Raw genomic sequence first — 46,406 nt, 5'->3', positions numbered from 1 at the left:
GGGTAGGATTCGAACCTACGACCAGCCGGTTAACAGCCGGCTGCTCTACCACTGAGCTACCGCGGAACAGGTCGCTCTTCAGAAGAGGCCGGGTGATAGCCGTCGCTTCGAGTCGATGCAAGCGATCACTGCGGCGCGTTTTACGTCCAAAGCGCGCGGACGCGGCGTCGCGAAACGCCAAGCTCAGTTTGTCGGAATCTTCTGAGCGAACAGAAGGAAGAGTGGCTCCGCGGGTAGGATTCGAACCTACGACCAGCCGGTTAACAGCCGGCTGCTCTACCACTGAGCTACCGCGGAACAGGTCGCTCTCAGAAGAGGCCGCGTGATAGCCGCCTCCCTGCACCGATGCAAGCACCGAATTTCAAAAAAGCAGCCCGGCTTGCGGCCGGGCTGTTGAAAGTCAGTGATGGTGGGCGCCTTCAAAGAAGACACCCTGAAACTCGGGCTTTATGGTGAATCAGATCTTAATTCTTAACGCCCCGGCCATTTGGTCGCAGGAGTCGCACCCCCGTTTCCAAGAGCGCGCTTAGGGACGCTTGGGGATCTCCAGGCCGCGCTGCACGGCCGGACGGGCCAGCCCCGCCTCCAGCCAGCGCGGCACGTGCTTCAGCGACGCCCAATCGACCAACTCGCCCGCCCCGTAGAAGCCCACGAGATTGCGCACCCAGCCCAGGGTGGCGATGTCGGCGATGGTATAGTCGTCGCCCATGATCCAGGCGCGGGTCGCCAGGCGATCCTCCAGCACGCCCAGCAGGCGCTTGCTCTCGGCCACATAGCGATCGCGCGGGCGCTTGTCCTCGTAGTCCTTGCCGGCGAAACGGTGGAAGAAGCCAAGTTGGCCGAACATCGGGCCGATCGCGGCCATCTGGAACATCACCCACTGCAGGGTTTCATAGCGCGCCGCCGGATCGGCGGGCAGGAACTTGCCGGTCTTCTCGGCCAGATAGACCAGGATCGCGCCGCTCTCGAACAGGGCCAGCGGCTTGCCGCCCGGACCGTCGGGATCGATGATCGCCGGGATCTTGCCGTTCGGGTTCAGCGACAGATACTCGGGACCCCAGGTCTCGTTGGCGCCGATGTCGATCAGGTGCGGCTCGTAGGCCAGCCCCGTTTCCTCCAGCATGATCGAGACCTTCACCCCGTTGGGCGTCGGCAGCGAATAGAGCTGGATCCGGTCGGGATACCGGGCCGGCCAGCGCTTGGTGATCGGAAAGGCGGACAGATCCGGCATCGGAGACCTCGTTCAAAGCGCTCGTAACGGCGTCGGTTGCATTTGGGAGTCCCCGCCCCGGTTTTCCAGAGCCGCCCCAAAACGAGGAACCGACGATTCGGGCCATTTGATCCGACCGCGAACATCGCTATCCGAGAGAACGAGACACGCTCGGGGGGGCGAAGACTGCACCATGACGACCGCCAATGATCACTGGCCGACCACATTGGAGCGCGTGGCGAGCGCGCTGGACTTCGACCTCGCACCGGGGGGCGGCATGCGCGCCAAACCCCGCGGCGACATCAGCCAGCTTCCGGCCCTGGTGAATCTGGCCGTCCACGCGGCGATCGAACTCGACAAACGGGTCGCGGTCTCCGACACGAACGTCCCCGTCGACCGCAAGGCCATCCTGGCCCGCAAGGACCTCAGCCGCGCCCTGGCGGATGGCGTGGCCCCGATGTTCGTCACCGGCTACGCCACCGCCTATCGCCTGGAGCTGGCCCGCATCCTGTGGGCCGGCATCGCCGACGCGCCGCGCCGGCGACTGGAAGAAATGGCTCGCCCCCGGCCCTAGGACCTACCAGGCGCCCGTGTTGGGCATCGAAGCCCACGGTTCGGCGGCGGGCAGATTGCCGTCCTGCAGCAGCTCGATCGAAATGCCGTCCGGCGAACGCACGAAGGCCATATGGCCGTCGCGCGGCGGGCGGTTGATGGTCACGCCCATGTCCATCAGGCGCTGGCAGGTCTCGTAAATGTCGTCAACGCGATAGGCCAGGTGACCGAAGTTGCGACCGCCCGCATACTCTTCGTCGTCCCAGTTGTAGGTCAGCTCGACCAGAGGAGCCTTACGCTCCCTGGCCAGCTCGACGTCCTCGGGCGCGGCCAGGAAGACCAGGGTGAAGCGGCCCTTCTCGTTCTCCATTCGGTAGGCCTCCTGGAGCCCCAGGCCCTCGCAATAGAACCGCAGCGAGGCGTCCAGATCGCGGACGCGGACCATGGTGTGCAGATAGCGCAAGGCGAAGCTCCCTCAGAGAAACCGATGTCGGTATAGACCCCGGCCGGGACCAGAGAAATCCACTAAACGGGCTCTCGCTCACGGGTCTGGCGACGCCATAGGGCGGCATACTCGCCGCCGGCCTCCAGCAGGACCGCGTGGCGACCGCGCTCGACGATCTTGCCCCGGCGCAGCACCACGATCTCGTCGGCGTCGGCGATGGTCGACAGACGGTGGGCCACGACCAGGGTGGTGCGCCCCGCGCGGGCCTTGCGCAGGGTCGCCTGGATCGCCGCCTCGGTGCGGCTGTCCAAGGCGCTGGTAGCCTCGTCCAGGATCAGCACGCGCGGCTCGGCCAGCAGGGCCCGGGCGATACCCACGCGCTGGCGCTCGCCGCCTGACAGCTTGAGGCCGCGCTCGCCGACCTTGGTGTCCATGCCCTCGGGCAGGTTGCGGATGAACTCGCCCAGTTCCGCGGCCTCGGCCGCCGCCCACACCTCGGTCTCGCTGGCGCCGGGTCGCGCGAAGGCGATATTGGACGCCAGGGTGTCATTGAACAGCGCCACGTCCTGCGGGACCAGGGCCACGGCGCGGCGCAGGGAGGCCTGCTTGAGGTCGCGCAGGTCGTGGCCGTCCAGGGTGACGCGGCCCTCCTGCGGATCGATCATCCGCAGCGCCAGGCGCACCAGGGTGGTCTTGCCCGCGCCCGAGGGTCCGACAATGGCCACGGTGGTCCCCGGCGCGACAGTCAGGGAGACGCCGGACAAGCCCTCGGACCGCGCCCCGTGGCGGAAGGAGACGTTCTCGCAGGCCACCGCCCCACCGCGCTGGTCGGCGCAGGGCGGCAGGTCCTGGGCGTCGGGCGAGTCGGCGACGTCGGCGGTCTGACGGCGCAGCTCCAGCATCGCCTCCATGTCGATCAGCGACTGGCGGATCTCGCGATAGGCGAAGCCCAGGATGTTCAGCGGGGCGTAGAGGTTGATCAGGATCAGAATGGCGGCGGTGACGTCGCCCGGGCCGATCTTGCCAGCGGTCGCCTGCGCGCCGGCCAGCACGGCCATGGCGCCGAGGCCCAGGCTCATCACCGCGGACTGGACGATGTTCAGCAGGTTCAGCGAGTTGGTGGCCTTGATCTGGGCGTCGCCATAGACGTCCAGCGCCTTGCCATAGCCCGCCACGGCCCGTGTCTCGCCGCCGAACGACTTGACGGTCTCGTAGTTCAGCAGGGCGTCGACGGCTCGGCCGGCGGCTTCGGCGTCGGCCTCGTTCAGCACCCGGCGATGGCCGATCCGCCAGTCCGAAATGGCGAAGGTCGCATAGCCGTAGACGGCCACCGTCAGCAGGGCCACGGCCGCGAACCGCCAGTCATAGGCCTTGGCCAGGACGATGGCGGCCATGATCAGCTCGACGCCGGTCGGAGCGACGTTGAACACCAGCCCCCGCAGCAGAAAGTCCATCGATCGCGCGCCGCGATCGATCGTCCGCGACAGCGCGCCGGTCCGCTTGGACTGGTGGAAGTCGATCGACAGCGACAGGGCGTGGGCGAAGGTCTCGACCGCCGCGCGGTTCTGGGCGGCCTGGGCCACCGGCGTGAACACCGCGTCGCGCGCCTGGGGCGCGGCGGCGGAGATAAAGCGCACCAGGGCCCAGCCGCACGCCAGGCCCGCGAAGGCCCAGGTGACGGACACGACCGCGGTCTGCCCGGCGGACAGCTGATTGACCGCCTTGCCCAGCATCAGCGGGGCCAGCACGCCCAGCGCCTTGCCGGCCAGGGTCAGCAGCAGGGCCACGGTCACGCGCCAGCGCAGACCCGGGGCCTCCGAGCGCAGCACCAGTTGCACGAGGTCGCCCATGGCCCGCCAGAAGCGGACCGGCTGGTCGGCCTTGGCGATCCCCCCCGCGACGGCCGCGCGCCCGGCCGACGGCGGCCCGCCCATGCCCCTCATCGAGAACCGCCGATCAGGTAGGTGGTCTGGATGCCGCCGCCCGGCGTCATCCAGTCGACCCGCCAGCCGGCCGCCGTGCGATCCGCGCGGACGGGTCCGTAGGTCAGGGGCGCGGCCGACGAGACGGCCACGGCGATGGCGGTCTCGCCCCCCTCCCCGGCCACCTGGATGTCGTGGACGCCCGGCGCCAGCGTGTCGGTCAGGGAAATATCGAAGCGACCGTCGTCGCCGGTGCGGGCGCCGCCGCGGGTGACGCGGTCGACACGGACGTTCAGGCCCGCGCCGGGGCCGGCGACGCCGGAGACCACCGCCCCCCCCTCGCGGTCGACGTCGACGGTCAGGATGCGCGGCGAACTGGATTCGGCGGCCAGGCGGCGCGCGCCCGCTCCGGCCCGCAGCAGCGCGACCTCACCGCCGTCGGCGACCATCACGTAGCCCTCGGCCTGGACGGTGCGGCCGTCCTGGATGGACGAAAGGCCAAACAGGCGAACCCCGGTTCCATTGGGCACGGTCACGCTCCATTGCCCCAGGGCGTCGATCTTGCCCATCACCACCTCGCCCGTCGGCGCCCCCAGGCGCAGGTCGGCGTCCGGCGCGCCATGGCCCGAAATAGCGATGCCGTTGGCGACTCGACGCGCGGACTCCAGGGTCGGCGGGGCCAGATAGCCGGCCTCGGCGCTGTCTGGCTTGTCGGCGGCGGTCTTCGGCGCCACCGGCGCGCCAGGCTCACAGGCCGCCAGCAACAGCGCGGAAAGGCTCACGGCGAGGATCGACGACTTGAAAGCCCGGGGACGAATCCTGATCATGCGGCCTCAAATAGGAACGGGCGCGCGAAACCGCGCGCCTTTTTTGTGGAGTGGACGACGATGCCCAACGAGTCTAGCCGCCTGGGGTCCGTCTGCGTCTACTGCGGATCCTCCAACGACGCCGATCCGCGCTACATCACCGACGCCTTCACGATCGGCGAGAGCTTCGCCCGGGCGGGGCTGAAGCTGATCTATGGCGGCGGCGGCGTGGGCCTGATGGGCGCCTCCGCGCGCGGCGCGCATTCGGCCGGGGGCAAGGTGCTGGGCGTCATCCCGGACTTCCTGCGCGGCCGCGAACAGCCCTTCGACGATGTCGAGACCGTGATCGTCGACAACATGCACGAGCGCAAGATGATGATGTTCGAGCGAGCGGACGCGTTCGTCGTGCTGCCGGGCGGCATCGGCACGCTGGAAGAAATCGTCGAATTGCTATCTTGGCGTCGTTTAGATCTTCACCAGAAGCCGATCGTGTTCCATAACCCCGGCGGTTTCTGGGATCCGTTCTTCGCGCTGATCCAACACACGATCGAAGCGCGCCTGACCCCGCCCACCCTGGCCGACGCCTGGCGTTCGGTCGAGAAGGCCGAGGACGTCACGCCAGCCCTGCTGGCCTGGGACCAGGAAACCTACCAGACCGGCGCTCCGGCGACGCTTCGCCCATTGACTTAGTTTTCAAAAGAAACGCACTATGGGCTTGAGCTGCCGTTCATCGAACGGCGCGCGCTCATGCGTCGGAACTCCCATCCGGCGCGGGGATAGGAGACCAAGATATGCGTACCGCTGTTTTCGCGGGCCTGACGGCCTGCGCCCTGATGTTCGCGGGTTCGGCCCACGCCGCCGACACCCAGAGCGCCTCGCTGAAGCTGAAGACCGCAGCCACCACCGAACAGTTCATCCACGAAGGTTCGGTCTGGCGCTGCAAGGATGACGCCTGCTCCTCGCTGACCGTGCCGTCGCTGCCGATCGCCCGCGCCTGCCGTCGGCTGGCCGGCCAGGTGGGCGAGCTGACCGCGTTCAGCTATCGCGGCAAGTCGCTGGACGAAGCCGGCCTCGCCGAATGCAACACGGCCGCCAAGAAGGGCTGAGGCTCTCGGGGGCGTCGAAAAGCAAAGGCCTCCGTCGGCGAACCGGCGGAGGCCTTTTTCGTGGGGTGTGAGACCCTTTACGCGCGTGACAGCCGAAAGTGGGCGCCGGTTTCGGCGACCGTCACGCGCCAACGCTTAGACGCTTACTTCCGTCCGGACTTCGTGGACGACGACTTGGGCGGGTTCGAACTCGGCCGACCTCCCACCAGCATGCCGCCCATCAGGGCGAACGAAAACATGGCGTGGTTCATCTTCGATACATTCATGGCGGCGTCTCCCAGACATTAGCCGTTAGGACCAGGAGACGCGCGCGGCTTACAGGGGTTCTCACCCTCCTAGTCGTCAGCGCGTCGGCCTCCAAGATGGCCCCAATAGCAGCGTTCGCAAGCGCATTTTGTCCGTATAAGGATCATATCAGCGTGCGGACAAAGCGTCTTCCGATGCGCCATATTTAGTCACTATACGGATGATAATCTTCCACTTCCTTGCGCACAAAGCCTTTGCGTACAAGAGCTAGCACCGCAATCCGGCTTTCCGGTATCCGGCGGGGCGAACAGATCGGCGCATAAAAAAATCGCCCGCGTCGGCGTGACGCAGGCGATTTCCGTGGGTTCGTCGATCGTCCGTGGGCGTTGCCGCCCGAGGCTTACGCCGCGGCGTCGAACGACAGCGATTCGTAGCGCTTCAGGTGATGATCGACCGAGCCGAACAGGCCCTCGATCAGGCTCGCGCGCTTGAAATAGTGGCCGATGGCCAGTTCGTCGGTCATGCCCATGCCGCCGTGGATCTGGATGGCGTTCTGGCCCACGAACTTGCAGGCGCGGCCGATGCGGACCTTCATGGCCGAAACCGCCTTGGCGCGCTCGGCGGCGCTCTCGTCAACCTTGATGGTGGCCATGTAGATCATCGACACCGACTGCTCGACCTCGATGAACATGTCGACCATCCGGTGCTGCAGCACCTGGAAGTTGGCGATGGCCGTGCCGAACTGCTTGCGCTGCTTGGCGTAGTCCAGCGTGCCCTCGTGCAGCTTGCGCAGCACGCCCACGGCCTCGGCGCCGACGGCGGCCGTGGCCTCGTCGATCACCTGGTTGACCAAGTCCAGGCCGTCCTCGGAGATCAGGGCGTCGGCCGGGACCGAGACGTTCTCGAAATAGATTTCCGAGGCGCGGTTGCCGTCGACGGTCGGGTAGTCGCGGGTGACGACGCCCGGCAGACTCTTGTCGATCAGGAACACGCCGACGCCGCCGGCGTCGCGCTGGGCGCCGCCGGTGCGGGCCGTGACGATCAGGTGCGAGGCGAACGGCGCGCCAACCACCACGGCCTTGTGGCCGTTCAGGACCCAGCCCGAACCGTCCTTCTTGGCGGTCGTCTTCAGGTCGTGCCAAGTGTAGCGGCCCTGCGGCTCGGCATAGGCGAAGGCGATGGTGGTGGTCCCGCCGACGACGCCCTCGATCACCGAGGCCGCGCCCGCGTAGCCCGAGTGCTTCATGAAGCCGCCGCCGATCACCACGGAGCCGAGATAGGGCTCGATGACCAGCGCCTTACCGAACTCCTCCATGATGATCATGTTGTCGATCGCGCCGCCGCCCAGGCCGCCCAGCTCTTCGCTGAACGAAGCGCCCAGTATGCCCAACTCCTCGGCGAAGGCCTTCCAGTAGTCGGCGCGCCAGCCGGCGTCGGAGCTGACGATCTTGCGGCGGGTCTCGAAGTCGTACTTGTCCTGCAGGAAGCTCGCGACCGTGTCGCGGACCATCGACTGCTCTTCGGTGAAGTTGAAATCCATCCCTTATCCCTTTGTTGTTTAGGCCCCGAGGCGCATCGAGCGGGCCGTCCAGGGGCGCATCCGGCGAAGCCATCCCCTCCCCGCAAGGGGGAGGGGTGCTTGGTTGAACTCAGAGCCCCAGCACCATCTTGGCGATGATGTTGCGCTGGATCTCGTTGGAGCCGCCGTAGATCGACGTCTTGCGGACGTTGAAATAGGTCGGCGCCGCGCGGTGGGCGAAGTCGGGGCCGATGGGATGGGCGTTGTCGCCGTCCTTCGGGAAGCCACGGAAATACGGCGCGCCGTAGTGGCCGGCGGCCTCCAGCACCAGTTCGGTGATCCTCTGCTGGATCTCGGTGCCCTTGATCTTCAGCACGCTAGACTCCGGACCGGGGCCCTTGCCGGCCGCTTCGCCGGCCAGGGTGCGCAGCTCGGTATATTCCAGCGCCGTCAGGTCGATCTCCAGTTCGGCGACCTTGCGCTTGAACATCGGATCCTTGATCAGGGCGTCGCCGTCGTCCGACAGCTCGACCGAGGCGATCTGGCGGATGCGCTCGATGCCGCGCTTGGAGCGGGCCACGCCGGCGATGCCGCTACGCTCGTGGGCCAGCAGGAACTTGGCGCAGGTCCAGCCCTTGTTTTCCTCGTAGATGCGGTTCTCGACCGGCACCTTGACGTTCTCGAGCCAGACCTCGTTGACCTCGTGCTCGCCGCCCAGGGTGATGATCGGGCGCACGGTCACGCCCGGCGACTTCATGTCGATCAGCAGGAACGAGATGCCTTCCTGGATCTTGGCGGTCGGGTCCGTGCGGACCAGGCAGAAGATCCAGTCGCCGTGCTGGGCCAGGGTGGTCCAGGTCTTCTGGCCGTTGACCAGATAGTATTCCTTGCCGTCATCGCCGGTGAAGCGCTCGGCCTTGGTCTTCAGGCTGGCAAGGTCGGAACCGGCGCCCGGTTCGGAGTAGCCTTGCGACCACCAAATGTCGCCCGACAGGGTCGGCGGCAGGAAGCGTTCCTTCTGTTCGGGCGTGCCGAACGTGTAGATCACCGGGCCGACCATGTTGATGCCGAACGGCAGAATCGGCACGCAGTCGGCGCGAGCGGTCTCTTCCGACCAGATGTAGCGCTGCACCGAGGTCCAGCCCGGACCGCCGTACTTCTCCGGCCAGGCCGGGGCGACCCAGCCCTTCTTGGCGAGGGTGCGATGCCAGGAGAGGAAGTCCTCCTTGGCCATCTCCTCGCCCTCTTCCTGCTTTTCGCGCAGGCCCGCCGGGTAGTTCTCGGCGATGAAGGCGCGAACCTCGTCGCGGAAGGCGAGGTCCTCGGGCGAGAAGTCCAGATTCATGGCGGGCTCCCGTTCAATCGGCCCCTCTGCGGGAGGCCGTTATTGCGTTTCGGGCGCCACGATAGATGTCGAACGAACGTTTGGAAAGATGACGTTAGCGTCAACGGAAGCGAATGTTATCCGCGTTCACCTACGTCGCCCGAAACGCGACTAGCGGACCTCGCAGGCCAGCTTGACGAGAGCCAGGGCCGAGGCGCCGCCAACCCCCTCCTCGTCAAGCGTATCGAGCGCCAGAAGCGGCCGCTTGTCGAGGACTTCGAGCAGGCGCGCATGCCCCTTGGCCGGGCTGACATGGGCGGCCAGGCAGTGATCGATGGCGCCCGGCTCGACGGCGCGGACGATGGCGGCGGCGGCGCAGGCGGCGTAGCCATCCAGCAGCACCGGCACCTTCTGGACACGCGCGGCCAGGATGGCGCCGACGACGGCGGCGGTTTCGCGGCCGCCCAGCTGGCGCAGGATCTCCAGCGGATCGTCGCCCATACCCTCGGCCTTGGCCCGCGCGACGGCGGCCCCGACGGGCTCGGGATCGTCGGACCAGTCCGAGGCCTCGCCGCCAAACAGGGCCAGGCACACGGCGGCGGCGGTGCGGGCGGCCTCGGCGACGATGACGCCGGGGATCAGCAAGTCGGGCTGCTTGGCCAGGGCCTCCATGCCGAAGGCCATGGTGGCGGCGGCCTCTTTCTCGCTCATCGAGGGCTTGTCGATGAAGTCCGGCGAAGGACGGTCGATGGCGAGGTCGAAGGCTTCCAGGCCCGCGCCCTGCGCGCCGGCCAGGCGCGAGACGGTGGCGCCGCCCGAGGCGATGGCTTCCAGGCGGTCGCGGGCGTAGCCGCGCGGTCCAACGCCCTGGCGCGCTCCAGCATAGAGCGCCACGACCGGGCGATTCACGGCCGGCGGGCTCTTGCCGCTCCAGGCGGTCAGCCAGCCAGCGATCTCGGCCAGGCGACCGCCCTGCTCCAGCGTCGGAGACGGCCCCGGCGCGGGCGGCGAGATGGCGAGCTGGCGGATATCGGCGAAGGGAGAAGCGGTCATGGTCGCGGACTTAAACCCGTCCACGGCCAAAGCAACCCCCGAGGGCCGCGCTTGCGCGCCGCCGCCAGAGCGGGGATGCTGAAAAGGATGAGCACCGACGCCCCTATGAGCGCGCCAGCCAAGCCGCCCCGCCCGATCGCCACGCCCTGCGTGAAGGTCTGCGCGGTCGACGGCGCCAGCGGCTATTGCCTGGGATGCCGCCGGACCCTGCCGGAAATCGCCGGCTGGGCGCGGCTCTCCGACGAGGAAAGGGCGACCATCATGGCCGCCCTCCCCGATCGTCCGGATCCGATGATCGCCCTGATGGCGGCGACCGCGGCCCGCTCTTAGCGGCAGGCCTTAGCGCGAGGCCTGGGCCGCGCCGATGAACGGCGCGCAGACCTGATCACGCTCGGCGATCAGCTTCAGCTTGGCGTTGCCGTTGGCGGAGTCGGCCTTCTTGCGGGCGTTGTTCATCTTGGTGACGGCCTCGATGCGGGTCGACTGCTTCTGCTCGGCGGCCGAATTGCGCAGGAAGGCGTCGACGGCCGAGGTGTCCAGCTTGCCCAGGTTTTCCGAGGCCGCCAGAGCGCTACAGCGCGAGGCTTCCACGAACTGCTTGTCGGTGACGCCGGCGTGAGCAACGCCCGCGATGGAGCCCGCGGCGACGAGCGCGATAAGGACGGCTTTCATGGCGATAATCCCTCTATAGCCATTTGTTCTGTGGCCTACAGAGATAACGCCGGACGAAAGCTTTCCGAAGTTAATTCCAGGACATGAAAAGCATTACACGGACGTAATGAAGAATATTAAATCGATGTAATATGAACAATGCTCAGCATAGGGATATACTTGTTACCTTATTAGTAACCATGGCGCGAAAATCGCTTTGCCGATTCACGCCTTGAAAACGCCTGCCCGCTAATGATTAGGCATCGGCCGCAGAAGCGGTCTCAAAGCCGATACGGCAGGGTGTCTTTATGTTGAGGTTCGCGGCGATCGCACTCGTGGGGGCCCTTTCGGCGGTGGGGGCGGCCAAGGCCGTCGTCTCGCTCGACGATCTGCGCCATCCGGAGCTGCGCGCCCCCTCGGCCGCGGCGGCCACGCTCGGCGGCGCCGAAGGCGGCGCGGCCCAACTGACCAAGGACCGCGACGGGCACTTCTGGGCTCAAGGCAATGTCGACGGCAAGGCCGTGCGCTTCCTGGTCGACACCGGCGCCACCGCCGTCTCGCTCAGCATGGCCGACGCCCAGCGCCTGGGCATCGACACCAGCAAGCTGAACTACGACTACAACGTCATCACCGCCGACGGCCGCACGCGCGCCGCCTCGGTCAAACTGGCCACCGTCGCCATCGCCGGCGCCAAGGTCCGCGACGTCGACGCCCTCGTCATCGAGAAGGGTCTCGAGAACTCGCTGCTGGGCATGAGCTATCTGGGCCGCCTGTCGCGGTTCGAAGCGACCCCCACCTCGCTGATCCTGCACCCATAGGAACCAGACCCGGCTTTAGACGGCCGGAACTTCCGCCCGCTCCTCGCGCGCCGCCTGGGCCGCGCGCACGGCGTCCAGCGCCCGATCCACCACATCCAGACCCGCGCCGGCCTTGACGCCCTCGACCGTCAGGATGCGCCGCCACGCCCGCGCGCCCGGCAGGCCATGGAACAGGCCCAGCATGTGCCGGCTCATCGCCGCCAGATGCGTTCCCGCCGCCAGTTCACGGGCCAGATACGGCTTGTAGCGCTCGACCGCCTCGAAGCTGTCGACATCGGCGACATCCATGCCGAACACCCGCCGGTCGACCTCGCCCAGCAGGCCGGCCTCATGATAGGCCGCGCGGCCCAGCATCACGCCGTCGACGCCATTGGCCAGATGCTCGAGCGCCGCGTCGATGGAGGGCACGCCGCCATTGATGGCGATGGTCAGGTTCGGCCGCTCGCGCTTCAGGCGATAGACCAGCTCATAGTCCAGCGGCGGGATGTCCCGGTTCTCCTTCGGCGACAGACCTTTCAGCCAGGCCTTGCGGGCATGCACCACAAAGCCTTCGACACCCGCCGCCGCGCTGCGGTCGACCAGGGTGAACAGCGCCTCTTCCGGATCCTGGTCGTCGACCCCGATTCGGCACTTGACCGTCGCCGGGACTTTCACCGCGTTCTTGATGGCGGCCATGCACTCGGCCACGAGATCCGGCTCGCGCATCAGGCAGGCCCCGAACCGGCCGCTTTGCACGCGGTCGGACGGACAACCGACATTCAGATTGATCTCGTCATAGCCGTAGTCCTCGGCGATCCGCGCCGCCTGGGCCAGCTCGGCCGGATCCGATCCGCCCAGCTGCAGCGCCACCGGATGCTGCTCCGGGTCATAGCCCAGCAGCTTCGCGCGATCGCCATGCACGACAGCCCCGCTGGTCACCATCTCGGTATAGAGCAGCGTCCGACGCGACAGGACCCGATGCAGCGACCGGCAGTGCCGGTCGGTCCAGTCCATCATGGGAGCCACACTGAATCTAACCGGTTGAAGTTCCGGAATTTTTTCAGCAAGATCAACGAGTTCGGTCATGCCGAAACGTTCCTAAAATTGCACACGCTTTCGCCGTTTGTTTCCGTAGTTCCTCCCTGAGCGCACACACAGAGCACACGAGATTGGCCACATTCACGAGACTCCCGTCGGACTTCTGGAGAACCCAGGTGCGCCGGAAGGGTCGCTATATAGGCGAGACTTTCGCGTACCGCGAGGACGCGCGTCCATGGGCCACAGCACAAGATCGCGTGCGAGGACGACGCGAAGCGGCGCGCCCGGCCGCACCGTCAAGGTCGGAAGCCGAGTGAGGCTGCGCCTGGCTGCCGCCACGACGCACGACGCGCGCAAGATCGCTTTCGTCCGAGGCGCCCGAGCCTCAGCCCGCTCCTACAGAGAGCTTGAACGGCTTGGGCGGCGCCAGGGCCGCATCGTCGGGCGGGGCGATCTCGAAGCCTTGGTCCCGAAAGCGGTCCAGCGCCTGCTCATCCATGCCGCAGACCAGCAGTACCTGTTCCCAGGACCGATACGGCCGCCAGAACCCCACCTCGCGTGCGAGCATGGGGTCGAAGCCCGCCGCTGTGATGTCGGCGAGGCTGGCGCTGTTGAGATCGGTCATGGGCGCAATAGCGCGCGCCTGCGGTCAAGGTTCCGTGCTCAGCGGCGTGCTGTGCGCCTGGGGCCCTGTTCCGCATCCTGCGCGGCTTGAGTACGCGTCGACGCAGCCCTTGCGGAAGCTCCGAAAGCGAACCGGCCACGACAGATCGCAAATTGCCCGCCTCTACTTCAGCAGGCCCGCCGTCCGTAGCGCTTTGGCGATGACGTCCTGGACGCCGGTGGGAACCTTAACCAGGGCCTGCATGACGCTTTGCCCCAGGTCAGGGTGCTCGACGCGACCCGCAACCGTTCTCTGATCCAAAGCCGTAGACCGGGGAACATGCGCCGCATCGGCGCCCGTCGCATCGATTTTCCAGAACCGGACGATCTCCAGCGAGGATGATACGCCTGCTTCAAGCATGTAGGGCGCGACCTTGCCGACATCGTCCGCCGCCTTGGTCGATAGCGGCGTTCCGTGTCCAAGGCCGCGCACGATGTTCAGTTCCAGCACCGTCTCGCCGTTGGCCGAGCGCCAGATCGAGCGCGTGCCGAACGGCAAGGCTTCGACGCGATGCGGCGCGGACGAAAGGCCGTGCAGCGCGCTCCATTGCTGGGCCAGATCGTCGGCGTTGCCAGGCCGCACGACCCCGTCAGAGTCGCCATGCCAGATCGAGAGGCGCGGGAACGCCTCGCCATCCGTGCGCGGAGGCGCCAACGCGCCCATGGCCGCTTGCGGTCGGCCATCGGCCCGGCTCATCACGCCCAAGGCTTGCTGCACGTTTCCCGCCACACCGTAAGGGATGCCCGCGATCACCGCGCCGCCAGCGAAGACTTCGGGATAGACCGCCAGCATCGCGGCGGCCATAGCGCCACCCGCCGAAAGGCCCGTAACAAAGACGCGGTCGGCGTCCAGGTCGTTGGCCCGCACCGCGTGACTGACCATCGCCGCGATCGAGGCGGCCTCCCCTTCACCGCGCCGAACGTCGCCCGGCGAGAACCAGTTGAAGCAACGGTTGGGATTATTGGACGATGACTGCTGCGGCGCCAGGACCATGAACCCGAAGCGCTCGGCCAGGGCCGTCCACCCGGCATTGACCGCATAGGCCTCGGCGGTCTGGGAGCAGCCATGCAGGACGACGACCAACGGTGCGCCCGGCGCAAGACGCTCTGGCCGGTGGCTCAGCATGGTCAACTGGCCGGGATTGGCGCCGAAGTGTTCGGTGCGCTCGAGGGCGTCGCCGCCGTCTCCTGCGCTAAACAGCGACGCCTTACGCAGCCGCGCCAGCATCGCGGTCGTATCACCTAGGCCCGGCATGACGTCATCCTAATCGGCGCAGCGAAAATGCTGCGTCGCAATATAATGCTGCGACGCAGCAATAGGTGACATCACGGCTGATCACATCTTTCGCGCGGCGACCCGATGATCCGGGTCGCCGCGCGCTTCGATCAATAGTCGCGGCGGGCTGGGTCGACCACGGGACGGTCGGTGCGGCGGACCTCGTCGTCGACAGCGACATCATCGGCGGCCGCGAAGGAACGCTGCTCGCCGTAGAGCGCTCGCTCCCGGCCGATGTCGTCCGTGCTATAGGGCGTGGCCGCCGGATCGAAAGCCGTCCAGCCGCTCTGGCGATAGGCGTCCCCGCGCACCGCGGCGTCCACGCCGCGACGCGCGTTCAGGACCTCCTCGACCGTGGCGATTTCGTCGGCATGCGCCTTGACGCTGACCAAGGCGCCGCCGCGACGGACCCCCTCGGCATAGACGTTGGCTTCCTCGTCGGTGTGGCCTGCGTCCTTCAGCGCGCCGAGCAGGCCGCCGGTAGCCGCGCCAGCGACGGCGCCAACCGCCGCGCCCACGGCCGTCGCCGCCAGCCAGCCCGCCGCCACGACGGGGCCGAGACCCGGAATGGCCAGCATGCCAAGTCCCGCCAGCAGACCGGCGCCGCCCCCGAATAGCCCCCCCGTGGCGGCCCCCTTGCCGGCGCCCTCGGCGACGTCGCTTTCGCCGTCACGTTCGGAGCCGGCATGTTTGTGGCCGTCATGCCAGTTCTCCGTGTTGTTGGAGACGAGGCTGATCTTGTCGTGGTCGATGCCACGCGTTTCCAGATCCGAGATCGCGTCGAGGGCCTGGGTGTGGCTGTCGAACAGCCGGGTGATCGTCTTGCTCATGATGATTGTCCTGGGCGTGATGTGATTTCGAGGAGAAGGACGTGCCGAGACCTAGAGCGCGGTGATCGCGCCCTTGTAGTCGATCGAGACGCTGACCTTCTTGCCGTCCTTGGTGGCCTCGCCCTGCCAGAGGCCGTTGGCGTTCTGGTTCAAGGGGCCTAGTTCCGAGTAGCCGGCCTTCTCGATGGCGGCGCGGGCCTGATCCTCGGTGTAGGAGCTGGCGCCCGGCGTCGGACCGCTCTCCCCGGTGGTCGGCTTGGTGTCGACCGCGACATTGCCCGGCGCGGCGGCGGCCGACATGGCCGGTCCATCGACCTTCTGGTTGTCGGCTGTCTTCTGGCCGCAAGCGGCCAACAGCATCGCGGCGGCCGCGACGCCCATCATAATTTTAATCATGTCGAGAAGCTCCCTTAGGTTCTTAGGGAAGACTTCGAGGCGCTCAAAGTTCCGGAAATATTACGAGGAATGCAATATTCCAGGGCAGGGAAAGCCCATATTCTTCAGAGCACTATCAATCGAAGTTTCGACATCATCATCGGCGAGCGGCCGCGTTGCAGCGCGACGATCAGGCCGCTTGCTTTTCCCACTCAGGTTTGAGGACGACCTTGACGGCCAGCCAGTATTTTATAGCTGCAATCGTTCCCAGCTTGTCACCCCAATTAGTAATTTCCATCGCAATAAGTAGCTTTAGCATTACTATGTATTCCAAGATAATATTAATGTCATTATTTGAATTGTGATCAGCTACTCAGGCGCCAGCGGGCTTTGACTCCATCAAAAGCGGATCTTACCAAGGCCCGAGAAGAACCAGACCTTCCCGACCGCGAATGCCATTTCGGCAGGAGCCACAGCTCGTGCGTTCCATATACGGCCAACGCCCTCTCGATCAGCTGAAACTCAGGATCTTGACCATCGCGACGGCCATCAGCGTCAAGACCAGCAGCGAGGCCGTGACGACGAACACCACGCGCGGGCCCGCGGCGCGAAGATCGCGCAAATCCACGCCTAGGCCCAGCGCCGCCATCGCCATGATCGTCAGCCCAAGGCTGGCCTCGTGGGCGCGAGCCGTCAGGCCTGCGGGCAGCAGCCCGGCGGAGTTGAGTCCGGCCAAGCCCAGAAAGCCGAGGATGAACGGCGGTAGTAGGTGTGCAAGGCCCATCCTGGGCCTCGCCAAGTCGGCTCCCTGGCTTTTGCGGGCCGTCACGACCGACAGGACCGTGACGACCGGACCCAACATCAGGACCCGGACGAGCTTGACCAGGGTTCCCAACTGCACCGCGACCTGCCCCATGGGCGTGGCGGCGGCCAGGACCTGGGGAACCGCATAGACCGTCAGCCCGGCCAAGGCCCCGCCCGCCGCCGGAGAAAGACCCAAGACATGGGCCAGCACCGGCAAGGCGATGACCACGACCACGCCAAGAACGGCGGTGAAGGCGATGGCGGTGGCGACCTCTTCATCCCTGGCCTCGATGACCGGCGCGACGGCCGCGATCGCCGAATTGCCGCAGATCGCGTTTCCGCACGCGACAAGTGTGGCCATCTTGGCCGGAAGTCCCATCGCACGCCCGATGAGGAAGCTGGTCGCGATCGCCAGCGCCACGGTCGCGACAATGGCGAACACCAGAGGCGCGCCCACCGAGGATAGAGTCTTGAAACTAACCGCGGCTCCCATCAGGACGACGGCCAGCTCCAGCAGGGTCTTGGCGGCGAAGCGGATCCCCGGAGCGGTGCGCCGCGAGGTTCCCCAGAACGTGCGCACCCCCGCCCCGACCAAGATCGCCAGCACCAGAGCCTCCAGCCAGGCTCGGCCAGACAAGCCGACTTCGAACCTTTCCAACGCGAGCGCGCCAGCGGCGACGAGGCCAGTGAGCAGGAGACCGGGAACAAGGGACTTGGCTTGGCGCGAGATGAGCATGGCCCGAACCTCGCTGCTCGGCTGTCAGAACTCCAATCGATTGATTTTTGAAATAGCATAAGCAATGCTTATGCAATGACCCTGGATCAGCTTCGGATCTTCGTCGCCGCCGGCGAGCTGCTCAGCATGACCCGCGCGGCCGAGCGACTGCACCTGTCGCAGCCGGCGGTCAGCGCGGCCATCGCGACCCTTGAGGAGCGTTACGCCTCACGCCTTTTCGACCGGGTCGGCCGACGCCTGGAACTCACCGAGGCGGGCAGGCTGTTCCTGCCGCAAGCCGTCGCGGTGCTCGGCCAGGCTGATCGCGCGCGTCAATTGCTCGACGACTTGTCGGGCTTGGCGCGCGGCGAGGTGCGGATCGCCGCGAGCCAAACGGTGGCGAGTTTCTGGTTGCCGCCCCGGATGGCCAGGTTCGTGACCCAAGCGCCCAACATTCATCTGAGCCTGACGGTCGGCAACTCCGCCCAGGCCGCCGCCATGGTCTTGCAGGGCAAGGCCGATCTGGCCTTTGTCGAAGGCGACATCGAAGAGGATCTGCTCCGCGGCACGGAGATCGGCGGCGATCAGATCGGGCTCTTTGTATCCCCGGACCATCCGTTGGTCGGGCGGCTACCGACCCGACAGGATCTCGAGGCCGCGATGTGGGTCATGCGCGACCAGGGGTCGGGGACCCGAGACCACTTGACCGCCGGCTTGGCCCAATCCGGCGTCAGGCCAGATCACCTCCGAATCTGCCTGGAATTGCCGTCCAACGAGGCGGCGTTGGAAGCGATCGAGCAAACCCACCTGGTTACGGCCGTCTCCGAGCTGGCCGCCGCGAGCCGGCTGCGGACAGGCGCGATCGCGCGGTTGCCCTGGCCCCTGCCCGCCCGACGTTTCAAGATGCTGACCCACCGGGCGCGCTCGACCAGTCGGGCGGTGGCCGCATTCATCGCCGCGTTGGAGTCCCAGCCAGCGTCTCCGGATGGGTCCGGCAAGGTCTAGGTCGACTTCCAATGACGCTTAAACTCGCCTGAGCGCACGCCCGCTGATCCTCTGCGGTCGTATCGACCGCGAGGCTTCGGTCCATCTCGCGGTGCGCGTGCTGGAAACCCTTTGCGACGTCTATCGCGACAAGGCTAAGTCCTGATCGCCGCGCGACGCCGTCCCATCCTGGGCCCATCGCCCAGGAGAGATCGCCATGCTGACCGCGCTCAACGACGCCCTGCCCCGGCCGCGCTGGATGGCGCTGTCGGCCGATACCATTTTCCGGGGTTTGGTCGGGCTGGCGGTCATCGGCGCGGGCGTCGGGCGATTGACCCAGTCCGGCGAGCCCGTCACGCAATTGACCGGCGCGAGCCTCATGGTCCTGGGCGGGAGTCTCGCGGCGGGACTATGGACGCGACTGTCCGCGCTGCTGCTGGCGGTTGTCTGGAGCGTGACCATCCTGCCCGGCGCCGTAGCGACGATCTTTGCCTCCGATCCCCTCGCCCCGCGGCTTGAGGGGTTCGCGATTCTGGGCGCGCTCTATTTCATCTATGTGCGCGGCGGCGGTCCGGTCTCTGTCGATGGCGCGCGTCGCAAGCGCGCCCCTGTCGCCAAACCGAGCTCTCGCGGACGGGCGATCTCGCGACTTTGAGATCGCCGCCGTAAGCGGCCCTTGGCGATCAGGCCTCGTCCTGCCCTTCGTCGCCGCCGTCGACCATGTGGAACTCAAACCACACGCCGTTGAGGACGCCGAAGGCGACGGCCAGGCCAAGGCCCAGCACCCAGGTGAAATACCACATGGATCAGGCTCCTCTTCAGTAAAGGTCGGGGTTGCTGGACAGGGCCGCCACCGACGAGCGTCCCCATAGGACTTTGTAGACGAAGGCCGTATAGGCCAGGATCAGCGGCAGGAAGACCACCGTCATCAGCAGCATGACGAACAGCGTCAGGTGGCTGGACGAGGCGTTCCAAACCGTCAGGCTGGAGCGCGGATCAAGGCTGCTGGGCAGGATGAACGGGAACATCGACAGGCCGACGGTCGAGATGATCCCCAGGGCCGAAAGCGACGAGCCGGCGAAAGCCGGCCATTCCCGGCCCCGGCGAATGCCGAAGAAGGCCATGGCCGCGCCGACGAAGCCCAGCACAGGAGCCAGCACCATCCAGCGATGGGCCTGATAGCCTGCCAGCCAGGCGCCCGGCGCGGCCACGGCGACGGCGCGCAGGGGGTTGGACGGGCCCGCCATATTGACCGCGCCATCTAGACGGAAGCCCAGGCCGGCGAAGGCCACGAACAGGTAACCCACCGCGAAGAGGGCCAGGCTCGCCAGGGCCGCGATCGAGCCGATGAGGCGAGCGCGGTCCCGCACCGCCCCATACTCGGCCTTGATGGTCAGCCAGGCCGCGCCATGGGTCACCACCATGGCCACGGACAACAGGCCGCAGACCAGGGTGAAGGGCGTGAACAGTCCCAGGAACGAGCCCTCGTAGGCGACGCGCAAATCGCTGTCGAACCGGAAGGGCACGCCCTGCAGGACGTTTCCGACCGCGACGCCAAAGACCAGGGCCGGGACGAAGCCGCCAATGAACAGCGCCCAATCCCAGGCCGAGCGCCAGCGCCGGTCGGGCCGCTTGGAGCGGTATTTGAAGCCGACGGGCCGCAGGATCAGCGCGGCCAGGACGGCGAACATCGCCAGATAGAAGCCCGAGAAGCTGACCGCGTAGACGAACGGCCAGGCCGCGAAGATCGCGCCCCCGCCCAGAATGAACCAGACTTGGTTGCCTTCCCAGGTCGCGCCGATGGTGTTGATGACCATTCGGCGCTCGCGATCATCGCGGGCGACGAAGGGCAGCAGGGCCGCGACGCCCAAGTCAAAGCCATCCGTCAGTGTAAAGCCGATCAGCAGCACGCCCATCAGGGCCCACCAGATGATCCGCAAGGTGGCGTAGTCGAGAGGCAGATCCATCGGTCGAGCTCCTTATTCGGCCACGGCGAGGCGAAGGTCGTCGGTCACGGCGTCGGGCTCCTCATGGTGGGCGTAAGGCCCACGCTTGATCGTGCGGATGATCAGCCCGACCTCGACGATGGCGAGCGCGCCATAGAGCAGGGTGAAGCCGACGATGGTGGTCCACAGCTGGGCGACCGTCAGGCTGGAGGCGCCCAGGAAGGTGGGCAGCACCCCTTCGACCGCCCAGGGCTGGCGCCCCAGCTCGGCCAGCATCCAGCCAGCTTCAGCGGCGATCCACGGCAAAGGCATGATCAGCACCGCGGTCCAGAGGATCCACCGGGTCTCGCAGCGGCGCAGCGCCGTCAGGACGAAGGCGGCCGCGAACACCGCCACCTGCAGGAAACCGATGCCGGCCATGGCCCGGAACGCCCAGAACATCACCGGCACATTAGGCACGGTGTCCCAAGCGGCCTTGCGGATGGTCGCAGCATCCGCCTTGCGCGGGTCCGCGACATAGCGCTTGAGCAGCAGCCCATGGCCAAGATCGCGGCGGTGCAATTCGAATTGGCCGCGCGCGGCCTTGTCCTCGGGCGAGACCTTCAGGCGCTCAAGCGCGTCATAGGCCTGGACCCCGCTCTCGACGCGGGTTTCGGCGACGGCGACCAGCTCGAAAATCCCCGCGACGGGCTTGTCGAGACTGCGGGTCGCGATCAGCCCCAGAACATAGGGGATCTTGACCTCGGCGTGGGTCCTGCGCTCGGCCAGGCTGGGAATGCCAAACGCCGTCAGGCCGGCGGGTGCGGGCTCGGTCTCCCACATGGCCTCGAGGGCCGCGAGCTTCATTTTCTGGTTGTCGGTCAGGGCATAGCCGCTCTCGTCGCCCAGCACGACGACCGACAGGGCCGAGGCCAGGCCAAAGGCCGACGCCACGGCGAACGAGCGGCGGGCGACCGCCGGCCACTTGCCCCGCAGCAGCAGGATCGCCGACACGCCCAGCACGAAGACCGACGCGGTGACATAGCCCGCGCTGACGGTGTGGACGAACTTGGCCTGGGCGACGGGATTGAACAGCACCTCGCGAAAGCTGGTGACTTCCATGCGCATGGTGTCGGGATTGAACGCGGCGCCGACGGGGTTTTGCATCCAGCCGTTGGCGACCAGGATCCACAGCGCCGAGAGGTTGGAGCCCAGGGCCACCATGAAGGTGACCAGCAGGTGGCCCCGCTTTGAGAGCTTCTCCCAGCCAAAGAACATCAGGCCGATGAAGGTGGCCTCCAGGAAGAAGGCCATCAGGCCCTCGATCGCCAGCGGCGCGCCGAAGATGTCGCCGACATAGTGGGAGTAGTAGGCCCAGTTGGTCCCGAACTCGAACTCCATGGTCAGGCCGGTTGCGACCCCGAGCACGAAGTTGACGCCGAAAATGGTCGCCCAGAACCGGGTGATGGTCCGCCAGATCGGGCGGTTGGTCATCACATAGATGCTCTCCATGATGACCAGGAGGAATGACAGCCCCAGGGTCAGCGGCACGAAGAGAAAATGGTACATCGCCGTCAGGGCGAACTGCAGTCGAGACAGCTCGACGACACCCATATCCATGACTCACAATCCTCTGGTCCGGGGGTCCATGACCCTCTGAGGCGGGCAGGTACGCTTATGTTATTATTTGCGCAATTACGCATGTTTACAGTGGCCGCCGCCCTTTCCGGGCTTCAGCCGCGCAAGGCTTTCCAGGCGACATAGGCCGCGACCGCCAGCACCAAGCAGGCGAAGAGTCTGCGCGCCGTCAGGGCGTGAGTCGCCAGCAGGGCCGCGCCGCGCACGCCCCCGGCGCCGCCCGCCAGGCCGCCCAAGACGAAAAGGCCCGCGACAGGCCAGTTGATCAGGCCCGAGGCGGCGTAGTTCAGCGAAGTCGCCGCACCGAACAGCGACACCGACAGGAGGGACGAGGCCGTGGCGTTGGCCAAGGTCATGCCGGTCGCCGCCATCAGCCCCGGCACGATCAGGAACCCGCCGCCGATCCCGAAGAATCCGGCGGCCAGCCCCGTCAGCAGACCCAGCGGCGCCAGCTTCAGCATCAGCCCGGGGGTTATGTGGACCAGAGGATCACCCTGAGACTTGGGGCGACGCATCATCGACAGCGCGATCGCCGCCATCGCCACGGCGAACCCCAGCAACAGCCGCTGGCCGTCGATCGCCTTGGCCAGGGTCGAGCCCAGGAACGAGCCGATCAGGCCCGCGCCGGCGAACACGCTCGCGCAGGGCCACTTGACCCGCCCTCCCCGGCCATGACCCACCAGGTTCATCCCGGCGTTGACCGCGACAGCCGCGGCCGAGGTGCCGATCGCCACGTGCGGATCATGGATGCCGACGACATAGAGCAGAAGCGGCGTCGCCAGCACCGAGCCGCCGCCGCCGAAAAGGCCCAGCAGCGCGCCGACGAGCGCGCCGCTCAGCAATGCCGATACGATCATGAACAGGGACATGTGCGCCAATCCGACGGGACTTGTATATTCATATATTCGCATATAAATAGTTTGTCGATGCCGGAGCCTGAAGGTCTGTGATGCGCGAACCGATCCCACCGCCCGACGTCGCCGTGGCCAAGGCGGCGACCATCATCGATGCGGCGCTGGCCGCGCCCGGCTTGAGGCCGCAGGTGCAAGCCTTCTTCGACGAGGCGACCTTCACGGTCAGCTATGTGGTTCGTGATCCCAGCACATCGGCCTGCGCCATCATCGACAGTGTTCTGGACTATGACCCGGCCTCGGGCCGGACCAGCGAGCGCTCGGCCGACGCCCTGATTGCCTATGTCAGGGAACAGGGGCTGCATGTCGTCTGGCAGTTGGAGACCCACGCTCACGCCGATCACCTGTCCGCCGCGCCCTATCTGCAGGACGCTCTGGGCGGTCGTCTGGCGATCGGGGAGAAGATCGTTCGCGTTCAGGAGACGTTCGGAAAACTGTTCAACGCGGGGCCCGACTTCGCACGCGATGGCCGTCAGTTCGACCACCTGTTCCAGGACGGCGAGGCATTTTCGATCGGCGGCCTGAGCGCCATCGCCCTGCACGTGCCCGGCCACACGCCCGCCTGCATGGCCTATGTCATCGGCGACGCGATCTTCGTCGGCGACACCCTGTTCATGCCCGACTACGGCACGGCGCGCTGCGACTTTCCCGGCGGCGACGCGGCGACCTTGTTCGCCTCGATCCAGCGCCTGCTGGCGCTCCCCGATAAGGCCCGCGTCTTCCTGTGCCATGACTACAAGGCCCCTGGCCGCGACGCCTTTGCCTGGGAAACCACGATCGACGCGCAGCGGCGCGAGAACATCCACGTCCACTCGGGTGTCAGCCAGGCCCAGTTCGTGGCGCTGCGCCAGGCGCGTGACCGGACCCTGGACATGCCAAGGCTGATCCTGCCCTCGGTGCAGGTCAACATGCGCGGCGGCCATTTTCCCGAACCGGAGGACAATGGCGTGCGCTATCTGAAGATCCCCCTCAACGCCGTGTGACCCGCGCCATGTCCAAGCTTCTCGCCCTCGTCGCAGCTCTTCTCCTCGTCGCGCCCCTGGCCGTCCGGGCCGAGCCGACCCGCGTCATGGTCCGGGCCCAGGCGCTCGACGCCAAGTTTATCGGCGACCATATGGGCGGGGTCGCGATCACGCTGAAGGACGCGCGCACCGGCGCGGTTCTGGCCAAGGGCCTGACCAAGGGCGGCACGGGCGACACCCAGCGGATCATGCGCGCGCCCAGGGTGCGCGGGGACAGCGTGACCGACGCGGCGACCGCCGGCTTCGAAGCGGTGCTGGACCTGAAGGCGCCGACCTTGGTGCGGGCCGAGGCCACGGGCCCGATGGGCAAGCCGGGATCCTCAATCCTGGTCACCTCCAGCCTCTGGATCATTCCGGGTCGTGATGTCCTGGGCGAGGGCTGGATCCTCACCCTGCCAGGCCTTGTCGTCGAACCCAACGCCAAGACCTCGGCCGACGGTCTGGTGACCCTGACGGCGAAAGTCTCCCTGATGTGCGGCTGCCCCATCGAAAGCGGCGGCCTCTGGGACGCGGCGAACTATGCCGTCCAAGCGCGGCTGATGAAGAACGGTCGTCCCGCCGTCGACATTCCCCTGACCTTCACCGGACGCACGGGCGAGTACGCCGCGACCGCACCGAAGCTTCCGCCGGGCCGCTATGTCTTGCGCGTCGTCGCCACGGACGCCAAGACCGCCAACGCCGGCGTATCCGAGCAGCGGATCACGCTGGGCGCGCACCCGTGACCATCGGGGCCTGACGATCCGCATCCCTTCCAGCGGCGGCTCTCCCGGCGACAGCCGCCTAGAGCCTGTCCCGTTTAGATGGAACCATCTAAACGGGATAAACAGGCTCTAGAATCAAATATTTAGAGCCCTTTTGAACGCTTCAGATGAGTCCGTCTAAAGCTAAAGGGCTCTAGCCGAACCGCCCGCCGATGTAGTCCTGGGTCTCCTGGGCCATCGGTTTCATGAACATGTCCGAGGTGGCGGCGAACTCCACCATCCGGCCCAGGTACATGAAGCCGGTGTTGTCGGAGATCCGCGCGGCCTGGCCCAGGTTGTGGGTGACGATGACGATGGTGAAGTCGCTCTTCAGCTCGCCAATCGTCTGTTCCAGCTTGGCGGTCGAGATCGGATCCAGGGCCGAGGCCGGTTCGTCCAGCAGCAGGATCTCCGGCTCGACGGCGATGCCGCGCGCCACGCACAGGCGCTGCTGCTGGCCGCCCGACAAGGAAAGGCCCGAGGCGTGGAGCTTGTCTTTCACCTCGTCCCACAGGGCCGCCCGGCGTAGGGCCTTTTCGACCACCCCGTCCATGTCCTTGCGGCTCTTGCTCTCATGGAGGCGCACGCCGAAGGCGACGTTGTCGTAGATCGACATCGGGAACGGCGTCGGCTTCTGGAACACCATGCCGATGCGCGAGCGCAGCCTGGCGATGTCCTTGACCGCCAGCAGGTTCTCGCCCTCGTGGTCGATCATCCCGACCGCGCGCTGGCCCGGATAGAGGTCGTACATGCGATTGAAGGTCCGCAGCAGGGTGGACTTGCCGCAACCCGAGGGACCGATCAGGGCGGTGACCTGATTGCGCACGATGGGCAGGTCGACGCCGAACAGCGCCTGGGTCTTGCCATAGAAGAAGTCCAAGCCCTTGGCGCGCAGGGCGACGCTGTCGGCGGCCGGCTCGAGGATGTGCGCCAGGGTGTCGGTTTGGAAGGGCTTGGTCATGGGCGGGTGTTCCCCCGCGCGATGATCACGCGGCCGATGATGTTGATCGAGAGCACGGTGAGGGCGATGAGCAGGGCCCCGGCCCAGGCCAGGGCGCGCCAATCGTCATAGGCGCTGAGCGCGTACTGGAAGATCACCGCCGGCAAGCTGGCCGTGGGCTTGGTCATGTCCAGGGCGAAGAACTGGTTGTTGAGGGCGGTGAACAGCAGTGGCGCGGTCTCGCCGCTGATCCGGGCGAAGGCCAGGAGTCCGCCAGTCAGCAGCCCTCCTCTCGCCCCGCGCCAGATGATCTTGCGGATGGTCACCCAACGCGCCGCGCCCAGGGCGACCCCCGCCTCGCGCAACGCGTTGGGCTGAAGCCGCAGGATATCCTCGGTGGTGCGGGTGACCACCGGCGCGGCGATCAGAGCCAGAGCGACGCCCCCGGCCAGTCCCGAGAAGCCGTGGAACGGCCGAACGACCAGCTCATAGACAAACAGGCCCACCAGGATCGACGGCGCGGACAAGAGGACGTCGTTCAGGAAGCGCACCGCATGGCCGTAGGGCGTCGCCCCGCCGTATTCGGCCAGCCAGGTGCCCGCCAGGATCCCGACGACGAGCGCGATGATCATGGCCACCGCGCACATCATGATCGAGCCGACGATGGCGTTACGCAGGCCGCCCAGCGAGCCGGGCGCGGGCGTGTCGCGGGTGAAGACGTTCAGATTGATCCCGCCCAAGCCCTGCTTGAGCAGCGACCACATGATCAGGCCAAGCGCGGCCAGCGCCAGCATCGTGGCCAGGGCGCAGAGCGCGACGAAAATGGAGTTGGCGGCCTTGCGACGGAAGGCGCGGTCGAACCTCATGGCGGCCCTCAGTCGTAGCGTTGGCGCAACAGCAGCGCCCGGGCGATGGCCAGCACGCCGAAGGTGATGACGAACAAGACCAGGCCGAGCGCCGTCAGGGCCGCGGTGTGCAACTCACCGGTGGCTTCTGTGAACTCGTTGGCGATGGTCGAGGCCAGGGTCGAGCCGCTGTCGAACAGCGATTGGGGCAGGCCGTGAGCGTTGCCGATGATGAAGGTCACCGCCATGGTCTCGCCCAGGGCGCGACCCAGGCCCAGCATAACCACCCCGACCATGCCGCTTCGCACATAGGGAATGGTCACCGACCGGATGACCTCGAACGGCGTGCAGCCGATGCCGTAGGCGCTTTCGCGCACCTGGGCCGGCACGGTCAGGAAGAGCTCGCGAAACACCGCCGCCATATAGGGCAGGATCATCACGCCAAGGATCAGGGAGGCGGTGAAGATGTTGGCCCCGTTGGGCACGCCGTAGAACAGCTTCTCCCAGATCGAACCAGTCGGGACGTTCATCATCAGCGGTAGCTGGACGTGCAGCGCAAACCAAGGCGCCAGCACGAAGAGGCCCCACATGCCGTAGACGATCGACGGGATGCCCGCGAGCAGCTCCACGGCGATGGCGATGGGTTGGGCCAGGCGCTTGGGGCAGAACTCGACGAGGAAGACCGAGACGCCCAGGGCGATCGGCAAGGCCAGACACAGGGCCAGGGCCGAGGTGATCACGGTGCCGGCGATCGGTCCGGCCGCGCCGTAGACCTCGGTCACCGGGTTCCAGGTCGTGCTGGTGAAGAAGCCCAGGCCAAACTTGTGAAGGGCCGGCCAGCCGCCGATCACCAGCGACACGATGATGTCGCCCAACGCCGCCAGCAGCAAGGTGGCGGCCGACAGACAGGCGAACTGGAAGATCGGGTCGAACCAGGCGCCCTTGGAGGCGGCTCTGCTCGGCCTTGGCGCGGTCAGGGGGATGTCGGCCATGGGTTTCCGCTAAAGGAAATAGGCGGGAGCGCAGGTCTCCCGCCCGGCAGAAGGTCGAGGTCTGAGGCTTACTTGGAGACGTAGACGGGCTTGCCGTCCGGCCCCTTGACCATCGCGGCCCACTGCTTGCGCATCATGGCCTTCACCGAAGCGGGCATGGGCACGTAGTCGAGCGCGCCGGCCGCGCCGTCGCCGTTCTTGTAGGCCCAGTCGAAGAACTTCAGCACCGACTGGCCTTGAGCCGCGTCGTCCTGCTTCTTGTAGACCAGGATGAAGGTCGCGCCGGTGATCGGCCAGGACTTGGCGCCCGGCTCGTCCAGCAGCAGCAGATAGTTGCCCGGGGCCTTGGCCCAGTCGGCGCCGGCGGCGGCGGCGGCGAAGTTGGCCGCGGTCGGAGCCGGGAACTGGCCGGCCTTGTTCTGCACCAGCACGTAGGTGGCCTTGTTCTGCTTGGCGTAGGCGTATTCGACATAGCCGATCGCGCCGATCGTCTGCTTGACGAAGGCCGAGACACCGTCATTGCCCTTGCCGCCCAGGCCGACGGGCCACTGCACCGAGTCGCTGGCGCCGACCTTCGATTGCCAGGCCGGGCTCTTCATCGACAGGTACGAGGTGAAGAGGAACGAGGTGCCCGAACCGTCCGAGCGGTGGACGACGGTGATCGGCAGGGCCGGCAGCTTGACGCCCTTGTTGGCGCCGGCGATGCGCGGATCGTTCCACTTGGTGATCGCGCCCATATAGATGTCGGCCAGGACCGAGCCGGTCAGATGCAGCTGGCCGGGGCTGACGCCTGGCAGGTTCACGACCGGCACCACGCCGCCCATCACGGTGGGGAACTGCATCAGGCCCGCGCCATTCAGTTCTTCGGGTTTCAGCGGCTTGTCCGACGCGCCGAAGGCCACGGTCTTGGCCTTGATTTGCTTGATGCCGCCGCCCGAGCCTATGGCCTGGTAGTTCAGGCCCGTGCCCGTCTGAGCCTTATAGGTCTCGGCCCACTTGGCGTAGACCGGCGCGGGGAACGTCGCGCCGGCGCCCGAAATGTCACCGGCTTGAACGGCCGTGCCGGCCAGAAGGGCCACACCCAGGGCGGCCGCGAGCGTCTTCAACATCCGTCATCTCCTCGGGCGCCAGCAGAGGGCCGCCTCCAGATTGGGACTTAGACGGAAAATATAACAGTCACGCGACGCGAAGTAAGCTCACCTAACGAACAATCATTCGCCGCGCGGCGCGTGACCTTGGGCCAGAGCCTGGCTGCGGCGCAGTTCCAGGCGCAGCCACATGACGAACCGCTCGGCCGCCTCGGCGGTTTCCGGCGAGGCCTGGACGCGCGCCGTCAGCCACTGTCCGGCCGAGACTTCCAGGCCCAAGGCCGCCAGGCGTCCGGAGGCCAGATAGGATTCGGCGGCGAACACGTTGCTGAGCACGATGCCGCCGCCTTGAACCGCCGCGTCCAGAGCCATGGCCGGATCGTCGAAGAGATGGACGCGCGGGGCCTTGGCGCTCGGCGCCCAGCGCGCCGCCCATAGACCCCAGCTGTCGGGTGCGTCGGCGATCAGCGGTGAGCGGAGCAAGGCCTTCGGCTGGGCCAGATCGAGCTTGGCGGCCAGGGCCGGCGCGCACAGCGGCAGGTAGGAAAGTTCACACAGAGCGCCCTTGACCGCCTTCGAACTCCAGGCAAGGGCAATGTCCGCGCCCTCCCCGCCTTCGCGGGTTGAGACCTGCACCTCGACGTCAGGCAAGGCCTCATTGAGCCGAGCGATCTTGGCCGAGAACCACAGCCGCCCCAGGACCGCCGGCATGGCGATCCCCAGAACCGCGCCGGCTTGCGAGCCCAGCACCTCGCGCATGGCTCGGCTCAGCGATTCCTGAGCCTCCGAATAGGTCTGGGCCAGGCGCAGGGCCGCCGAGGACGGTTCCATGGCCCCGCCCTTGCGCTCGAACAGACGCGTGCCGAGATCCAGCTCAAGCCGGCGGATCGACTGACTGACCGCGCTGTGGGTGATCTGTAACTCGCGCGCCGCCGAGGTGAAGCTGCGGTGGCGCGAGGCGGCCTCGACGGCGCGCAGGGCGGTAAAGGGCGGTGGTCTGCCTGACATGGCTTTTGAGTCTAACGCCGGAAGTTGAACTTACAATGGTTCGAACCGAATCCCCCTGCTAGTGCAGGGTCGATAGCGCCTCGCGCAGGCCGTGAGCGCCGCCTTCCAGCGGAAAGGTCAGCTCCGAGACGCGCCCCTCGGCGGCGCTGCGCGAGCTGAAGCGGCCCCGCAGCTGTTCCACCATGGCCTGGATCATCGCCGTGTCCCCGCCAGCCGCCGCGAGCGGGTCGAGCGGGCGTTCGATCTCGGTGATCCGCAGCTTGCCCATGCCGCGATCGCCGCGCAGGCTGATGCGCATGAGGCCCGGATCGTCGGCGGCCAGGCGGACATTGAGACACTCCAGCAGCACCAGGGCCACGGAGGTAGCCTGCTCGGTCGAAAGCCATAGTCCGCCGCGCTCGAACTCGATGCGCACGGGCGGGTGCTCGCGCGCCGACAGGGTGGCGTCGAGCAACTGACGGGCGAAGGCGTCGAAGTCGAGCAGATCGCTAGGTTCGCCAGAGAAACTGCGATGGGTCTTGGAAATCAGCATCGTGCGGGCCGAGGCCTCGGCCAAGGCGCGCGCCACGGCCTTGTCGGGCTCGTCGCGCGCCTGAAGCTGCAGGATCGCCGCGACCAGCTGCAGATGGTTGGTCACCCGCTCGTTCAGCTCGCCAAAAAGGCCGGCGTGGGCCTGAGCCAGTTCCTCGGCCTTGGCCTGGGCGGCCTTGGTCGCCGCCATCGCGCGCGCCATGCCGGTGATGAAATAGATCGCCACCGCCGAGGTCGTGGCGAAGAACAGCAGCGAGGTCAGCGAGTCCAGATCCGCCTTGATCTCGAGCTCGGGCCGGGTGAAGCGCAAATAGCCGATCGCCGCCGACAGAACCGCGGCGATCACGGCGGGCCTGGCGCCCAGCACATAGGCGCTGACCAGGACGACGGGATAAAAGACGGTATAGGCATGATTGGCGCCGAACACGGGATCGAGCGCCCAACGCGCCGTGAAGCCCGCGGCCACCAGGGCCAGGTTCGCCGCGTGGACGCCAAGGCGTCTCAACCGGTGTGTTCGCAAGATCCGCCTCCACAGCCTAACGCGACCAAGCTTAACGACAGAGCCCGGACGGCTTCATGACAGCGCCGAAACGGCATGCGCCAGAAGGACCCAACGTAAGTCAGACTTGACACAATGGGAGCCGCTCCCGTGTTTGGGCGCGTTCGACCTGCACCCTGATCGACCGCGCCAAGTTCGGCGCCTCGTCGGGCCAAAAGTTCCCTCCGGACTCTTGGGGTGCTCCTCGCGCCCTGTCTCCCAGCCTCATTGACGAGGTCTTCCCACACCGTCTACGCAGTGCGTTACTAGAACTTACGCCGGTTATGAGGCCTGGCAAGCCGCTCTCGGATCCCCCCGCGGGCGCGTCCGGCGCGGCTTGGGTTTGCCGATCCGCCGCTTGTCGAGCCCGTCATGCCCCTGCCGCTCCCACTGCCCGCCCCCTCCGCGACCCGCTGGCTGGGCTGGCTGCGTCGGCGCACCCGCTCCAGCGAACTATGGCTGATCGCGGTGGCGGTCCTGATCGGCGCGGCGGCGGGGGCGCTGGCGGTGTTGCAAGCCAAGCTCGCCCACGGCCTGCAAGGGCTACTGTTCGGCATCAATCTGGATGAGCGACTAAGCGCCCAGAGCGCCATCGCGCCCTGGCGTGTGCTGTCGATTCCGCTGGGCGGGCTGGTGCTTGGCCTGCTGACCTGGGCCTGGCTAACCTATCGACCGCGACCGGCGGTCGACCCGGTCGAGGCCAACGCGCTCCACGGTGGTCGCCTGTCCCTGAAAGACAGCGCCTTTATCTGTGTCCAGACCCTGATCTCCAACGGCTTTGGCGCCTCGGTGGGGCTGGAGGCGGCCTATGCCCAGGCCGGAGCAGCCGTCGCCTCGTTCGCGGGCCAGAAGCTCAACCTGCGCCGCGCAGACATGCGCACCCTGGTGGGGGCCGGCGCGGGCGCGGCCATCGCCGCGGCGTTCGGCGCCCCCCTCACCGGCGCCTTCTACGCGTTCGAGATCGTCATCGGAGCCTACACCGTCGCCAACCTGGCGCCTGTCGCCGCCGCGGCCCTGGCCGCGGCGCTGGTGGCGGGCCGTATGGGCGCTATTCCCTATCTGCTGAGAACGACGACGCCGGCGATTCAGTCCTGGCTCGACTATGGCCTTTACGCGCTCTTGGGTCTGGTCTGCGCGGCGTTCGGCATAGGCCTGATGCGTCTCGTGGCCCTGGCCGAGCGCGGCGTGGCGCGCAGCGGTCTACCGCGGGGCTGGCGACCCGCCGCGGGGGGCGTGGCGCTGGCGGGCCTGGCGATGATCACACCCCAGATCCTGTCGTCCGGACACGGAGCATTGCACCTGGACCTGATCTCGGACCTTGGCCTCAAGACGCTGTTGATGCTGGTAGCCCTCAAGGCTCTGGCCTCGGTGCTGTCCTTGAGCTTTGGCTTTCGGGGCGGTCTCTTCTTCGCTTCGCTCTTCCTGGGCGCTCTGATCGGACAGATCTTCTCGGCCCTGTCAGTACTGGCCCCGTGGTTGCCCGGCTTGGATCCGACCGTGGCGGCCCTGGTGGGCATGGCGGCCTTGGCGGTGGCCGTGGTCGGCGGCCCCTTGACCATGTCGTTCCTCGTCCTGGAGGCGACACGCGACTTTTCGGTCACGGCCGCGGCTCTGGCGGCCTCGCTGATCGCCAGCACCATCGTGCGCGAAACCTTCGGCTATTCCTTCTCGACCTGGCGGCTGCACCTGCGCGGCGAGACCATCCGCAGCGCCCATGACGTCAGCTGGCTGCGGCCGCTGACGGCGGGCCGGATGATGCGCAAGGACGTGCAGACCACGTCGTCGGCGACGACCTTGGCGGAGTTTCGCCGTCGCTTTCCACTCGGCTCGACGCGGCGGGTGGTGATGGTCGACGAGGCCGAACACTACGCCGGGATGATCGTCACCGCCCTGGCCTATGCCGACCCTGGCGGCGACGAGCGACCGGTCTCGGTGCTGGCGGTCAATCCAGACGCGGCCCTGACGCCGGACCAGTCGATCAAGGACGTGATGCGCGCGTTCGACAGCACCGAGGCCGACGAGCTGGCCGTGGTCGACGGCGAGCGGCGGGTGATCGGCCTGGTGTCGGAGGCCCACGCCACGCGGCGCTATGCCGAGGAGCTTGAAAAGGTTCGACGGGACCTGACCGGCGAGACCTAGTCCTCGCCGGCGCGCGCGATCAAGAGGTCCCGACCAGGATCAGCGGCGCCGACGGCGTCATCCATGCAAGGTAGACGCAAGGCGCCCGGTAGGTCGCGTCGGCGGATGTCGGGTCCTTGCGCTCCCAGGCAGACCGGACGGCAAGCCGCCAATGATCAGATCACCGCCTCCGCCTGCCTACGCACTTCGTTGGCGAGGGGATGGAGTGACTTTGGCGCGGTCGGCGCCACGAGGCTGTAGCCGACGCCGTCGGTCGCCCAGGAAACGCCGCCCAGGCCGCCATCGCTCTGCTCCGACATGGCGGTGTTCTTCTGCACCTTCATCGGTCGGACCATCACCGCCAACCGCTCACCGGCGCCGTCCTCGTAGAGGAACATGGCGGCTGGACCATGCGGCGTCGTCACCAGGCGACCACCGATGAACCGGTAACCAGCCGACTGCAAATCTGGGACCTCGACCGGGCTATGCAGGCGGCTCGAAACCCAGCGAACCAGGTCGGCCTTTTGCGCTGCCCCCATCTCGACAGGGCGATGAACGTCGGACGCGTAGACGCGATAATTGTCGGCCGCCTCGCGCGCCAGCGCGCCAACGCCATTGACCGGGGGCGCGAACACAGCGCGCGCCGCCCATCCGCCCACACCGCCTAGACAGAGTAGCATCGCGGCCGCCACGGCGGGGCGCCAGATCATCAAGCGCGCGCGTCGAGCTTCGGACAGGGCGCGAACGCCCAGTTCCGGCGGGATCGGCTCCTCGACGATCGGCGCAAGCGCGATCCGAAGAGCGTCGCGCTGAGCGATGTAGCCCTCGATCCGACGCGCTGTCTCGGGGTGAAGGCGCAAATAGTCGGCGACCTCCGCCCGGCGGCCATCGTCCAAGACCTGATCGACATAGGCCTGCAGGTCGTCTTCGCTGATCGGACGAGGCGCGCTCATTTGATCCTCCGCAGGTGTGCGCGTTGGGTGGTGATAGCAGGGGCGGCGATGCGTCGGGCCAGCCGTTCGCGCGCCCTGGAGAGCCGGGACATCACCGTGCCGATCGGAACACCCAACACCGCGGCGGTTTGGGCGTAGGTCAGTTGTTCGACGCCGACCAGCAGGAGCACGGCACGATCATCAGGCGACAGGTCCGCCAGGGCGCGTATCAGATCGGCATGATCCATTCCGTCGGATTGGCTCGCGGGCTGGGACAGGGCCGCGTCCGTGGCGTCGCCGATCGCCATATGCCGCCCTTGCCGCTGGACTTGTCGCCAGCGGCTGATCGCCAGATTGTGCAGGATCGAAAACAGCCAGCTTCGCGTATCGCTATGCCCGCGTCGTTGTCCCCAGCGACGGATGGCGCGTTCGAGGCAGTCCTGGACGAGATCATCGGCCTCCGACGTGTCGCGCACCAGAGAGCGCGCATAGCGTCGCAGGCTTGGGATCGACGGCTCGATCAGAGCGATCATGTCGTCCATGGTGACGCCCTCGCCCAAAGCCTCACGGGGCCTGGACTTGCACCGGCGCGCCGGGCGCGCTCGGCCCGCCGGCCGCGATCACAAGGTAGCGCCGCTGGTCGGGTTGGCTAGCCTGGACCAACTGCCGAATGGGGCCGATGGCGTTGACGATCGCCGAGCCGGCCGGATTGGTCATGAAGTTGGCCAGCGGCTGCAGCGCACCGCCCCCGTCCGCCTGGTCCGACAGGGCCAGCACATAGGGGGACTTGGGCGCCAGGCCCGTAACCGAGGCCTGCACGACCTGGATCAGGCCCTGGTCGAACAGGCTGACGCTGGTCGGCGCGGAACCCGCAGGGCCGCCGACGGCCGCCAGGGTCAGGTGGGCGGCTTGTCCGGCGGCGCCCAGCGGCTGCAGGTTCTGAACGCCAGGCCCCTCGGGCACGGCGTTCGGTACATAGGTCAGCGCCTGGGGGGCCTGGCCGATCGGAACGTTGGCTATCACCTTGTTGTCGACGGTGTCGATCACCGCCAGTTCATCGGCGTTCTCGAGACCGACATAGACGCGCGTTCCGTCGCCCGACGGCCAGATCCCGTGCGGCAGCTTTCCGACCGGGATGGTGGCGATCCTGCTGAAGTCGTCGGTGCGGAAGACCTGAACCTGATTGAGGCCGCCGATCGTCACATAGGCGAACTGCCCTTTGGCGTTGCGGACGAAATTGACGTGGTTGGTGATCGGGCCGGTGTCGATGACCTTCAGGATGTTGAACGGCGGCCGGGCGTTGAAGGCCACAACCTTGCCCACGTCCTTGAGGGTGAACCACACCTGCTGGCCATCCGGCGAGGCGGCGATGTTGGGGCAGAACGGGCTGGGCTGGACCACCTTGCCGACCACCTGATGGTCGGCCACACGGATCACGGCGGTCTCGGGATTGAACGATGAACAGACATAGCCGTACTGGCCGTCGGGCGAAAAGATCGTCATGCCCGGCCCCGCCGCGGTGACGATGCGGCTCTTCTCCTCGAAGGTCGTCCCGTCGAGAACCGCGACATAGTTCTCGCCGCGGACCGTCACCCACACTTCTTTGCCGTCGGGCGTGAAGAACGCCTCGTGCGGGGCGCGGCCGACATAGGTGGTGTGCTTGACCGCGTTGGTGGCGGTGTCGATGAAGGTCACCGCGTTGGAGCCGATCGACACCACCGCCAACGTCCTATGGTCGGGCGAGAAGCCCATGCCGTGCACCAGCACCTGGCCCCTGTAGAGTGGACTGAAATTGCCCGGCGACGGATCGCCCAGTCGGATCACGCCCAAGAGCTTGTTGTCGACCGGATCGGTGACCGACACGGTGTTGGAGAACTGCTCGGCGGCGTAGACGCGGTCGCGGTGGCTGATGGCGATGTCGGCGGCGCCGGCCTTGCCAGGGGCCTGGCCGGCGAAGGCGGCGGCCGACACAGCGCTGGCGGCCAGGATGGACAGCCCGAAGAGTGAGGTCTTCATCCTAGTGATCCCGGGTGGGAGCGGCGTGGGCATGAGGCGTGGCGGGCGGCGGCCCGGTCGGCGCGGCGACGGCCGGCGGCAGCGGATCGCCCAGCGCCAATCGCATGGCGGCGATCTCCTGCTGTTGCTCGACGATGATCTCCTGGGCCACGCGGCGCAGTTGCTCGTTCTTGCCGTAGCGCAGCTCGGCGACCGCCATGTCGATGCCGCCCTGGTGGTGGGGGATCATCATCTCGACGAAGTCGCGGTCCACGTCGCCGGTCGGCTTGATGTCCATGGCGGCCATCATCCTGCTCATGGCCGCGTCATTCTCCGACATGAAGCTGTCGGCCAGGGTGCTTGCCGCCAGCGGCGCGGCCCAGCCCAGGCTCGCCGCGACGAGGATCGGCGTCCAGAGGAGGTTCGAAGAGCTTGGGACGCGAGGCAAGGTGATCTCCAGTTCGGCGTTCGATGGCGCGCATTGAACGTGAGACGCCGCCCCAGCGCGTTTTATTCCATCGGGTCGGGGAAAATTTTGGGCCGTGCCCGAGGGTCAGGCTCCGCGCCAAGCTCCCGTTCGGCGCCACCATCAAGCCAAGGCTGGCGTCCGTTAGAGATGAACGTTCATGCCCCTCCCCCCGCTGAACGCAGACCCAGCCAATGGCGCACGCCGGGGATGCGCCGCAGCGCCAGGCGCTCGATCAGAGCGATGACGATCATCGAGATCCCCAGCACCGGCAGCAGAACGCCGAACACGACGATCAGCACGCCGACGCCCGCGGCGATGCGGCCTTCCGGCAAGGCCGGCGGCGCGCCCAACTGACCGTCCGGCCGCCGACGCCACCAGATGACCAGGCCGCTGATGCTGAGGGTGATCAGGCCCAGAGCCGCCAGAACGCCCAGCAGCTGGTTCACCCAGCCAAACAGCTGGCCTTCATGGGCGGCGATGCCGTAGCCGATCACCTTGTCGATCGGATGTCGGCTCGAGAACGTCTCGGTACGGACAACCTGGGCCGTGTCGGGATCGAGCGTCAGGGTCACGCGCTGGGGCCGGTTGGGCGTATCCGACCGCGCGGTCCAGTCGGGCGAGGCGTTGCGGCCCTTCCTGCCGGACGGCGGCGCGATCAGCACGGGCGGCGGCAGGTCCATGGCCCGCACCGTCGCGGCCATGCGGTCGAGGGCGGGCGTCGCCTCCACGGACATCGCCGACATGTCCATGCCGCCCATGTCCATCCCAGCCATATCCATGCCGGCCATATGTCCGGCATGTTCGGACCCGGCGGCGGCGTCGATCGCCTTGCGTTCGGCCTTCTCGCCGGCGCGGCCATTGGACCAGTCTTGCTTGGCCACAGCCGTGCCAGTCAGCTTGCGGACCTCCTTGAGGCTGTCACCCCAGACCTTGGCCCAAGGCAGGCCGGTCAGCAGCAGGAACAATACCAGGCTGGAGATCCACACGCCGGTCACCGCGTGGATGTCGCGCCAGAACAGCTTTGAGCCGCGCCCCAGGCGCGGATAGAGCACTCCGCCCAGTCCCCGGGCCTGCCGCGGCCACCACAGATAGAGGCCCGTGACCACCATGACGATGGCCCAGCAGGCGGCCAGCTCGACCAGGATCGAGCCGTTGTCGCCCATCAGCAGCTCGCCATGGATGGTCTTGTCGATGTCCATCAGGCGATCGCTCTCGTTGATCACCTTCAGCACCTGCAACGTCTCGGGGTGGACATAGACAAGGATGTTCTCGCCCTTCCGGCCCACCACCACGCGGGCGGCGTCGTCGGCCTCGCGCCGCACCTCGTAGGTGCGCAGGCGCGATCCGGGCACGGCCCTGAGGGCGGCGTCGACCTGGGCCTGGGCGCTGACGGGCTTCCCCGTCAGCGCCAGGTGGTCATAGGGCCGATCCAGCCAGGCCTCGACCTGGGGCTTGAACAGATAGATCGAGCCGGTGATCGCCAGGATGACGATGAACGGCGCGCAGAAAAGCCCAGCATAGAAGTGCCAGCGCCAGATCGCGCGGTAGTCGAAGATCGTCCGTCGGGCCTTGGCCAGGGCCGGGCTGGAAGCGGTCATGGGATCAGGCTCCTACCACTTGGTCTTGATGTCGACGACAAAGGTCCGCTGCGGCAGCGGGTGCGAGACGTAGGCCTGGTCGTTGAACAGGTTGTCGATCCCGACGCTGAGCTGGGCCTTCTTGGTGACGTCCCACGACACCCGCGTATCGACCGTGAAGTACTCGGTCTGGAAGCCGTAGGCGTCGCCGCGCGACAGGCCGAACAGGTCGGAGTTCGGTCGCGAGGCGTAGCGCCAGCCCAGCGAGGCCTTGAGGTGGTCGCTGATGCGATAGCGGATATTGCCGCTGGAACGCCAATCGGGGATGCGCGGGAACTTCACGCCCTCGGCGGCGGTGTTGGCGCTGTTCTTGATCGTCTTGGCGTCGATCCGCGTGACATTGGCGTCGATGTCCAGGCCCGGGATCAGGACGTCCGAGGCCTCGAGGATCAGCTCCAGACCATATTGCCGGACCTTGTCGACGTTCTTGTACGAGGTGATGACCGTGCCGTACTGGTTCAGGCCGCTGAAGCTGAAGATGGCGTCGTCGATGTCCTGATAGAACAGGCTGGTCGTGGAGCGGACCTTCCCGAACGTCCGGCGCAGGATGACGCTGGCGTCCTTGGACTTCTCGGACTTCAGGTTGGGGTCATAGCTGGTCGGGTCGATCTGGCGGGTGATGTCGTCGAACCGGCCCTGGAAGAGTTCGCCGACGGTCGGAAAGCGCTTGGCGGTCCCCAGGCTGACCTGCAGCTCGAAGTCGCCCGGAATCTGGCCCTGCAGCGAGAGCTTCGGGCTGACCGAGGTCTCGTCGCGTTCCGGATAGGCGCTGTCGACGCGCGCGCCGCTCACCCGCTTGCCGATGCCGCCGTCAAAGGCGCGCCAGCTGTCGAAGCGCAGGCCGCCGGTCAGGACGAAGTTGCCGTCCAGGTCATAGGCGTCCTCGGCCCAGACGCCCCAAAGGCTGGTCTTGCCATAGGTCGAGGTCGAATAGACCGGCGCGGTCGCCGTGCGCCAGTTGGTGGTGGCGTAGGTGTCGGTCCCGGCCTCGTAGAGGTTGGCGTTCAGGCCAAAGCCGACCTCATGCTTGCCGAACACGCGATCGAAGGTCGCATCGCCCGTCCACCAGCCGGGCTTGGTCTGACGGCTTTGCGTGCCCGCGCCGTTGGACGCGCCCGTGGCGTAGTCGTTGGAGGTGCGCGCGTCCTGGTCGGGGATCCAGTAGCGCGACAGGTTGAACGACGCCTTCCAGCCGGCCAGGGGGCCGGTGAACTTCAGTCCGGCGAGATATTCGGTGCGGTCGGTCTCGGAGAACGTCAGGCCCGTGGCGTTCCAGGTCTTGCCGCCGTATCTGACCTTGCCTTGGTAGACCGGCTTGCCCGACGCATCGACCAGCCAGCTGCGCGGATTGGTCAGGTCCTGGTTGGTCTTCCAGGCAAAGGCCAAGGCCTGGATGTCCCAGCCGTTGGCCGCCGCATAGCCGACCCGCAGGCGCAGTTGGTCCTGGATCACATGCACCGGCGAGGCCGCGCCAAACACCGGCGTAGCCAGGCGCTTGTCGTCATACGCGCCGGTCACCGCCGTGTCCGCGCCGGTCGTCGCCGACAACAGGTTGTAGGTCATCGACTGGCCGGTGTTCTCGAAATGCCGGAAGCCGCCACGCACGCTCCACGGACCGTCGTCCTGCTTGTAGGAGATCCCGCCCTCGGCGCTGTAGCCCTTGAAGGTCTGATCAAAGCCGTACTCCTTGAACGGCATGATCATGGTCTGGGCGTTGGCGTAGACCTCGCGGCCGGGCTCCGGCTCACGGGTGGTGACCGAGATCACCCCGCCCATCGAGTTGCCGCCGTAGCGGGCCGAATAGGGTCCGTAGACGATGTCGAACTGGCGCACCTCGGCCGGCCCGACAACGTTCCACTTGGGCGGATAGTCGTAGCGATTGCCCAGGAAGTTGGAGACCACGAAGCCGTCGACCAGCACGATGGTGCGGGCGCTCTGGACGGTGTTGGTCCCCCGCAGGGCCACCACGGCGTTGTCGTCCCCGGCGAAGCGTTTGCGCACGAAGAAGTCGGGCGCGTACTTCATCAGGTCTTCGACATTGACCGCGTTGATCGCCTCGAACTCGGTCTGGCCCAGGGACACGGCCAGGCCACGCGGCACGACGGTGACCGGCTTGTCGCCGCGCCCGACGACCAGGACCGGATCGACTTCCAAGGGCGTGGTGTCGGCGGGATCGGCCGCTACGGCGACGCGGTCGTCGGCCAGGGCGAGAGCGGGCAGGACGGCGGGGCTGACCGCGAGCGCGGCCAGCAGGGCGCGCGCCGAAACGGCGCGGCAAAGCAGGGAGGACATGAAAATTCCAATCGTCGAACGTCAAGGGGCCGGCGCGCGAGGCGGCCGGCGGCGATGGGCGTCAGGCGATGGCGGGTGGTCCGGTCTTGAAGGGCGGCGGGGCGGCCAGGCCCAGGCCGGGGCGCTGATGGGCGAGCGGCAGATCGATCCGCGAGCGGGTGACGAAGGTTTCGGCGGGGGCCAGGGTCAGGCTGGGAACCGGCAGCGGCGTGACGGCGCCGGCGAAGACGCAACCATGGTCGGGATTGGCCTTGCCGTCAGCCGGCTTGGGGGCTCCTTGATCGTCCTGGACGACACCGCTGGCGTCGACCGCGACGGTCTTGGCGCCCTGGGCCGTACAGATGACGATCGCGGGCAGACCGCCCTGCCCCTGGGTCGGCGCGACCATGTAGCCGGCCGGGATCAGGACCCGCACGGCGATCGCGCAGACGGTCAGCAGCGCGCCCAGGCGCGCCGGCATCCGCGTCAAACGTGACCACCCCAGTCCCATGGGCGCTCGCCTACGCGCAACCGCGCCGCCTGTCCAGCCGCGACCATGAAGGTGGCCGCGGGCATGGGGCAGGCCACGCACGCATCGAGACGCGCTTCCGGGCGATTTCGGATCGCAAGAATCCGAAGGCCGCGGTGCGGACCCTCCAGCGGTTCGCGGTCGAGGCCGGGCGGCCGGACGTGCAACTGGCCCAGGGACTCGCGGCGGCCACCTCGGCGCGACCGGTCAGGCTTCCGGACCCAGGACGCTCATAGAGCCAGGGCCGCGGTCAGGTCGCCCGGCGCGACACCGCCCGCCGCCAACATGGCCTGGTCGCGCGCGACGACGCCCGGCAGCGGCTCCAGGCCAAAGCGGCGATTGAGGAATCGCTGGATCGAGCCGGTGTCATAGAGGGTGTGGTCCACGTGGCCCTTGCGGGCGTGCGGGGAGACGATCAGCGCGGGAATCCGGGTGCCCGGTCCCCAGCGATCGCCCTTGGGGGGCGCCACATGGTCCCACCAGCCGCCGTTCTCATCGAAGGTGACGATGACCAGCATCTTGTCCCATTGCGGCCCGCTCTTGAGGGCGTCGATGGCCCGGGCGATATGGCGGTCGCCCGCGTCCACGTCCGAATAGCCGGCGTGCATGTTGAGGTCGCCCTGCGGCTTGTAAAAGCTCACCGCCGGCAAGCGCCCGGCCGCGGCGTCGGCCAGAAACCGGTTGGTGCGGGGGCTGTCGCCCAGGCCGGCGTCCAGCAGCCGCTTGGCGCGCTCGGCCGTCCCCGGCGCGAAACTCTTGAAATAGTTCAGCGGCTGGTGGTGAGCCTGGAAGTTCGGCTTGGCCGGAAACAATACCTCTTCATCCCGGCCGCCGGCCAGGGCCTCGCCCCAGGCGCCGGCGTACCAGGCCCAGTCGACGCCTCTGGCGCTCAGGCGGTCGCCGATCGTGGCGTGAACCTGCGGCACGAGGGTCATCGGCTGGGACGGATCGGCCAGCCGGGGGTCGGTCTTGTCCTGGCTCCAGCTGGGCGCATAGGGCGGGGCCATGGTGTTGACCGCCCAGAAGTCGGGCGTCAGCGCGCTGGGGGCGAACCTGGGCCGCCCGTCCAAGGCGCTGGCCGGCGAATCCGCCAAGGCCTTTAGCCGCGCGCCCTTGGGATCGTCGCCCTCGACCTGGGCGATCACCGCACCGGCCGGGCTGGTCTCGGCGTCCGGATAGAACGGGGGCTGGGCGGCCACCAGATATTGGTGGTTCAGGAACGAGCCGCCGAACGCGCCCATGAAGAAGTTGTCGCAGAGCGTATATTGCTCGGCCAGTCGCCACAGGCGCAGGTTCACCGCCGCGTCGCCATAGTGGCCCATGACCATGGCGCCGCTGTCGCCCCAGGCGACGAACTGGTCGTTGCGTCCGCCGTTGATCTGCATCTGGTTCTGGTAGAACGCGTGGACCAGATCACGGGTGACGACTCCGTGGGGCAAGGGATCGCCGTCCTGGGTCTTCAGGGCGAACGGCGCGTTGGCCAGTGGCGGCAGGTCCGCCTCGGCGATGTGGTAGCGGGCGTGCTCGACGACCTGCTCGTGCGGGACTAGGCCGCCCCAGATCGGCGGCAAGCGATCCAGCACCCGGCCATCGCGGTCGCGCTGCAGCGCCCGTTCCGGCGGCAAGCTCTTCAACGGCTCCCGCAGGCCCGGGAAGTCGGCGAACAGGTTATTGAAGCTGCGGTTCTCCGCATAGATCACCACGACGGTGTCGATGGCCTTGGCCAGACGGCGATCGATCTCGCGCGCCGACAGGCGCCCGAGTCCGAAGGCTGCGGCGTTGGCCTCCTCCGCGCCAAGAGCCGCGCCCGCGACGCCGGCCAGGGCCACCGCGCCGAACAAGCGGCGACGAGACGGGTCGGTGGGCTTGGACGCCGCGTCGCCCGAACGGTCCGGATCGCCGGGTTTTTGGGTCATGGAAGTCTCCTGGCGTGCGGGGATCGGAGTGACGGGCCGCTCGGCGAGGACGCTATCGAGAACCATGCGACCCGAAAAGTCGAAGACGGCGTCACGAGCCGGCAAGCTGGCCGACCCGTGACGCCTGGCTCGTCAGAACTTGGCGCTGAGCACCAGACGGATGTCGCGCCCCGGCATCACGACCTCACCCTTGTTGAGCGCGGTGGCGTTGCGGATGGTCTCGTCGGCGAGGTTGTGACCCACCAGCGTCAGCGCGATCCCCGGCTTGGCCTTGAAAGGCTTCCAGCGCACCTGGGCGTCCACCGAGGTGTAGCCGTCGGTCGCCAGATCGGCGACGCCGACATGATCCTGCTTCGCGACCGCCAGGATCAGGAAGGAGGCGTCGACCGCGCCGTTGTCCCACTCCAGACCGCCGCCGAAACGGCCAGGCTGGATGCGGGGCACGTTGCCGGCGCCGCCGCTGAACTTGGCCCGAACATAGTCGCCCAGGACCTGGCCCGACAGCTTGCCGCCGCCCACCGAAGCCAGAGGGAAGAAGGCCTTGGCCTCGACGCCCCAGAACTTGGCGTCCTGCTGGCCGTAGTTGAGCTCCTTCAGTTCGCCGGCGCCGCCGACTTCGCAAACGCCGTCCTCGTCGCACATCCGACCGGTCAGACCGCCAAAGATGTAGTTGTCGAACCGCGCGCCCCAGACCGAGGCCTCGATCCGGCCTTCGTTGCCGATCTTGTAGCGCGCCGTCGCCTCCAGCGAGTTGGCGCGCTCGATCTTCAGGTTCGGATCGCCGGTCTCGAACGTCAGCGGACCATCGTGCGGGCCGATGGCGAAGAGCTCGGTCTGGGCCGGCGCGCGCGCGGCCGAGGCGGCGGTCAGACCAAGCCGCAGGGCGTCGGAAGCCTGATAGGTGAAGCCGGCCGAGACGCTGACCGGCGTGTATTTCTTACGGGTCTCGACGCCGGAGGCTGGCGTGCCGTCGATTCGGACATGCTCAACGCGCGCCGCGCCCTGGAACTGCAGCGGACCAATCGGGGCCTCGACAAAGGCGAAGCCAGCGGTGCTGACGGTGTGGGTCGGCTTAAGATAGTCGGCGCCTTCGCCCAGGGCGCTGAACTTTCGATCCTGGAACTGGACGCCCAGGGCGGAAGCCGACAGGAAGCCGGTCTGGCCGAACAGGGCCTCCGCGCGACCGTCCCATTCCTTGTTGTTGAACGTCGACAGCGCCTGGTTGGTCGCCGGGTCGATCTCGCTGTGGGTGTAGTCGGCATAGCCGGCGTCGACATTGAGGCGCTGCAGCACGCCGTCGCCGAACTTGAACGAACCGCCGAACGCGCCCTTGTCCTGCTTCATGTTGATGAAGGTGTCTTCGGCGGGGATGCCGTAGCGGGCCTTGTAGTGCGTACCGCTGGCGCCGACGCGGCTGTCGTCGCCGAAGAAATAGGACGCGCCGCCCGAATAGCCGTTGCCGTGGAACCACGAGTTGGATTGCTGGCCCTCGGGCGTGTCGTAGTCGCTGGAACGACGACCGAAACCGTCGAAGTGCACGGCGAACGGACCTTGCCCCGCATCGACGCTGAGCGTGCCCTCGCCGGTCTTGGCGCTGGAGCCGTAGGCGGCCGTGGCTTCGCCGCCGATCCCGTCGATGGGCTTCATCGGGATGCGGTTGTTGATGACGTTGACGACGCCGCCGATCGCCTGGCTGCCATAGCGCAGGGTGGCCGCGCCACGCACCACTTCGATATCCTGGGCGGCCAGCGGGTCGATCGGCACGCCATGGTCGGGACCGACGTCCGAGACGTCCGAGCTGGACAAGCCGTTTTCAGCCAGCTTGACGCGCTGGGCGTCCATGCCGCGGATCACCGGGCGACTGGCGCCGGCGGCGAAGCCCGTGCCGGCCACGCCGGGGACGTTGCGCAGGGCGTCGGCCAGGCTGGCGCCGCCATTGGCCAGCACCTGATCGCGGCTGACCTGCTCGACGATCGTCGCGAACCGGTCCGGGTCACCGCTGAGCGGCGAGGCGGTGATCACCACCTCCGACACCGAATGACCAAGGTCCTGGGCCTGGGCGACCGCGCCCCACGCCAGCAGGACTCCGGCGCTGGACGCCGTCAACAACATCGAACGCAGCCGCATGTGGCTTCTCCAAAAAAAAGCGAACCGCCGCCAAGTATGTTATAGCATAACATTAGCCAAGCGAGATCGTGAGCACGGCGCGAAGATCGGGTGAGTGATGCATTTGGATCACGAAACTGACGCGCACCGCCTCATCGATCGGACGATCGCGGATCGTCACGGCGCCGCTGCCGACGAGAGGATTCTTCATCTCACCCTCTCGTGCGGCGCGCGTTGACCGCCGCTCCGGCCTAGGCGCCCGCGCGGTCAGAACCAGCAGCGCCAGCAGCTGACCTTCGAGCGGAGCAGCAGCGGCGGGCGACGCCAGGGTCCTGCACGAAGTCGCAACATGGCTTCCATGGTTGCTCAACCGGGCTCGGGCATAGGCGCAACGCGATCAGAAAGGCGTGGCTTTAGGAGCTTGGATCTTCATGGACCGCAGTCATCGCGTCATCGCCCCGGCCCTCATGCCGGGGCCTCAATGCTGACGTCTCGCGGTCAAGCGGCCGCGGCATCGGTCCAGGCGATTAGGCGCCAAGTCCAGTGAACGCTCCCCCTTCATCGCCGGGCTCCCCACTCATCGCCACCTATTTCGCGCGACGTGAAGACATGCGTCGCTTCTTCTCCGTCCGGACCGGCGGCGGCGGAGACGTCGAGGACCTGATGCAGGACCTCTACCTCAAGGTCCGGCGGGCAGATGGCGGGGCCATCGAGAATCCGTCGGCCTATCTCTATCGCTTGGCGTCGAACCTGCTCCTGGATCGCTTGCGGGCCCAGCGCCGGTCCGGCGCGCGAGACGCGGCTTGGCGAGACGCAAATCATGCGAGCTTCGGCGCCATGGACATTGCCGACGCGGCGGACGCCGAGGCCGCTGCCTGCGCACGCCTGCGTCTGGAACGGCTCATCCAGGCCCTTGGGGCTTTGCCGCCAATGACACGGCAAGTGTTCCGGCTGCACAAATTGGAAGGCCTCACACACCCCGAAACGGCGAAACGGCTTCAAATCTCGAAGAGCGCTGTCGAAAAGCATGTCAGCTTGGCGCTCAAACACCTGCTGTTGAAAGTCGGTCGATAGTGTGTGGTCGAGCCGCGAGCGCCGTCCAGGCTCTCGGCCATAACCGCGGGGATGCGCGCGGCCAAGCCGATGATCAGGCGCAATTGGTCGCGCGCGTCGCTGCCATCATCCCATGGCTTCGACAACCGTCCACACGACTTAAGGCCTCAGCTCACTCAGGCACGTACACCATCTTGCCGTCTGGCAGGCGGTAGGTGATCCCGGCCTTGACGCCCTGTCCCTCGCCGATCGCGCCACGGGCCTCGTATCGCGTCATCTCCTTCCCATCCTTGACGATCATGCTCATGTCCTTCTGGCCGGGGTTCTTCACCACCACCACCTTGTCGGCGTTGAAGGGATTGAGCGGATTACGGACGATCAGGATCATCAGGATCGCGATCACCACGACGAACAGGTCGATCAGATTGACCACCGACAGGATCGGATCGTCGGCCTCATCGTCCTCCAGGAACCGCATCAGGCCGCGCCCCGCTCAAGCGCGCGCAGGTCTTCCAGCAGCCAGCGCCGACGGATAGTGAGCACGAAGTGAGTGATGCTGGCGGCGATCAGGGCGAGAACCACGCCGGAGAACGCCACGACCAGGTTCTTGCCGATGGCGCCGCCGTCGCCCTCGCCCAGGGCCAGCAACGCCGGCCCCATGGGGATCATGGTCGCGACGAGGCCCAGGAGCGGAGCGCTGCGCGAGGTCACCCGCAACCATTCCAGCTTCTTCATGATCCAAAGCTCCAGATCGTCGCTGCCAGCGCCCGTCTTGGCCTGATAGGCCGCCAGGCCGGAGCGGTGGACGCCGGCTCGGGGGGGGGGGGGGGGGGGGGGGGGGGGGGGGGGGGGGGGGGGGGGGGGGGGGGGGGGGGGGGGGGGGGGA

The 46,406-nt window shown here is 67.2% G+C and carries 49 protein-coding genes and 1 tRNA gene; 11 read left to right on the top strand and 39 right to left on the bottom strand.

The features are described 5' to 3' along the window. Positions 1-222: 222 nt before the first annotated feature. Together AC1RNC_RS04980 and AC1RNC_RS04975 are read right to left on the bottom strand one after the other, a co-directional pair. Positions 223-297, bottom strand: a tRNA-Asn gene (locus tag AC1RNC_RS04980). A gap of 229 nt (positions 298-526) precedes the next feature. Then, positions 527-1,231: a glutathione S-transferase N-terminal domain-containing protein gene (locus AC1RNC_RS04975; protein ID WP_492884196.1), complete on the bottom strand. Its 705-nt coding sequence runs from the start codon at positions 1,229-1,231 to the stop codon at positions 527-529. Between the two features lie 172 nt (positions 1,232-1,403). On the opposite strand from AC1RNC_RS04975, the gene AC1RNC_RS04970 reads away from it, so the two are divergent. Then, complete coding sequence (locus tag AC1RNC_RS04970; protein ID WP_492884194.1) at positions 1,404-1,784, top strand: hypothetical protein; 381 nt, start codon at positions 1,404-1,406, stop codon at positions 1,782-1,784. A 3-nt stretch (positions 1,785-1,787) separates the two neighbouring features. Here AC1RNC_RS04970 and AC1RNC_RS04965 read toward each other — a convergent pair whose 3' ends face one another. The 3 genes from AC1RNC_RS04965 to AC1RNC_RS04955 all read right to left on the bottom strand — a co-directional run bounded on the left by AC1RNC_RS04965 (position 1,788) and on the right by AC1RNC_RS04955 (position 4,956). After that, positions 1,788-2,225: a VOC family protein gene (locus AC1RNC_RS04965; RefSeq protein ID WP_492884192.1), complete on the bottom strand. Its 438-nt coding sequence runs from the start codon at positions 2,223-2,225 to the stop codon at positions 1,788-1,790. Positions 2,226-2,287: 62 nt separating this feature from the next. Continuing rightward, a complete protein-coding gene (locus AC1RNC_RS04960) occupies positions 2,288-4,216 on the bottom strand; it encodes an ABCB family ABC transporter ATP-binding protein/permease (RefSeq protein ID WP_492884398.1) in 1,929 nt (642 codons plus the stop codon). Continuing rightward, positions 4,147-4,956 carry a hypothetical protein gene (locus tag AC1RNC_RS04955; protein WP_492884190.1) on the bottom strand — a complete coding sequence of 270 codons (810 nt, stop codon included), beginning with the start codon at positions 4,954-4,956 and terminating at the stop codon, positions 4,147-4,149. The genes AC1RNC_RS04960 and AC1RNC_RS04955 overlap by 70 nt, the downstream gene beginning before the upstream one ends. 60 nt (positions 4,957-5,016) lie before the next feature. Here AC1RNC_RS04955 and AC1RNC_RS04950 point away from each other — a divergent pair, with 60 nt between their 5' ends. Then, complete coding sequence (locus tag AC1RNC_RS04950) at positions 5,017-5,625, top strand: LOG family protein (protein ID WP_492840130.1); 609 nt, start codon at positions 5,017-5,019, stop codon at positions 5,623-5,625. 101 nt (positions 5,626-5,726) lie between these two features. Further along, a complete protein-coding gene (locus AC1RNC_RS04945) occupies positions 5,727-6,041 on the top strand; it encodes a CC_3452 family protein (protein ID WP_492840132.1) in 315 nt (104 codons plus the stop codon). Positions 6,042-6,184: 143 nt separating this feature from the next. On the opposite strand, the gene AC1RNC_RS04940 is transcribed toward AC1RNC_RS04945, so the two are convergent. The 4 genes from AC1RNC_RS04940 to AC1RNC_RS04925 form a co-directional block, all read right to left on the bottom strand. Beyond that, complete coding sequence (locus AC1RNC_RS04940) at positions 6,185-6,322, bottom strand: hypothetical protein (RefSeq protein ID WP_492840159.1); 138 nt, start codon at positions 6,320-6,322, stop codon at positions 6,185-6,187. 365 nt (positions 6,323-6,687) lie between these two features. Continuing rightward, positions 6,688-7,827, bottom strand: coding sequence for an acyl-CoA dehydrogenase family protein (locus tag AC1RNC_RS04935; protein WP_492884187.1), 1,140 nt, complete (start codon positions 7,825-7,827; stop codon positions 6,688-6,690). Positions 7,828-7,936: 109 nt separating this feature from the next. Beyond that, positions 7,937-9,151, bottom strand: coding sequence for an acyl-CoA dehydrogenase family protein (locus tag AC1RNC_RS04930; RefSeq protein ID WP_492884185.1), 1,215 nt, complete (start codon positions 9,149-9,151; stop codon positions 7,937-7,939). A gap of 150 nt (positions 9,152-9,301) precedes the next feature. Beyond that, the gene (locus tag AC1RNC_RS04925) at positions 9,302-10,183 is read right to left on the bottom strand and encodes a nicotinate-nucleotide--dimethylbenzimidazole phosphoribosyltransferase (protein WP_492884183.1); all 882 of its coding nucleotides are present in this window, start codon (positions 10,181-10,183) and stop codon (positions 9,302-9,304) included. 105 nt (positions 10,184-10,288) lie between these two features. Here AC1RNC_RS04925 and AC1RNC_RS04920 point away from each other — a divergent pair, with 105 nt between their 5' ends. Further along, positions 10,289-10,513: a DUF1289 domain-containing protein gene (locus AC1RNC_RS04920; protein ID WP_492884396.1), complete on the top strand. Its 225-nt coding sequence runs from the start codon at positions 10,289-10,291 to the stop codon at positions 10,511-10,513. 9 nt (positions 10,514-10,522) lie between these two features. Here AC1RNC_RS04920 and AC1RNC_RS04915 read toward each other — a convergent pair whose 3' ends face one another. Beyond that, positions 10,523-10,855: a hypothetical protein gene (locus tag AC1RNC_RS04915; protein ID WP_492884181.1), complete on the bottom strand. Its 333-nt coding sequence runs from the start codon at positions 10,853-10,855 to the stop codon at positions 10,523-10,525. Positions 10,856-11,142: 287 nt separating this feature from the next. Here AC1RNC_RS04915 and AC1RNC_RS04910 point away from each other — a divergent pair, with 287 nt between their 5' ends. Continuing rightward, a complete protein-coding gene (locus tag AC1RNC_RS04910) occupies positions 11,143-11,652 on the top strand; it encodes a TIGR02281 family clan AA aspartic protease (RefSeq protein WP_099579014.1) in 510 nt (169 codons plus the stop codon). Positions 11,653-11,667: 15 nt separating this feature from the next. Here the strand turns inward: AC1RNC_RS04910 and dusA are convergent, their stop codons facing one another. The 7 genes from dusA to AC1RNC_RS04875 form a co-directional block, all read right to left on the bottom strand. Further along, positions 11,668-12,717 carry a tRNA dihydrouridine(20/20a) synthase DusA gene (gene dusA / locus AC1RNC_RS04905; RefSeq protein WP_492884178.1) on the bottom strand — a complete coding sequence of 350 codons (1,050 nt, stop codon included), beginning with the start codon at positions 12,715-12,717 and terminating at the stop codon, positions 11,668-11,670. 337 nt (positions 12,718-13,054) lie between these two features. Next, positions 13,055-13,294: a hypothetical protein gene (locus AC1RNC_RS04900; protein ID WP_492884177.1), complete on the bottom strand. Its 240-nt coding sequence runs from the start codon at positions 13,292-13,294 to the stop codon at positions 13,055-13,057. 162 nt (positions 13,295-13,456) lie between these two features. Further along, the gene (locus AC1RNC_RS04895; protein WP_492884175.1) at positions 13,457-14,587 is read right to left on the bottom strand and encodes an extracellular catalytic domain type 1 short-chain-length polyhydroxyalkanoate depolymerase; all 1,131 of its coding nucleotides are present in this window, start codon (positions 14,585-14,587) and stop codon (positions 13,457-13,459) included. 131 nt (positions 14,588-14,718) lie between these two features. Continuing rightward, positions 14,719-15,438, bottom strand: coding sequence for a hypothetical protein (locus AC1RNC_RS04890; RefSeq protein ID WP_492884173.1), 720 nt, complete (start codon positions 15,436-15,438; stop codon positions 14,719-14,721). A 51-nt stretch (positions 15,439-15,489) separates the two neighbouring features. Then, complete coding sequence (locus AC1RNC_RS04885) at positions 15,490-15,834, bottom strand: hypothetical protein (protein WP_492884171.1); 345 nt, start codon at positions 15,832-15,834, stop codon at positions 15,490-15,492. Positions 15,835-16,003: 169 nt separating this feature from the next. Continuing rightward, positions 16,004-16,132, bottom strand: coding sequence for a hypothetical protein (locus AC1RNC_RS04880; protein WP_492884169.1), 129 nt, complete (start codon positions 16,130-16,132; stop codon positions 16,004-16,006). 192 nt (positions 16,133-16,324) lie between these two features. Beyond that, positions 16,325-17,353, bottom strand: a complete 1,029-nt coding sequence (locus AC1RNC_RS04875) for a YeiH family protein (protein WP_492884167.1) — start codon at positions 17,351-17,353, stop codon at positions 16,325-16,327. 75 nt (positions 17,354-17,428) lie between these two features. Between AC1RNC_RS04875 and AC1RNC_RS04870 the strand changes: the two genes are divergently transcribed. Both AC1RNC_RS04870 and AC1RNC_RS04865 read left to right on the top strand, forming a co-directional pair. After that, the gene (locus tag AC1RNC_RS04870; RefSeq protein WP_492884165.1) at positions 17,429-18,337 is read left to right on the top strand and encodes a LysR family transcriptional regulator; all 909 of its coding nucleotides are present in this window, start codon (positions 17,429-17,431) and stop codon (positions 18,335-18,337) included. A 196-nt stretch (positions 18,338-18,533) separates the two neighbouring features. Next, complete coding sequence (locus tag AC1RNC_RS04865; RefSeq protein WP_492884163.1) at positions 18,534-18,971, top strand: hypothetical protein; 438 nt, start codon at positions 18,534-18,536, stop codon at positions 18,969-18,971. 28 nt (positions 18,972-18,999) lie between these two features. Here AC1RNC_RS04865 and cydX read toward each other — a convergent pair whose 3' ends face one another. The 4 genes from cydX to AC1RNC_RS04845 all read right to left on the bottom strand — a co-directional run bounded on the left by cydX (position 19,000) and on the right by AC1RNC_RS04845 (position 22,748). Continuing rightward, the gene (cydX, locus tag AC1RNC_RS04860) at positions 19,000-19,119 is read right to left on the bottom strand and encodes a cytochrome bd-I oxidase subunit CydX (RefSeq protein ID WP_492884161.1); all 120 of its coding nucleotides are present in this window, start codon (positions 19,117-19,119) and stop codon (positions 19,000-19,002) included. A gap of 15 nt (positions 19,120-19,134) precedes the next feature. Continuing rightward, on the bottom strand, positions 19,135-20,283 hold the full coding sequence (cydB, locus tag AC1RNC_RS04855; protein WP_492884159.1) for a cytochrome d ubiquinol oxidase subunit II: 1,149 nt from the start codon (positions 20,281-20,283) through the stop codon (positions 19,135-19,137). A 12-nt stretch (positions 20,284-20,295) separates the two neighbouring features. Continuing rightward, positions 20,296-21,861: a cytochrome ubiquinol oxidase subunit I gene (locus tag AC1RNC_RS04850; protein WP_492884157.1), complete on the bottom strand. Its 1,566-nt coding sequence runs from the start codon at positions 21,859-21,861 to the stop codon at positions 20,296-20,298. 113 nt (positions 21,862-21,974) lie between these two features. Next, positions 21,975-22,748, bottom strand: a complete 774-nt coding sequence (locus AC1RNC_RS04845) for a sulfite exporter TauE/SafE family protein (RefSeq protein ID WP_492839412.1) — start codon at positions 22,746-22,748, stop codon at positions 21,975-21,977. Positions 22,749-22,828: 80 nt separating this feature from the next. Here AC1RNC_RS04845 and AC1RNC_RS04840 point away from each other — a divergent pair, with 80 nt between their 5' ends. Then, entirely contained in the window at positions 22,829-23,773 is a 945-nt protein-coding gene (locus tag AC1RNC_RS04840) for an MBL fold metallo-hydrolase (RefSeq protein WP_492884155.1), read from the top strand. Between the two features lie 8 nt (positions 23,774-23,781). Beyond that, entirely contained in the window at positions 23,782-24,534 is a 753-nt protein-coding gene (locus tag AC1RNC_RS04835; RefSeq protein WP_492884153.1) for a hypothetical protein, read from the top strand. 172 nt (positions 24,535-24,706) lie between these two features. Here the strand turns inward: AC1RNC_RS04835 and pstB are convergent, their stop codons facing one another. The 6 genes from pstB to AC1RNC_RS04805 all read right to left on the bottom strand — a co-directional run bounded on the left by pstB (position 24,707) and on the right by AC1RNC_RS04805 (position 30,461). Next, complete coding sequence (pstB, locus tag AC1RNC_RS04830) at positions 24,707-25,513, bottom strand: phosphate ABC transporter ATP-binding protein PstB (protein ID WP_492884151.1); 807 nt, start codon at positions 25,511-25,513, stop codon at positions 24,707-24,709. Further along, the gene (pstA, locus tag AC1RNC_RS04825) at positions 25,510-26,358 is read right to left on the bottom strand and encodes a phosphate ABC transporter permease PstA (protein WP_492884149.1); all 849 of its coding nucleotides are present in this window, start codon (positions 26,356-26,358) and stop codon (positions 25,510-25,512) included. Before pstA ends, pstB begins: the two co-directional genes overlap by 4 nt. 8 nt (positions 26,359-26,366) lie before the next feature. After that, positions 26,367-27,329 (bottom strand): phosphate ABC transporter permease subunit PstC, encoded by a 963-nt coding sequence (gene pstC, locus AC1RNC_RS04820; protein WP_492884148.1) that lies wholly within the window; start codon positions 27,327-27,329, stop codon positions 26,367-26,369. A gap of 68 nt (positions 27,330-27,397) precedes the next feature. Beyond that, the gene (gene pstS, locus AC1RNC_RS04815) at positions 27,398-28,438 is read right to left on the bottom strand and encodes a phosphate ABC transporter substrate-binding protein PstS (protein ID WP_492884146.1); all 1,041 of its coding nucleotides are present in this window, start codon (positions 28,436-28,438) and stop codon (positions 27,398-27,400) included. Positions 28,439-28,540: 102 nt separating this feature from the next. After that, the gene (locus AC1RNC_RS04810) at positions 28,541-29,425 is read right to left on the bottom strand and encodes a LysR family transcriptional regulator (protein ID WP_492884144.1); all 885 of its coding nucleotides are present in this window, start codon (positions 29,423-29,425) and stop codon (positions 28,541-28,543) included. Positions 29,426-29,483: 58 nt separating this feature from the next. Beyond that, a complete protein-coding gene (locus tag AC1RNC_RS04805; RefSeq protein WP_492884143.1) occupies positions 29,484-30,461 on the bottom strand; it encodes a DUF4118 domain-containing protein in 978 nt (325 codons plus the stop codon). Positions 30,462-30,866: 405 nt separating this feature from the next. Here AC1RNC_RS04805 and AC1RNC_RS04800 point away from each other — a divergent pair, with 405 nt between their 5' ends. Then, positions 30,867-32,633, top strand: coding sequence for a chloride channel protein (locus AC1RNC_RS04800; protein WP_492884141.1), 1,767 nt, complete (start codon positions 30,867-30,869; stop codon positions 32,631-32,633). A 155-nt stretch (positions 32,634-32,788) separates the two neighbouring features. Here AC1RNC_RS04800 and AC1RNC_RS04795 read toward each other — a convergent pair whose 3' ends face one another. The 10 genes from AC1RNC_RS04795 to AC1RNC_RS04750 form a co-directional block, all read right to left on the bottom strand. Continuing rightward, a complete protein-coding gene (locus tag AC1RNC_RS04795) occupies positions 32,789-33,565 on the bottom strand; it encodes an anti-sigma factor family protein (protein ID WP_492884139.1) in 777 nt (258 codons plus the stop codon). Next, positions 33,562-34,086, bottom strand: coding sequence for an RNA polymerase sigma factor (locus AC1RNC_RS04790; RefSeq protein ID WP_492884137.1), 525 nt, complete (start codon positions 34,084-34,086; stop codon positions 33,562-33,564). The genes AC1RNC_RS04795 and AC1RNC_RS04790 overlap by 4 nt, the downstream gene beginning before the upstream one ends. 22 nt (positions 34,087-34,108) lie before the next feature. Then, a complete protein-coding gene (locus tag AC1RNC_RS04785; RefSeq protein ID WP_492884135.1) occupies positions 34,109-35,560 on the bottom strand; it encodes a YncE family protein in 1,452 nt (483 codons plus the stop codon). Position 35,561: 1 nt separating this feature from the next. Then, positions 35,562-35,987 (bottom strand): DUF305 domain-containing protein, encoded by a 426-nt coding sequence (locus AC1RNC_RS04780; RefSeq protein WP_492884133.1) that lies wholly within the window; start codon positions 35,985-35,987, stop codon positions 35,562-35,564. Between the two features lie 176 nt (positions 35,988-36,163). Then, a complete protein-coding gene (locus AC1RNC_RS04775; RefSeq protein WP_492884132.1) occupies positions 36,164-37,606 on the bottom strand; it encodes a PepSY-associated TM helix domain-containing protein in 1,443 nt (480 codons plus the stop codon). 12 nt (positions 37,607-37,618) lie between these two features. After that, positions 37,619-39,937: a TonB-dependent receptor gene (locus AC1RNC_RS04770; protein WP_492884130.1), complete on the bottom strand. Its 2,319-nt coding sequence runs from the start codon at positions 39,935-39,937 to the stop codon at positions 37,619-37,621. A gap of 61 nt (positions 39,938-39,998) precedes the next feature. Continuing rightward, complete coding sequence (locus AC1RNC_RS04765) at positions 39,999-40,427, bottom strand: DUF2946 family protein (RefSeq protein WP_492884128.1); 429 nt, start codon at positions 40,425-40,427, stop codon at positions 39,999-40,001. Positions 40,428-40,675: 248 nt separating this feature from the next. Then, complete coding sequence (acpA, locus tag AC1RNC_RS04760; protein ID WP_492884126.1) at positions 40,676-42,361, bottom strand: acid phosphatase; 1,686 nt, start codon at positions 42,359-42,361, stop codon at positions 40,676-40,678. Positions 42,362-42,493: 132 nt separating this feature from the next. Next, a complete protein-coding gene (locus tag AC1RNC_RS04755; RefSeq protein ID WP_492884124.1) occupies positions 42,494-44,488 on the bottom strand; it encodes a TonB-dependent receptor in 1,995 nt (664 codons plus the stop codon). A 52-nt stretch (positions 44,489-44,540) separates the two neighbouring features. Beyond that, the gene (locus AC1RNC_RS04750; protein ID WP_492884122.1) at positions 44,541-44,678 is read right to left on the bottom strand and encodes a hypothetical protein; all 138 of its coding nucleotides are present in this window, start codon (positions 44,676-44,678) and stop codon (positions 44,541-44,543) included. 398 nt (positions 44,679-45,076) lie between these two features. Here AC1RNC_RS04750 and AC1RNC_RS04745 point away from each other — a divergent pair, with 398 nt between their 5' ends. After that, positions 45,077-45,541 (top strand): sigma-70 family RNA polymerase sigma factor, encoded by a 465-nt coding sequence (locus tag AC1RNC_RS04745; protein WP_492884120.1) that lies wholly within the window; start codon positions 45,077-45,079, stop codon positions 45,539-45,541. A gap of 151 nt (positions 45,542-45,692) precedes the next feature. Here AC1RNC_RS04745 and AC1RNC_RS04740 read toward each other — a convergent pair whose 3' ends face one another. Both AC1RNC_RS04740 and AC1RNC_RS04735 read right to left on the bottom strand, forming a co-directional pair. Continuing rightward, the gene (locus AC1RNC_RS04740) at positions 45,693-45,998 is read right to left on the bottom strand and encodes a DUF2149 domain-containing protein (RefSeq protein WP_492884118.1); all 306 of its coding nucleotides are present in this window, start codon (positions 45,996-45,998) and stop codon (positions 45,693-45,695) included. After that, a complete protein-coding gene (locus AC1RNC_RS04735; RefSeq protein WP_492839437.1) occupies positions 45,998-46,255 on the bottom strand; it encodes a hypothetical protein in 258 nt (85 codons plus the stop codon). Before AC1RNC_RS04735 ends, AC1RNC_RS04740 begins: the two co-directional genes overlap by 1 nt. Between the last annotated feature and the right edge of the window lie 151 nt (positions 46,256-46,406).

The organism is Caulobacter sp. GW822-FHT01G02 (assembly GCF_058802865.1).
Note: the sequence above shows the minus strand (reverse complement) of the source record. Positions and strands in the feature narration are given on the sequence as shown.

What these genes read in the sequence shown, in the direction of transcription:
- AC1RNC_RS04975 (WP_492884196.1), bottom strand. Translation starts at nt 1,231, where the DNA reads ATGCCGGATCTGTCCGCCTTTCCGATCACCAAGCGCTGGCCGGCCCGG.
- AC1RNC_RS04970 (WP_492884194.1), top strand. Translation starts at nt 1,404, where the DNA reads ATGACGACCGCCAATGATCACTGGCCGACCACATTGGAGCGCGTGGCG.
- AC1RNC_RS04955 (WP_492884190.1), bottom strand. Translation starts at nt 4,956, where the DNA reads ATGATCAGGATTCGTCCCCGGGCTTTCAAGTCGTCGATCCTCGCCGTG.
- AC1RNC_RS04950 (WP_492840130.1), top strand. Translation starts at nt 5,017, where the DNA reads ATGCCCAACGAGTCTAGCCGCCTGGGGTCCGTCTGCGTCTACTGCGGA.
- AC1RNC_RS04945 (WP_492840132.1), top strand. Translation starts at nt 5,727, where the DNA reads ATGCGTACCGCTGTTTTCGCGGGCCTGACGGCCTGCGCCCTGATGTTC.
- AC1RNC_RS04935 (WP_492884187.1), bottom strand. Translation starts at nt 7,827, where the DNA reads ATGGATTTCAACTTCACCGAAGAGCAGTCGATGGTCCGCGACACGGTC.
- AC1RNC_RS04930 (WP_492884185.1), bottom strand. Translation starts at nt 9,151, where the DNA reads ATGAATCTGGACTTCTCGCCCGAGGACCTCGCCTTCCGCGACGAGGTT.
- AC1RNC_RS04925 (WP_492884183.1), bottom strand. Translation starts at nt 10,183, where the DNA reads ATGACCGCTTCTCCCTTCGCCGATATCCGCCAGCTCGCCATCTCGCCG.
- AC1RNC_RS04920 (WP_492884396.1), top strand. Translation starts at nt 10,289, where the DNA reads ATGAGCGCGCCAGCCAAGCCGCCCCGCCCGATCGCCACGCCCTGCGTG.
- AC1RNC_RS04915 (WP_492884181.1), bottom strand. Translation starts at nt 10,855, where the DNA reads ATGAAAGCCGTCCTTATCGCGCTCGTCGCCGCGGGCTCCATCGCGGGC.
- AC1RNC_RS04910 (WP_099579014.1), top strand. Translation starts at nt 11,143, where the DNA reads ATGTTGAGGTTCGCGGCGATCGCACTCGTGGGGGCCCTTTCGGCGGTG.
- dusA (WP_492884178.1), bottom strand. Translation starts at nt 12,717, where the DNA reads ATGACCGAACTCGTTGATCTTGCTGAAAAAATTCCGGAACTTCAACCG.
- AC1RNC_RS04900 (WP_492884177.1), bottom strand. Translation starts at nt 13,294, where the DNA reads ATGACCGATCTCAACAGCGCCAGCCTCGCCGACATCACAGCGGCGGGC.
- AC1RNC_RS04895 (WP_492884175.1), bottom strand. Translation starts at nt 14,587, where the DNA reads ATGCCGGGCCTAGGTGATACGACCGCGATGCTGGCGCGGCTGCGTAAG.
- AC1RNC_RS04890 (WP_492884173.1), bottom strand. Translation starts at nt 15,438, where the DNA reads ATGAGCAAGACGATCACCCGGCTGTTCGACAGCCACACCCAGGCCCTC.
- AC1RNC_RS04885 (WP_492884171.1), bottom strand. Translation starts at nt 15,834, where the DNA reads ATGATTAAAATTATGATGGGCGTCGCGGCCGCCGCGATGCTGTTGGCC.
- AC1RNC_RS04880 (WP_492884169.1), bottom strand. Translation starts at nt 16,132, where the DNA reads ATGCTAAAGCTACTTATTGCGATGGAAATTACTAATTGGGGTGACAAG.
- AC1RNC_RS04875 (WP_492884167.1), bottom strand. Translation starts at nt 17,353, where the DNA reads ATGCTCATCTCGCGCCAAGCCAAGTCCCTTGTTCCCGGTCTCCTGCTC.
- AC1RNC_RS04870 (WP_492884165.1), top strand. Translation starts at nt 17,429, where the DNA reads ATGACCCTGGATCAGCTTCGGATCTTCGTCGCCGCCGGCGAGCTGCTC.
- AC1RNC_RS04865 (WP_492884163.1), top strand. Translation starts at nt 18,534, where the DNA reads ATGCTGACCGCGCTCAACGACGCCCTGCCCCGGCCGCGCTGGATGGCG.
- cydX (WP_492884161.1), bottom strand. Translation starts at nt 19,119, where the DNA reads ATGTGGTATTTCACCTGGGTGCTGGGCCTTGGCCTGGCCGTCGCCTTC.
- cydB (WP_492884159.1), bottom strand. Translation starts at nt 20,283, where the DNA reads ATGGATCTGCCTCTCGACTACGCCACCTTGCGGATCATCTGGTGGGCC.
- AC1RNC_RS04850 (WP_492884157.1), bottom strand. Translation starts at nt 21,861, where the DNA reads ATGGATATGGGTGTCGTCGAGCTGTCTCGACTGCAGTTCGCCCTGACG.
- AC1RNC_RS04845 (WP_492839412.1), bottom strand. Translation starts at nt 22,748, where the DNA reads ATGTCCCTGTTCATGATCGTATCGGCATTGCTGAGCGGCGCGCTCGTC.
- AC1RNC_RS04840 (WP_492884155.1), top strand. Translation starts at nt 22,829, where the DNA reads ATGCGCGAACCGATCCCACCGCCCGACGTCGCCGTGGCCAAGGCGGCG.
- AC1RNC_RS04835 (WP_492884153.1), top strand. Translation starts at nt 23,782, where the DNA reads ATGTCCAAGCTTCTCGCCCTCGTCGCAGCTCTTCTCCTCGTCGCGCCC.
- pstB (WP_492884151.1), bottom strand. Translation starts at nt 25,513, where the DNA reads ATGACCAAGCCCTTCCAAACCGACACCCTGGCGCACATCCTCGAGCCG.
- pstA (WP_492884149.1), bottom strand. Translation starts at nt 26,358, where the DNA reads ATGAGGTTCGACCGCGCCTTCCGTCGCAAGGCCGCCAACTCCATTTTC.
- pstC (WP_492884148.1), bottom strand. Translation starts at nt 27,329, where the DNA reads ATGGCCGACATCCCCCTGACCGCGCCAAGGCCGAGCAGAGCCGCCTCC.
- pstS (WP_492884146.1), bottom strand. Translation starts at nt 28,438, where the DNA reads ATGTTGAAGACGCTCGCGGCCGCCCTGGGTGTGGCCCTTCTGGCCGGC.
- AC1RNC_RS04810 (WP_492884144.1), bottom strand. Translation starts at nt 29,425, where the DNA reads ATGTCAGGCAGACCACCGCCCTTTACCGCCCTGCGCGCCGTCGAGGCC.
- AC1RNC_RS04800 (WP_492884141.1), top strand. Translation starts at nt 30,867, where the DNA reads ATGCCCCTGCCGCTCCCACTGCCCGCCCCCTCCGCGACCCGCTGGCTG.
- AC1RNC_RS04795 (WP_492884139.1), bottom strand. Translation starts at nt 33,565, where the DNA reads ATGAGCGCGCCTCGTCCGATCAGCGAAGACGACCTGCAGGCCTATGTC.
- AC1RNC_RS04790 (WP_492884137.1), bottom strand. Translation starts at nt 34,086, where the DNA reads ATGGACGACATGATCGCTCTGATCGAGCCGTCGATCCCAAGCCTGCGA.
- AC1RNC_RS04785 (WP_492884135.1), bottom strand. Translation starts at nt 35,560, where the DNA reads ATGAAGACCTCACTCTTCGGGCTGTCCATCCTGGCCGCCAGCGCTGTG.
- AC1RNC_RS04775 (WP_492884132.1), bottom strand. Translation starts at nt 37,606, where the DNA reads ATGACCGCTTCCAGCCCGGCCCTGGCCAAGGCCCGACGGACGATCTTC.
- AC1RNC_RS04770 (WP_492884130.1), bottom strand. Translation starts at nt 39,937, where the DNA reads ATGTCCTCCCTGCTTTGCCGCGCCGTTTCGGCGCGCGCCCTGCTGGCC.
- AC1RNC_RS04765 (WP_492884128.1), bottom strand. Translation starts at nt 40,427, where the DNA reads ATGGGACTGGGGTGGTCACGTTTGACGCGGATGCCGGCGCGCCTGGGC.
- acpA (WP_492884126.1), bottom strand. Translation starts at nt 42,361, where the DNA reads ATGACCCAAAAACCCGGCGATCCGGACCGTTCGGGCGACGCGGCGTCC.
- AC1RNC_RS04755 (WP_492884124.1), bottom strand. Translation starts at nt 44,488, where the DNA reads ATGCGGCTGCGTTCGATGTTGTTGACGGCGTCCAGCGCCGGAGTCCTG.
- AC1RNC_RS04750 (WP_492884122.1), bottom strand. Translation starts at nt 44,678, where the DNA reads ATGAAGAATCCTCTCGTCGGCAGCGGCGCCGTGACGATCCGCGATCGT.
- AC1RNC_RS04745 (WP_492884120.1), top strand. Translation starts at nt 45,077, where the DNA reads ATGCGTCGCTTCTTCTCCGTCCGGACCGGCGGCGGCGGAGACGTCGAG.
- AC1RNC_RS04740 (WP_492884118.1), bottom strand. Translation starts at nt 45,998, where the DNA reads ATGCGGTTCCTGGAGGACGATGAGGCCGACGATCCGATCCTGTCGGTG.
- AC1RNC_RS04735 (WP_492839437.1), bottom strand. Translation starts at nt 46,255, where the DNA reads ATGAAGAAGCTGGAATGGTTGCGGGTGACCTCGCGCAGCGCTCCGCTC.